Here is a 56,125-nt window from a genome sequence, read left to right on the forward strand (position 1 = left end):
AGGCCAGCGAGGCGAAGACCTCAGCGGTCTCGTCGACGAAAGCGCACAGTTGCCCAACGGCCTGCCGACAGTCATGCGGGTCGAGAGCCGCCACGGCCCGGACTTCGAGCCATCGGTCCCAGGGACCGGCCGGGGCAAGGAACCGTGTCGTGTACTCGGAGCCGAGAATCTCATCGAGGTACAGAAGCGTCCCAAGGACGACTGCCTGGTCGTAGTCGAGGTCGGGACGCGACAAGTAGTGATCAAGGTATGCGCTGAGCAGTTCGGCATCCGCTGCAGTACCGAACTTCGCAAGGGCGACGCAGTATGCCGCGCCCGCATACGGCCCCTCGCTGGCCAGCAGGAGCCGACCTATGAGCTCGCGGAACTCGGACCTGTGGGCCACAGCAACCAGCCAGGCGGCAGTCTTGCGCTCGCGCCATCCACCCTCAAAGAGGACGCCGAGCTCCGCCGGAGTGATTTCGTACGCAGCCTGAGCCAGATCCCGCACAAACGCGGAGCGCTCAACCGCGCTCAACCGGAAAACGCTCCCGCCCAACCGAAGATATCGCCGATCAGGCGTGACGAACCGCCGAACCAGCTCCTGCAACTCGGGATCGCTCCGGACATCACGCATAGCCGCATCCTGCCCGGGACGGTACTCACGTGCCACAGGTTTGCCGACTGCCTCAACGGACCGTAGTTACTGGTTCAGAGAAGCGTGGGTCCACTGTCCCTCCCCGGTGACGAGGAGGACCACCGCATCTCCGCGATCTGGAGCTGGGAAGGGAACCGCAGGAACTCCTGACCCCGCCGCTCAGCACAGGGCGACCTCGCACCACACCGTCTTGGTGTACGGGTCTCCGGCGGTCGTGCCCCAATGGGACGACAGGGCCTCGACCAGAAGGAGGCCGCGGCCGGACTCCGTGTCGGGTTCGGCGGGGGCGAGCGCGCCGGAGGTCGGGGGGTGGTGGTCCGGGCGGGCGTCCGTGACTTCGATACGGAGCGTGGCGTCCTTCGGGTGCAGGGTCAGGCGCAGGGCGAAGTCACGGCCCCGTACCCGCCCGTGCCGTACGGCGTTCGTGGCGAGTTCGACCACGAGCAGGGACGCCGTGCGGTTGGCCTCGGTGTCGTACGGCCAGCCCCACGATGCCAGTTGTTCGGCCGTCAGGTGACGGGCGAGCCGGGCGCCCCGGGTGGTGGCCGAGAGGTGGATGCGGAAGTGGCGGACGGGTCCGGTGTGTTCGTCCACGGGGGCGATCTCGACGTTCATGTCACTCAGCGTGGTCACTTGGATCCGCCGTGAACAGTCCCGGCGGCCGGACCCGGGAGCGCCGTACGGGAACTGTCCGGGCTTGTCCGGGTCGTGACGCGTGACGTCCCGCGCCTGCCGTGTGTTGAACCCACGGAGGTGTGGGGCCATGAGTGTGGAGCCTTACGGCGCGGACGAGGAGTCGGCGGCCGTGCTGCGGACCGTCGGCAAGGTCATCAAGATGTGCCGGGAGCGGGAGGGCATGACCCAGGCCGGTCTCGCCACGGCCATCAGGTACAGCGAGGAGCAGGTGTCGTCCGTCGAGCGCGGGCGCAGGGCTCCGGCGGAGGAGTTCCTGGAGGCGGCGGACCGGGTGCTCGAAGCGGGCGGTTTGATCGCGGGGCTGAAGAAAGAGGTGGAGAGGGCCCGGTTCCCCAAGAAAGTACGGGACTTGGCCAAGCTGGAGGCGGAGGCCGTGGAGATCTGCGCCTATGACAACTCCGTCATCAACGGGCTCCTGCAGACCGAGGAGTACCTGCGGGCAGTGTTCGGGTCGCGGCGTCCAGCGTTCTCCGAGGAGGAGGTGGACCGGCTTGTCACCGCGCGACTGGCACGCCAGGAAGTCATCGAGAGCAAGCAGACGAACCTGTCCTTCAGCTTCGTGCATGATGAGGCTGCACTACGGAGGCGGGTCGGGGGCAGAATGGTGCTGCGCCGACAGCTCGAACGACTGTTGGAGATCGGACAGAAGCGGAACGTGGAGATCCAGGTCCTTCCTCTGGATCGCGAGGACAACGCCGGTCTCGGCGGCCCCTTCCACCTGCTGCGGCTCAAGGAGGGCGCCACGGTGGCACACAACGAGGTTCAGCGGACCAGCCGACTGATCTCGGAGAGGAAGGAGATCCAGATCTTGGAGCTGCGGTACGGAGTCATCCGGGCCCAGGCCCTCCCGCCACGTGAGTCGCTGGCCTTCGTCGAGAAAGTCCTTGGAGAGACATGAGTGTGAAGCCCCCGACCAGTGACGGCACCGAGCTGGCGTGGTTCAAGAGCAGCTACAGCACCGACGACGGACCCGCCTGCGTCGAGGTCGCCCTCACCCCCGGAACGATCCACGTCCGCGACTCGAAGCACATACAAGGGCCCCGTCTCGCCTTCGCCCCCCACCACTGGGCCGCCTTCCTCCCTTACGCCTCCGGACGATGATGACCCGACCGCTCACCGCCGCGCAGCGCCGCATCGTCGACGCCGCCGACCCCGGTACCGGACGGCTGCGGGGTACGCCCGCACAGCTCGCCACGCTGGTGAAGCGCGGGCTCGCCTTCCGGCATCCGAGGCCGCCGCACGATCACTTCCTGACCCCGGCGGGACACCGGGCGCGCGAAGCGGAGACGGTGGAGGCGGAGGCGGCGCCCGAGCCGGTCAAGGCACCGGACGCGACCGGGGTGTTCGCCGCGCGTACCGGCGGCGAGCCCGCCGCGCCCGTGTCGGGCCCCGCCCGGCTGCGGGAGGTGCGCGGTGCCTGGCAGGGGATGCTGGAGCTGCGCCGGATGACCAATCCCGACGGTGCGACCGACCGGCCGTGCGGCTGGGAGCGTTCGCATCTGGTGCAGGCCGCCGCGCTGGCCCTGGAGGCCGCCGGACATCGCCCGGCCGGTGACGGTGAGGGCGGTTACCGGGTCCGCGAGACCCCGCAGCCGGAGGCGGTCGCCGTGTACGAGCCGGACGGCACCGCGCTGCGGGCCTGTGCGGCCACGCTGGAGGGGGCCGGCTGGCAGGTCGGGGAGTACACGGAGCCGAGGACCCGGGCGCGCTATCTGCTGGCCTCCCCGCGCCGGGTGTGAGGGGCGTGCCAGGATCGGTGGGTGATGCACCGGACCGAGCAGGCGTGAAGGGGACAGACACCGTGAGCGAGCCGTTTTCCGTCCGGGTGACCGTGCGCGGATACGAGACCGACGTGCAGGGGCACCTCAACCAGGCCGTGTACCTCAACTACGCCGAGCACGCGCGCTGGTCGCTGCTCCAGGAGGCGGGGATCAGCCAGTCCGGGCTCATCTCCCAGGGCGTGGGGCCGGTCGCCCTGGAGACCACCATCCGTTACAGGCGGGAGCTGCTCGCCGGTGACGAGGCCGACGTGAGCTGTACCTTCACCTGGAGCGGCGGCAAGGTCTTCACCATCGAGCAGACGATCACCAAGGCCGACGGCACCGTGGCGGCCGAGATCACGGCGGTCGGCGGGCTGATGGACCTCAAGCGGCGCAAGCTCGTGCCGGATCCGCGGGACGTCTTCCGGGACCTGGCGAAGGACCCGGGCCTGCTCGGGCTGTAGTCCTACGCGTCGGCGGGTTCGCGGGCGTGCTCGGTGTCGTAGGCCGCCCGCGACTCGGCGATGTGGACCCGGTGGCGCTCGGCCCAGTCCGTCAGCCGCAGCAGTGTCTCGTGCAGTTCGCGGGCCACCGGTGTGAGTTCGTACTCCACTTTCGGCGGCACCGTCGCGTGGACCGTACGGCTGACCAGACCGTCGCGTTCCAGGTTGCGCAGGGTGAGGGTCAGCATGCGCCGGCTGAGGCTTTCACCCGCTGAAAGTTTCCGCCGCCCGGTTCCCGGGTTTCCAGGTCATCCGCTCCTACAGTGGACCAGACCACCAGAGGAAACCGGAGGCCCTTTACACCCGCGGAGTCCACGTGCGTAACTAATGACGCGCGCACGTCAAAAGGTACGGATCTGCCCAGGTGGCAGCGGCCGGCGTCACCTCCTTCGCTCATCCCCACATGTGTCAGGAGGCAGTCCCCATGTTCTCTGTCCCCCGTCCCTTGACCGGCCCCCGCAGACGGGTCGCCACGGCGCTCGGCGTCCTCGGTGCCGCGCTCGCGCTGACGGCCACCACCGCGGGCGGCGCGACCGCCGCCCCGGAGCCCGACCGGGACCGTGTCCGCGTGGAACCCGGCGAGGCGTACATGGGCGTGGGCACCCGTATCCACGAGGGCGGCCCGGCCGGCGCACCGTCATCGGGCGCCCTCGCCCCCACCGGCGGCGTCCAGGGCATCGACGTCTCGCACTGGCAGGGCGCCGTCAACTGGGCCTCGGTCCGGGGCGCCGGCATCCAGTTCGCCTGGATCAAGGCGACCGAGGGCACCACCTACAAGGACGACCGGTTCAACAGCAACTACCCCGCCGCGTACAACGCGGGCGTGATCCGGGGCGCGTACCACTTCGCGCGCCCCGATGTCTCCAGCGGCGCCACCCAGGCGAACTACTTCGTCAACAACGGCGGCGGCTGGTCGCGCGACAACCTCACCCTGCCCGGCGTCCTGGACATCGAGCACAACCCGTACGGGGCCATGTGCTACGGCCTGTCCACCACGCAGATGCGCACCTGGATCAACGACTTCTACACCACGTACAAGTCGCGCACGAGCCGCGATGCCGTCATCTACACGACGGCGAGCTGGTGGAACACCTGCACCGGCAACTGGACCGGCATGTCCGCCAAGAGCCCGCTGTGGGTGGCGCACTGGACCTCGGCGGCGTCGCCGACCATCCCCAGTGGTTTCCCCACCTGGACGGTGTGGCAGTACACCAGCACCGGTTCGGTCTCCGGTGTCGCCGGCAACGTGGACCGCAACCAGTTCAACGGCTCCCGCGACCGGCTGCTGGCGCTCGCCAACAACACCTGACGCGCGATCACGCGGTGGGGCCGGCGGCCGTCCGTCGCCGGCCCCTGCGTCTTCCCCCACCCCGCCTCCGTCCCCGAGGAGTGACCGTGCATCCCGAGAACACCCTCCGGCGCCGCCTCCTGATCGCCGGCGCGGCCGGACTGGCCGCCGCCGGCGCCGTGCCGGGCACCGCGCAGGCGCGCGACGCCGAGGCCGTCGAGCCGGACATCGACTCCACCGCCACCTGGAACGCCCGTTCCCCGCAGGGGACCATCGGCGTTCTGCGGTACCGGCCGAGCCGGATCGTCGTCCACCACACGGTGAGCGCCAACACCACCGACTTCTCCCGCGCCCAGGCGCACACGCACGCCCACTGGGTGCAGGACCTGCACCTGGACAAGAACGGCTGGGTCGACACCGGCTACCACTTCCTGGTCAGCCGGGGCGGCTGGATCACCGAGGGCCGGCACGGCAGCCTCCAGGCACTCACCGGAAGCCGCAACTTCGTTCTCGGCTCCCACACCTCCGGGCAGAACGACCAGGCCATCGGCATCGCGTGCGAGGGCGCCTACCACGCGGGCGCGGTACCGCCCGACGCGCAGTGGGACGTCCTGGTGGCCCTGTGCGCGTACGTGTGCGAGCGGTACGGCATCCCGTCCGCGCGGCTCTACGGCCACAAGGACTACGGCGAGACCCTCTGCCCGGGGGTGTACCACGACCTGCTGCCCCGGCTGCGGGAGGAGGTGGCGGCGGTCCGGGCGGCCTGACCGGCGGCGTATTCCGGATGCGGGAGCGTTCTCCTGCCTGCGATCCTTGCGTCCCATGGCTCCACGACGTGTCAGACCCAGCCTCTACATCTCCGTCGACATCGAGGCCGACGGGCCCATCCCCGGGCCGTACTCCATGCTCAGTCTGGGCGCCTCGGTCGCCGGGACGCAGGACGCCGACGGATTCCGGGCGGCCGATCCCGAGGAGCGGACGTTCTACCGGGAACTGCGGCCGATCAGCGAGGAGTTCGTGCCCGAGGCGCTGGCGGTGAGCGGTCTCGACCGGGACCGGCTCGGTGCCGAGGGCGCCGAACCGGCGGAGGCGATGCGGGAGTTCACCGACTGGGTGCGTGAGGCGGCGGTCGGCGCCCAGCCGGTGATGTGCGGTTACCCGGCGTCGTACGACTGGACGTTCCTGTACTGGTACCTGATCCGCTTCACCGGTTCCAGTCCCTTCGGGCACTCGGGCTGCCTGGACATGAAGACCCTGTACGCCACCAAGGCGGGGCTGCCGCTGCGGGCGGTGGCGAAGGGCACCATGCCGCGCGAACTGCTGTCCCGGCGCCGGCACACGCACCACGCGCTGGACGACGCGATCGAGCAGGCCGAACTGTTCGCCAATCTCATGGCGTGGCCTGGGACTTCGCGCCCTTGAGGGCCGTCTCCCGGCCGGTGGCTTCGGCGGGGCTCAGCCCCGCTCGGTGATGCGCGCCAGCCGCTGGGCCTCCGTACGGGTGGAGCGGGCAATCTCGTCCTCGTCGGCCGTGAGCAGGCGGCCGTTCTCCACGATCTGCCGACCGTGTACGAAGGACGCGGTGACCGGGGCCGCCGCGCCGAGGACCAGCGCGGCCACCGGGTCGGCGATGGAGGCGTGCGCGAGGGTGTCCATCCGCCACAGCACCAGGTCGGCGAGCTTGCCCGGCTCCAGGGAGCCGATCTCCCCGGCGCGGCCCAGCACTTGGGCTCCGCCGTACGTGCCGAGGCGCAGGGCCTGCCGGGTGTTCAGGGCGGTCTCGCGGTGGGGGCCGAGACGGTTGACGAGGAGGGCGTTGCGCAGTTCGGTGTGCAGTTCGCCGGACTCGTTGGACGCCGTGCCGTCCACGCCGAGGCCGACCGGGACGCCGGCCGCGAGCATGTCGGGGACGCGGGCGATGCCCGCCGCCAGTCGCGCGTTGGACGACGGACAGTGGGCGACACCCGTCCCCGTACGGGCGAAGGCGGCGATGTCGGAGTCGTTCATGTGGACGCAGTGGGCCATCCACACGTCCTCGCCCAGCCAGCCGGTGGACTCGAAGTAGTCGGTCGGGCCCATGCCGAACAGCTCGTGGCAGAACTTCTCCTCCTCCACGGTCTCCGAGCCGTGGGTGTGCAGGCGTACGCCGAGCCGCCGGGCCAGTCCGGCGCCGTCCCGCAGCAGTTCGGTGGAGACGGAGAAGGGCGAGCAGGGGGCGACGGCGACCTGCGTCATGGCGTCGAAGGAGGCGTCGTGGTGCCGGCGTACCGTCTCCTCGGTGGCGGCGAGCGCGTCGTCGAGGGACTCGACGGCGAAGTCCGGGGGCAGTCCGCCGTCCTTCTCGCCGCGGTCCATCGAGCCGCGGGCGAGGGTGAGGCGGACGCCCATGTCGCGGGCGGCGCGGATGATCGCGCCGGACAGGTCGCCGGTGCCGCGCGGGAAGACGTAGTGGTGGTCCATCGCGGTGGTGACGCCGCCGCGGGCCATCATCGCGAGCGAGCCCCGGGCCGCCGCGTGCACCATCGGCTCGTCGATGCGCGCCCAGGTGGGGTAGAGGGCGACGAGCCAGTTGAACAGGTTGTGGTCGGTGGCCAGGCCCCGGGTGATCCACTGGTAGAAGTGGTGGTGGGTGTTGACCAGGCCGGGGGTCGCCAGATGCCCGGTGGCGTCGATCCGGCGGGCGACGTTCTCGAGGCCCTCGGGGGCCGGGCCCGCGCCGAGCGACTCGATGCGGTTGCCGGCGAGGACGAGGTACCCGGAGGCGTACTCGGTGTCCTTCGCGTCGACGGTCGCGATCGCGCAGTTCGCGATGACGATGCGCCGGTCTGCTGCCATGGTTCGTCCTTTTCGCGTACGTGGAGGGGGCACGGCAGGACCCTGGGAGTTTGAGTGCCGTGGCCGGGTGACGTGGGCCCGCGTGTTCTCACGCGTTCCCCTGTGTTCCCCGGCCACGGGTGCCGAAAGGTGTGCCGGTCAGAGGTTGGTGAGGTCCACCGGGATCCGCGCGTCACAGCCGTCCCGCAGGACGGTGACCTCGATCAGGCCGTAGGGGCGGTCGGCGGCGAAGTACACCTCGTTGTCGTTCCTCAGCCCGAACGGCTCCAGGTCCACCAGGAAGTGGTGGCTGTTCGGGAGGGAGAAGCGGACCTCGTCGATCTCGTCGCGGTTGTCGATGATCCGCGCGCCCATCTGGTACATCGTCTGCTGGAGCGAGAGGGAGTAGGTCTCGGCGAAGGCCTGGAGCATGTGCCTCCTGACCTCCTCGTACGACCGCTCCCAGTCGGGCATCGCCTGCTCGTCGTCGGTCCAGTCGAACCGCCAGCGGCCGGAGACCGAGGTGGCGAGGATACGGTCGTAGGCCTCCTTGAGTGTCGTGTACCGGTCCTTGACGTAGCCCCAGAATTCGGAGTCGGTGGAGTTCATCACCGTCAGGTCCTTCAGACCGGAGACGACCTCCCACTTCTCCCCGTCGAAGGTGATCTGGGCGAGCCGGGTCTCCTGGCCCTTGCGGACGAAGGAGTGCTTGGCCCCGTCGCCGCCGGAGGTCTCGATCCGCTCCCAGGCGTACTCCTCGATGCGGATGCGCGCCCGGTGGATGGGCTCCTGCGAGGTGACGAAGTGGCGGGCGAGGTGGATGCCGAACTGCTCGGCGGACTCGATGCCGTGCTCCTTGGCGAACGCGTACACCGTGTTCTTGGTGGTGTCGGTCGGCAGGACGTTGGCGTTGGAGCCGGAGTAGTGGACCTCGTCCATGTCGCCGGAGAGGGCGACGGAGACGTTCAGGTCCTTGATGTGGTGGGTGGTGCCGTCCCGCGTGATCCTGACGACTCGGTTCTCGGCCTTGCCGTACTGGTTCTGTCCCAGAATGGTCGGCATCTAGCTAGCTCCCTCGGTAAACGGAGTAGCCGAACGGGTTGAGCAGCAGCGGTACGTGGTAGTGCTCGCCCGGTACGACGGCGAACGTGATCGCCACCTCCGGGAAGAACACTCCCGCGCCGCTGTCCCGATTCGCGGGGGCGTCCTGCTGCGCCTCGGCTTTCTTCTTGGCTGATTCCTCGAAGTACGCCTCGACGGCGAAGTCGAGCCGTACGTGGGTGGTTCCCTCCGGCAGTGCCGGCAGGTCCTTGCACCGCCCGTCCGCGTCGGTCGCGGAGCCGCCGAGCGCCCGCCACTCGGCGTCCCGGCCCGAGCGGGCGGCGAGGCCGACGGCGACGCCCTCGGCGGGGCGGCCGGCGCTGGTGTCCAGGATGTGCGTGGACACGGAGGCGGTGGTGTCGGTACTCATGGTGCGTCAGTCCTCTTCGACGAGTCGGGCCAGCCGGATGCGGTTGATCTTCCCCAGTTCGGTGCGGACGATCTCGCGCTCCCGCTCCGGCGGGTTGCCGAGGCGTTCCCTGACGGCGTCGCGCATCTGCTCGCCGGTCCGGCCGGTGGCGCAGATGAGGAACACATGACCGAACCTCTCCTCGTAGGCCAGGTTCAGTTCGAGCATCTCGGCCCTGAGTCCGTCCGGGGCGCCGGCCATGCCGCTCTGCTCGCGGGCGGAGGTCGGGTCTCCCGGTTTGGGCCGGCCGATCGGCGGGTGCCCGGCCATCGCCTCTTCCAGATCGGCCGTGGTCAGGTCGGCCATGGCGGCGTCGCTGGCGGCGTACAGGTCGTGGGCGGTGGCGTACGGGCGGGCGGCGAGCAGTCGCCGGGCCCATGCCGTGGAGGCGCACGCCTCGTGCAGTGCGGCGAGGGCCGCGTGCTCCTCCAGGGCGTTGAAGCGGACCAGGCCCGGGGACGTGGAAGTCGACGTCACGTGAGCCTCCTGGGCCGCGAGCGGCCTTCGTGCTGAACGGGCGTGCCGACAGTGAACGCCGTCACGGACAGCGCGTCAACAGTTTGTTGAAAATTCGGCGTTACAAAGGGGAACACCCTGACCGCGTGGTCCGGGCGCCCCTCTCACGAGCCGCGGGCTCGGACGCCCCCTCTCACGGGCCGCGGGCTCAGACGCCCCCGCACGGGCCGTGGGCTCAGACGCGCCTCACCCCGTCCACAGGACCACGCGCCCCTCACGGGCGGGCGGGCCCGGACACCCTCACGCCGACGACGGAGTCAGACGCCCCTCATACCGGCCAGGTGGGCTCAGGCGGGCCTCTCGCAGGCCGGGCTCAGGCCCCACACCGGCCACGGGCCCGGACACGCCTCACAGCGGCCCGCAGGCCCAGGACCCCACACCGGCCACGGGCCCAGACGCCCCTCACAGCGGCGCGCGGGCTCACGCGAGCCGCAGGCTCACGCGCCCTTCTCGCGGTTCAGGTAGTTGTAGACCGTGAAGCGGCTGACGCCGAGCGCGGTGGCCACCGTTTCCACGCCGTGGCGTACGGCGAAGGCGCCGCGTGCCTCCAGGCCGCGCACGATCTCCTGCTTGGCCCTGCGGTCCAGATCCGCGAGGGGGCGGCCCTTCCTGCGCTCCAGCGCCGCGAGGATGTGGTCGAGGGAGTCCGCGAGCTGCGGCAGCCGTACGGCGACGACGGCCGCACCCTCCCAGGAGAGCACCACGTCGTCGGCCCCCGCCTCGTCCGGCGGGACCATCTCGCCGCCCATGGCGTCGACCAGCGGCTTCACCGCCGCGATGAAGGCCTCGTCACCGGTGCCGGTCACCGGTCGCCCTCCTTGATCACATTGACCTGGAGCGAGATGCGCGTGGCGCCGGCCGTCAGCGCCCTGCGCAACAGCGCGTCCACCGCGCCGAGCACCTCGTCGGCGCCGCCCTCGGCGGTGTTGCCGAACGGTCCGACGTCCACCGCGTCCAGTTCGGCCGCCTCGACGACCTCCCGCGCGACGACCGCGTGCGCGGGCGCCTCGTCGAGGTCGAAGGGCTCGGTCGTGAACTCCACTCTCAAACGCACTGCACGACCTTAACGGACTCCCCCGCGGCGAGCACCGGGCCTGCGTGGACCCGTCGTGGGGCACGGAGCCCCGCCCCGCCGCCCCGGGTGTCCACGTAGTGATATTTCTCGATCGAGCACACCCGGCCAGTAAATATTCGCGAGCCTCCCGCGTGCGCCGTGCCTTTCCTCCGCCTCGGCATCCACCCGTGCGGGACATGTCCCGTCGACCAAGATCACCATCGTGGACATGCCGCTACTGTTCCGTCCGAGCGGCCGGGGGGACGCGAACCCTCCATGTTCGGTGTCTTGATCAGAAAAACGTGGGGGCATGGAAAGCAGTCTCGGTTCATCACGCCATTCGCTCGACGTGTGGGGCGAACTCCCCCAGTCCTTCAGGGAAGGCGTCCTGGCCCGGTCGGTCACCGGCGCACGGGATGTCCATGACGGGATCAGCGGTTCCAAGGGGACGTGGCGGCCTCTGCGGCCGGCCTTCGTCGACCGGGCCCACTACGACGAACTGGGACGCGTTTCCGCACGTCTGATGAGGTTGATCCTCGACGCCTGCCGCCGTCGGGCCACCACCGTGGGCGAACTCCAGGACGTCCTGGGGGTGGACGAGGCCGCCACCCCGCTGCTGTCCCGTGCGGAACTCCTCGGCGAGCACCTGCTGGGCGCGGCGCGCCCCGACATCGTCTACCGGTCCGGTGTCCCGTGGTTCGTGGAATTCAATATCGACGGGGCACTCGGCGGCACCCTCCAGGCGGATCTCCTCGCCGCCCGTTTCCATGACCTTTATCGTTCGCTTCCCGGCGGGGACCGAATCGCCGCGCCGCCTTCCGCGGTGGATTCCCGATTCGCCGAAATACGCGCCTCATTGGGGCTTACCGAAGGCTCCCGGGTCGCCATTCCCGTGTTCCGGAAGGGCGCCGCGCCCGGCCTGGAGGATGCCGACGCCTTTCTCGCCTGGCTCGCCCCGATGTGCGAGAGCGGCCGGCGGCACGGCATGGAGACCGTCGCCTGCCCGATGGACCGGCTGGAGACCGACGGGCACGATGTGCTGCTCCTCGACGGCCAGCGGGTGGACGCGGTGTTCCGGCTCTTCCTCAGCTTCGACCAGCCGCCGAGCGCGGGCCTCGACGCCCTGATCCGAGCCGTGCGCGCCGACCGGGTGCGGATGCACACCTCCGAGGCGACCTGGCTGCTCAGCGACAAGACCACGATGGCCTGGCTCTGGGCGGACAAGGAGTCGCTCCCGGAGGCCGACCAAGCGCTGATCGAACGTCATCTGCCGTGGACGGCGCTCTTTTCCGCTCCCGGCGCCGAGGGCGAGGAACTGCTGCGGCACGCCCTGACCCGCCGCGCCGAACTGGTCCTCAAGCCCGCCGGCGGATACGGCGGCGGTGGCGTGGTCCTCGGCCCCGACGTCTCCGACGAGGAGTGGCGGGACGCGCTGGAGCGCGCGGGGCGGGAGGGACGCCACATCCTTCAGCGCCATGTGACGCCCGACCGGCTCGCGCTGGACTTCCAGGACCAGGAGACCGGCGCGGTCGAGCACGCCGAAGTGCCCTTCGTCCTGGGCCCGTTCCTGTTCGGCGGCGCCCCCTCGGGCGTACTGGTCCGGCACGGTGTGCCCGGTGGCGGTCCGGTGCTCAACGCGCACCACGGGGCCCTGATGAGCTCCGTGCTGCTGGTGGACCGATGGTGAGCGCGCTCCGGCGGGGACGGGAGACCCCGGAGAAGGAGCGGCTCGGCCCGCCGTTCCGGATCTTCCAGTCCGCCGTGGTCTCCTCGGACCTCGCGGACGGCATCTACAAGATCGCCGTACCGCTGCTGGCCCTCGGGATCAGCCGCTCCGCGGTGGCGGTGAGCGTGGTGGGCCTCGCGGTCCGGCTGCCCTGGCTCATCGCGACGCTCCCCGCCGGGGTGGTCGCCGACCGGTACGCGCCGCGTTCCGTGATGCGCTGGGCCTCGGCCGTCCGGCTGCCGCTGGTGGCCGTGATGTGCGCCCTGGCCGCGACCGACCGGCTGCCCCTGTGGGCGCTGGTGGTCACCGCCTTCCTCATCGGCTGCGCGGGGATCTTCGTCGACGTCGCCGCCCAGTCCCAGCTGCCCCGGCTGGTCCCGGTGGATCACCTCCCCCGGGCCAACGCCTCCCTCCAGTCCACCCAGATGTTCCTGGCGCAGCTGGTCGGCCCCGCCCTCGGCGGCTATGTGATCGCGCTGGGCTCGGGCGGCGGACTCGCCGTCGTGGTCGCCCTGTACGTGGTCACCGTCTGGTCGCTCGGGCTGCTGCCCGAGGCCGTGCTGAAGGCGGCGAGCCACCAGGAACCGGTGCGGCCGTCCCCGGCCGCCTCCGAGGACCGTAAGCGTTCGTCGTTCCGTTCGCTGGTCGGCGAACTCGGTGAGGGGCTGCGCTACTTCCGCGGACGCCGGGACCTCGCCCGGCTCGCGACAGCGGCCGCGGTCAACAACCTGTCGTACTCGATGTGCCTGACCATGATGCCGCTCTGGGCCGTGACGCCCGGCCGGCTCGGGCTCTCCGAGACCGGATACGGGCTGCTGCTCACCTGTCTCGCGGCCGGCAGCATCCTCGCCGGACCGGTGACCGGCCGCGTCCTGAGGGCGGTCGGCGACGGGCCGGTCATGCGGATCGGGGCACCGCTGCTCGGCGTCTGCTTCCTCGCCCTGGCCGTGCCCAGCGTGCCGGTCGTCGCCCTCGGGCTCTTCGCCTACGGGCTGGTGTCCATGGTCTGGAACGTGGCCGTGGTCTCCTACCGGCAGGCGACCATCCCGCTGCCCCTGTTCGGCCGGGTCAACGCCGCCTACCGCTGGCTGACCTGGGGTGTCATCCCGTTCGGTGCGATGATCGGCGGCGCGCTCGCCTCGACCGCCGGTATCGCCTGGGTGTTCCTCGTCGCCGGTGCCCTGCCGCTGATCGCGGCGGTGGTGCTGCCCCCGCCCCGGCCCTCGGCCGCGGGCGAACGGACCGACGGCGGCGCCGACGCGCCCGCCGACCGGGCCGACGCGTCCCGCGCGGCCCAGGACTGACCCGCCCGGACCCGCCGGTCCGCCGCCTCCGCTCCCTTCCACCCGTTCCCCCGCTCCCCTGCTCCTTCCGCTGTTCCGTCCGCACCGACCTACGGAAAATGGTGTCCACGTATGTCGTTCCTGCATGACCTGCTCACGGCGCAGGCCACGTCGGCTCCCACCCGCACCGCCGCCCTCCACGGCGACTCGTCGGCCACCTACGCCCAGGTGGAGACGGAGGCGAACCGGATCGCCGGGGCGCTGGCCGCCCAGGGCGTCCGGCCCGGCAGCCGTGTCGGTCTGCACCTGTCGCGCTCCCTCACGCTGCTCCCCGCCCTGTTCGGCGTGCTGCGCGCCGGCGGCGTCTGCGTACCGGTCGACCCGGAGGACCCGGCAGACCGTCGCTCCACCATCCTGGAGTACTCGGGCGCCCGGATCGTCCTCACCGAGCGTGCCCTCCTCGACGGGCCCGCGCCCGAGGGCGTCCGGCTGCTCGCCGTCGAGGACCTGCTCGACAGCGGCACCGAGCCGCTCACCGAAGCGGTCGAACTCGCCGCCGACGCCCTGGCGTTCATCTTCTACACGTCCGGTTCCACCGGGACGCCCAAGGGCGTGATGCTCACCCACCGGGCCCTGCTCAGCGGTCAGCGGTGGCTCCAGCGCACCTTCCCCCTCGAACCCGGCGACCGTCAGCTGCTGCGCACCACCCTGAGCATCACCAACCTGGTCCGCGAGGTGTTCTGGCCGGTGCTCTCGGGCGGCGCCGTGGTGATCGTCCCGCCCGGCGACCACAAGGACCCCGACCGTCTGGTCGAGCTGATCAACAGCGGGTCCGTGACGACGCTGATGGTCGTCCCGGCGCTGCTGTCCGGCATCCTGGAGAACCCCGCGTTCGCCGCCAACACCTCGCTGAAGTACGTCTTCTGCAGCAGCGACGTGATGCCGGGCGCGCTCCCGGAGAAGTACTTCGCCACCGGCCTGTCCGCCCGGCTGTTCAACGTCTACGGCCTGACCGAGGCGCTCTACAGCACCTACTGGGAGTGCCTGCCCGGCGCCGTGTACGACGGCTTCGTCCCGGTCGGCCACCCTGCCGAGCTGACCCCCCGGGTGCTCGACGCCGACCTCGCCCCGGTCCCGGCGGGTGAGACGGGCGAGCTGTGCCTGGCCGGCGTCGGCATCGCCGAGGGCTACGACCGACTGCCCGAGCTCACCGCCGCGAAGTTCGCCGAGACCGCCGAGGGCCGGGTGTTCCGCACCGGCGACCTGGCCCGGCGGCGGGAGGACGGCTGCCTCGAACTCCTCGGCCGGATGGACGACCAGGTCAAGATCGCCGGCTACCGGGTGGAGCTCGGCGAGGTCGAGGCCCGGCTCCTGGAGGTCCCCGGCGTCACCGGCGCCGTCGCCTCCGGTCTGCGCGGCGCGGGCGGACACCAGCGCCTGGTCGCCCATCTGACCTGTACGGACGAGCCGCCGACCGCCGCCGCCATCCGCGACCACCTGGCCGGGCGGCTGCCGTACTACATGGTCCCGGCCGCGTTCACGGTCGTCGACGCGATCCCGCTGACCCACAACGGCAAGGTGGACCGCCGCTCCCTGCACGAACTCCAGGGCGCCCACCTGGAGCTGGCCGAGGAGTACACGGCCGCGCGCAACGAGCTGGAGAGCTACCTGTGCGCGCTGTGGGCGGAGACCCTGGAGCTGCCGGCCGTCGGCATCCACGACAACTTCTTCGCGCTCGGCGGCGACTCCATCCAGGGCTTCCTGATCAGCGCCAAGGCCAACCGCGAGGGCATAGCGCTGAGCGCCACCCAGGTCTTCGCGACCCCCACCGTCGCCGAGACCGCCGCCTTCGTCGAGGAGCAGCGCCGCACCCTGCCCGCGTCGGCCGGCCCCGTCGACCCGGGGGGCTTCACCCTCGCAGAGGAGGACCTGGCCGCGGTGCGCGCGTCCGCGGCCGACCCCGACGGCGTCGAGACGGTGTACCCGCTGACCGAGATGCAGAAGGGCATGCTCTTCCACTCGCTGCTCGACCCGGACTCCGGTGTGTACTTCGAGCAGTTCCTGTACGCGATCGACGGCGAGGTGGACCTCGACGCCTACCACCGGGCGTGGCAGCAGGTCGTCGACCGGCACGAGATCCTGCGGGTCTGGATCGCCTCCAAGGGCCTGTCCGAGCCGCTCCAGGCCGTGCAGCGCACGGCCGAGCTGGGCTGGACGGTGCTCGACTGGTCCGGACACGGCGAGGAGGAGCAGACCGAGCTGCTGGAGCGGTACCTCGACGAGGACCGGCGCCGCGGATTCGCGTACGACCGGGCGCCGCTGTTCCGGCTGACCATGGTCCGGCTCGGCGCCACCACGTACAAGCTGGTGATGAGCTACCACCACCTGATCCTCGACGCGTGGTCGCTCTTCGTCCTGCTGCGCGACTCGCTGGAGATCTACCACTCGGGACTCGAAGGGCGGCTGCCCGAGCTCCGGCCGACGCGTTCCTTCGGCGACTACGTGGCCTTCCTGGAACGGGAGGACATCGCGGGCGCCCGTGACTACTGGCTGGAGCGGCTGGCCGGGTTCCGCCGGCCGACCGTGATCGGCCGCTCCGCGCAGCTCGGCCTCTCCGCCAGCTCGCAGGAGATGCACGCCGAGGCGCGCCTGGACCTGGGCGAGGAGCTGACCGAGCGCCTCCTCGCCTACGGCCGCGCCAACCAGCTCACCCTCAACTCCCTGGTGCAGGGCGCCTGGGCCGTGGTCGTGGGCGGTTGCAGCGGCCAGGACGACGTCTGCTTCGGCATCACCATCACCCACCGTCCGGTGGCGCTGGCCGGTGTCGAGGACATCGTCGGCATCTTCATCAACAGCCTCCCGATGCGGGTGGGTCTGGAGCCGGAGCAGCCGATCGGCCGCTGGCTCCAGCAGATCCAGCGCACCCAGGTCGCGGCGCGCTCGCACGACCACTACCCGCTGCCACTGATCCAGCAGCGCACCGACCTGCCCAGCGGACAGCCGCTCTTCGAGTCGCTGCTGATCTTCGAGAACTTCCCCCGGGGCACCGGCTGGTCCGGGCGGGGCGGCGTGCGGGTGCGGCAGGAGCGCTACGTCGGCTGGACGAACTACCCGTTCGCCATCGAGGCGATGCCCGAGGAGCAGCTGTTCTTCCAGGTCAAGTACGACCTGGCGTTCTTCGACGCGGAGTCGGTGGACCGCATCCTCGGGGCGTTCCGCGGCGTACTGGAGGCCATCGCCGACGGCGGTACGGAGTCGGTGGGCAAGCTCGCGGAGCACATCGCCGCCCAGCGGCCCGGACCGGCGGCCGACCCGCTGCCCGCGGACGCGGCCGCGCGGGAGCTGTTCCCGGCGCGCGGCACCGCCGCGACGGCCGAGGTCGCCACGGCGCCGAGCACCGAGGACGAGACCGCGCTGGCCCAGATCTGGGCGCAGGTGCTCCAGGTCGAGCGGATCGACGTCCACACGCCGTTCCTGGCGCTCGGCGGGAGCTCGCTGGCGGCCATGCGGCTCGTGGCGCTCGCGCAGGCGGAGGGCTTCGACTTCGAGCTGAGCGAGCTGTTCACGGAGGACGGCACCGTCCACCGGCTCGCCGCGGCCGAGGACGACGGCACGCGGCGGTAGCCGCACCGGGCAGGAGCGGCGGTCCCGCCACGGGAGGGACCACAGGGGCGACGACGGACACAGGTCGGAAGGGGACGGCACGGTGGAACACGCACGCAGGGATACGGAGGAGCGGGACACGCTCGCGCTCCTGCGCGAACTGGCCGAACACGGCGTCCTGGTGCGGTCCCGCCGTGGCCGGCTGTCCGTCGACGCCCCGAAGGACGCCCCGGAGGCGCTCCTCGGCCGCCTCACGGCCGCCGAGGGGCCCGTCCTGGAGGCGATCGCCGCCCACCCCGGCCTGCCCGGCCCTCGCGTCACCGCACCGGAGGCGGCGGACGGTGAGGACGCGACCACGCGTCCGTTCCCGCTGACCGACCTCCAGAGCGCCTACCAGGTCGGCGAGTCCGACTTCCCGCGGCTGGCCACCCCGGCGTTCATCGCGCACGGCTTCGAGGTCCCGGACTTCGACGCCGGGCGCTGGGACGCGGCACTGCGCGCGGTCCTCACCCGGCACGAGATGCTGCGCTGCGCGGTCGACGGGGACGGCCGCCAGCGGGTCGTGCCGCTCGACGACTCCTGGGGCCCGGTGAGGGTGGACTGGCGCCACCTGGACGCCGCACAGGCCCGTGCGGCGTTCCACCGGGAGCGGGAGACCGCGGCCCGGCTGCTGCCCGCCCTGACCGACGGTCCCCAGCTGGGCTGCGCGGTCCACTCGGCCCGGGACACCACGTTCGTGCTGCTGTGCCTGCGGCTGTTCGTCCTGGACGCGCGCTCGATCGGGCTGGTCTGCCGGGACCTGGCCGACGCCTACGAGGGCAGGCCGTTCGCGGACCCGCCCGTGCCGTCCGGCCACTTCGCGCGGTACGCCGATGCCCTGGACCGGCACCGGGACAGCCAGGCGTACCGCAACGCGGTCGCGCACTGGCGGCGGCGGGTGCCCGTGCTGCCCGGCCCGCCGGCGCTGCCGGCCCTGCCCCACCCGGCCGAGTCCCGGTTCGCCCGGGTCCGACACCGGCTGCCCGCGCCCGTCTGGCAGCGGCTGGGCGAACGGGCGCGGGACGCGGGCCTCTCCGCGAACACGGTGCTCTGCGCCGCCTACGCCGAGGTGCTGCGCCGCTGGTCGGGGCAGCGGTCCTTCTCCCTCACCGTGCTCGTCGCCACCCGCGGCATGCTGGCGGTGGACCCGTCGGGGGCCGATTCCGCCACGGGGGCCTGCGTGGGGAACTTCGGCAGCACGCTGCTGCTGGAGTGCGACGGCGCGGGCGGGTCCTTCGCCGAACGGGCCGGGGCCCTCCAGCGCCGGCTGATGGCGGACCTTCCGCACGCCTGGCTGTCCGGGGTCGGACTGGCCCGCCGGGTCCGCCGGCAGCGTCCCGGTGCGGAGGTGGGCAGCCCGTACGTCTTCGCGTCGGGGCTCGACGACACGGCCGACGACGCGCTGCCCCCGCATCTGCGGGCCGCGGGCTGGGACCTGGTCTTCAAGTCGATGCACACCCCGCAGGTCCTCCTCGACCACCAGGTCTCGGAGGAGGACGGGGAACTCGTCTGCACCTTTGACCATGTGGCCGAGGCGTTCCCGGAGGGCCTGGTCGACGAGCTCGCGCAGGCCCACGCCGATCTGCTGCGCCGGCTGGCCGGGGAGGAGGCGGCCTGGTCGGCCCCGCACCCGCCGCCGCTGCCGGACGCCCTGACCGCGGCCCGCAGGTCGGCCAACGGCACCGCGCGCCGGTTCCCCGGCGGCGGTGTCCTGGACGGGCTGCGCGAAGGGGCGTCCCGTACCCCCGGCCGGGTCGCGTTCCACGGAGCGGACGGGGAGGTCACCTACGGCGAGGCGGCGGACCGCGTGGCGCGCACGGCCGGGGCGCTGACCGCGTCCGGGGCGGCCCCCGGCGAACTGGTCGGCGTGCTGGCGCGCAAGAGCACCGGCCAGTACCTCGCCGCACTGTCGGTGATCGCCGCCGGCGGGGCCTACGTTCCCCTCGGCGTGGACTGGCCGCCGGCCCGGGTCGACGCGCTGCTCGGCCGGCACGGTGTCGGCCGGGTGCTGGCCGACGCGGAGGGCGCACGGCTCCTCGCGGCGCTGGAGCGGCCCGTCACCGTACTCGCCCTGGACGCCCCCGAACCACCCGCGCCGACGGCGCCCCTGCCCGTGCCCCCCGCCGACGACCTCGCGTACGTCATCTTCACCTCGGGCTCGACGGGCGTCCCCAAGGGCGTCGCGATTCCGCACGGCGGTCTGCTCAACACCGTCCAGGACATGGTGGAGCGGTTCGGCGTCGGCCCCGAGGACCGGCTGCTGTCGCTCTCCGAGCTGCACTTCGACCTGTCGGCCTTCGACCTGTTCGGCGGCCTGTGCGCGGGCGGCACCGTCGTGGTCCCGCCGTCCGGCCCCCGCCCCGACCCGGAGTTGTGGGCGGAGTGGGTGCGGCGGAGCGGGGCCACGGTCTGGAACACCGTTCCGGCGCTCCTGGAGATGCTGCTCGACCATCTCGGGGAGGAGCGGGCCGCCGCCGTGCTCGGCGGGCTGCGGCTGGTCCTGCTCAGCGGCGACTGGGTCCCGCTGGACCTGCCCGATCGCGTCCGGCGGGCCGCGCCCAAGGCGGAGGTGGTCGCGCTGGGCGGGGCGACCGAGGCGTCGATCTGGTCCAACTACCACGTCGTGGACCGGATCGACCCGTCCTGGAAGTCCGTGCCGTACGGGCTGCCGCTCGCCAACCAGCGCTACCACGTCCTCGACGCGGACTTCGCGGACGTGCCGCACTGGGTGCCCGGTGAGCTGTTCATCGCCGGGGACGGTCTCGCCACGGAGTACTACGGGCAGCCCGAGCTCACCGAGGCCCGCTTCCCCCGCCACCCCCGCACCGGTGAGCGCCTGTACCGCACCGGCGACCACGCCCGCTACCGACCGGACGGCGTGCTGGAGTTCCTCGGCCGGGTGGACAGCCAGGTCAAGGTGCGCGGCTACCGGGTGGACCTGCTGGAGGTGGAGCAGCGGCTGGCGGCGCAGGCGGGTGTGCGCGCGGCGGCCTGTGTCGTTACGGGCACCGGGGCCGCCGCCCGTCTGATCGCCTTCCTCGTGACCGGACCGCGCGACGAAGGGGCCCCGGACGACGGTACGGACCTCGACCCGGTGGCGCTGCGCACCCGGCTCGGCGCCGCCCTGCCGTCGTACGCGGTGCCCAGCGCCTTCCACACCGTCCCCGCGCTGCCGTTGACGGCGAACGGCAAGCGGGACGCGCGGGCGCTGCTCGCGCTCGCCGAGGAGCACGCCGCGACGGAACGGGACGCCGGCCGCGGCGGACCGTCCGGCCGGGCGCCGCGCACCGAGCGGGAGACGGCACTCGCCCGGCTGTGGCAGGAGGTCTGCGGCACGGCCGTCCGCTCGGTCGACGACGACTTCTTCGCCGCCGGCGGCAGTTCGGTCTCCGCGGTGCGCCTGGTCCGCCGGATCGGCGAGGAGTTCGGTGTGCGGCTGCCGCTGTCCAGCCTCTTCGAGGCGAGCACGATCGCCGGTCAGTGCGCGCTGCTCGACCAGCGCGTGGGCGGGCTGCTCGTGCCGATCAGACCGGGGGACGGGCCGGCGGTGGTGCTGGTCCATCCGGTGGGCGGGCATCTCCTCGGCTATCGCGCACTGATCGACGCGCTGCCCGCCTCGTACGCGGTGTACGGGCTCCAGTCGCCTCCCACGGACGAACTGCCCGAAAGTCTGGAGGAGTTGGCCGCCGAGTACGCGACCGCGCTCGCGGCCCTGGACCGTCCCGTGCATCTGGTGGGCTGGTCGATGGGCGGTGTCCTCGCGGCGGAGACCGCCCGCCGCGCGGGCCTCGTCCGGCCGCTGTCGCTGACGCTGGTGGACAGCTTCGTGGCCGCCCCGGAGGGCGTCGGTCTCGACGAGTCGGCCGCCGCCGTCGGCTTCTTCACCGACCGGCTCGGGCAGGGGGACGGCGGCGCCCCCGCGGGGATCTCCGTCCCCGCCGGGCACCCGGACCCGTTCGCCCATCTCGCCGCCGCGCACCTCCCGGACGAGCCGCCGGAGACCCTGCGCGACCTCTACGGCCAGTACCGGTCCCTGTACCGGCTGCTGCTCGGCCACCGGCCGCGACCGCTGCCGGGGCACTGCCCGCTCCTCGTGGTACCGGCCGATAGGGAACGCCCGGACGGCTTCCGGGGGCTGACGCCGCTGCACCGGCATCCCGCCGGTCTCGTCCCGTCCGACGCGGCCGTCCGGCCGCTGCCCGGGACGCACTACTCGGTGGTCCGCGGGGCCTCCGCCCGGCTCCTCGCGGAGCTCATCCACACCCGGATATCGAAGGGAACGGCATGACCAGCAAGACGATCAAGGACATCGTGGTCTTCGGCGAGTCCGCGCCGGAGAACGTGCGGAACGTCAGGAAGGGCCCGGACCGCTGGATCTCCGGCGAGCTGGCCATCACCAACACCCTGCACTTCACCAGCCCCGACGGCGCCTTCACCTCGGGCATCTGGGAGAGCACCCCGGGCAAGTTCCGTGCGGTGTACGAGGAGGACGAGTTCTACCACATGCTGCACGGCCGGGTGGTCATCGCCGACGACGAGGGCAACGCCCGCACGTTCGTGCCCGGGGACACCATCGTCGTCCCCGCCGGGTTCACCGGCACCTGGGAGGTCCTGGAGCCGACCAGGAAGTTCTACGCCCACTACCGGCCGGCCGACGACGGCCGGACCGGTCCGGCCGTGCAGGCCGGCTGACCCGGGAGAGGGATTCCATGACCAGTACCTCTTCCGCGGGACATCCGCACCACCGGCTCCTCGGCATCGGCTACGGCCCCTCGCACCTGTCCATGAGCGCGCTGCACGCGTCGGCCGGGTCCGCCGCGGCCGGGGCCGGCCTGCACTTCCTGGAGTCCAGGGACACCTTCTCCTGGCACCCCGGCATGCTGCTGCCCGGTGCCCGGATGCAGGTCGCCTTCCTCAAGGACCTGGTCACGCCCCGGGACCCGACCAGTCCGTACAGCTTCGTCAACTACCTGGTGTCCCAGGGGAGGCTGGAGCCGTTCCTCAACCTGGGCACGCTCACGCCGACCCGGCGGGAGTACGTGGACTACTTCGGCTGGGCGGCCGAGCGGCTCGCCCGGTACGTCTCGTACGGCAGCACCGCCGAGCGGATCCGTCCGGTGTCCGGGCCCGACGGGGAGGTCACAAGTCTGGAGGTGGACTACCGGGGCCCGGACGGCACCCGGCACACCGTCTCCGCCGACCATGTGTCCCTGGCACCCGGCGGCACGCCCGTCGTCCCGCCCGGCGTCGATCCGGGCGTGCTGGAGGACGGCACCGTCTTCCACAGCAGTTCCTTCCTGGGGCGCGTTCGCTCCTTCCACGACCGGGGCCGCGAACTGCCGTACCGCTTCCTGGTGGTGGGGGCGGGGCAGAGCGCCGCGGAGATCTTCCGGTATCTGGCGGGCGAGTTCCCGGCAGCCGAAGTGACCCTGGCCCACCGGGGTTTCGCGCTGATGCCGGCCAACAGCAGTGCCCTGGCCAACGCCATCTTCGACCCGGCGTCGGTCGACCTGTTCCACGACGCCGACCCCGCGCGCCGCCGGAGCATCCTCGCCGACCTGAGGGCCACCAACTACGCGGCCGTCGACGACGAGGACATCAACGCCGTCGCCGAACTGCTCTACGACCAGCTGGTGCACGGCGGGGACCGGCTGCGGCTGTGCCGGTTCACCGAACTGACCGGCGCCCGCGCCGAGGGCGACCGGGCCGCCGCGACCGTGCGCGACCTGCTCACCGGCACCACCCGCACCGAGCGGTACGACGCGGTCGTGCTGGCCACCGGCTACGACTTCCGGGAGGCGCGCGGCCTGCTGGCCGGTGTCGACCCCTATCTGCTCAGGGACGGGGACGGCGACCTGCTCGTGGACCGCGACTACTCGGTGCGGACCACCGAGCGCTTCGCGCCGCGGATCTTCCTGCACGGCGCCGCCGAACACACCCACGGCCTGACCAGCACGCTGCTGTCGATGCTGGCCCGCCGGGCCGGGGACATCCTCGACGCCGTCCTGGACGCACCGGCCCCCGCCGCGCCCGGCGGCCGTCCGTCCGTTCCCTCACCCGTCACCCCTCTCCTCGAAGGAGTCCACGCATGAGCGGCATCCAGATCCAGCGGCGGGACGACGCCGTCGTCCAGGAGGAGTACGGCTGCGCGTTCCGGCGCATCCTGCCCTGGCGGTCCAGCGGGCCCTCGGACACCGGCATGGGCGTCTGTACCGTCGCGCCCGGCGCGGTGACCACCCCGCACTCCCACGAGGACCACGAGCACTTCTACGTGGTGCGCGGCAGCGGCCGCGTCGAGGTCGACGGGGTCCGTACGGACATCGCGGCCGGTGACGCACTGGTGGTGGGCTCCCACCAGCGGCACCACTTCGAGAACGCCTCCGACACCGAGGAGCTGGAGCTCGTCTCGGTCTGGTCGCTCGGCCCGTTCGGCGAGGCCCCCGGACCGGCCGGTGCTCCCGGGGGGACGCGATGACGACGACCCCACGCCGCTTCCTGGTCACCGCCACTCCCCCGACCACCAACGGCGATCTGCACGTCGGCCATCTCTCCGGGCCCTATCTGGGCGCCGACGTCTTCAGCCGCGCGCAGCGGATGCTGGGACACACGGTGCTGTACGCGTCCGGGGGCGACGACCACCAGACGTACGTGGTCACCACGGCGCAGCGGCTGGGCCTCGACCCGGTCGAGCTCGCCGCGCGGTGCAACCGCGAGATCACCGCGACGCTGGAGCTCGCCGACATCGGCATCGACGCGTTCACCAGCCCCGACGACGTCTACCGGGACGAGATACGGGAGTTCTTCGCCGGGCTGCACCGCGCGGGGAAGCTGGTGACGCGCACCTGGACGTTCCCGTACTGCGCGGAGACCGGCCGGTACCTCCTGGAGGCGTTCGCCACCGGGTACTGCCCGGAGTGCCTGGCCGGCACCTCCGGCGCGATCTGCGAGAGCTGCGGGCACCCCAACGACGTCGACTCGCTGCTCTTCGCCGCGAGCACCGGCGCCGGGGACGGTGCCGTCACGGAGCCGCGCGAGGTGGAGATCCTGGTCCTCCCGCTGGAGGAGTACCGGGAGCGGTTCACGGAGTTCTACCGGAGGCGGCGGGCGACGATGCGCCCGCACGTGCTGCGCTTCGTCGACGAGATGCTGTCCCGGCCGCTGCCGGACTTCCCGGTCAGCTACCCGGCCGACTGGGGCATTCCGGTCGGCATCGACGGCTTCGACGGCCAGGTGATCAACGTCTGGGCGGAGATGCTGCCCGGTCTGCGGCACATGGCGGGGGTCGCGCGGGCCCGCCGGGGCCCGGAGACGCCGTCGGACGTGTGGGCCGGGGACTCGGGCTTCGAGCTGGTGCAGTTCCTCGGCTACGACAACACGTTCTACTTCGCGTTCGCGCATCTCGGACTGGCCTTCGCGCACGGCGGGCTGGTCGAGCCGACCGCGATCGTGACCAACGAGTTCTACCACCTGGACGGGTCCAAGTTCTCCACCAGCCGGCGCCATCTGATCTGGGCCCGCGACCTGGTGGGCAAGTACGGCCCGGACAATGTGCGGTTCTTCCTCGCGCTCGGCAACCCGGAGCACCAGCCGGCCAACTTCACCGAGGCCGAGTTCCTGGAGACCGTACGCACCCGGCTGCACGAGCCGCTCCGGGCGCTCGGCACGGCGCTGGCCCCGCACACCGGTCGGCCGCTGCCCGTCCCGGAGGGCACGGAGGCGCTCCTGGACCGCTACCGGGACCGGATGCGGCGGGCGTACACGCTGGAGACCTTCTCGATGCGCCAGGCCGCGGAGACCACCGCGAACCTGCTCGCGCTGCTCGCCGCCCGGGCGGCCGGCGACCCCGGGCTCGCCGTCGCCGGTCTGCGTGTCCTGGCCTCCCGGGCCGCGCCGCTGGTGCCCGGCCTCGCGTCCGCGATCGAGGCCCGGTACGCGGCCGCCGCGCCCGGCGCCGTACCCGGCCTGGCGGATCTCCTGCCCGTCACCGTCTGAGCACCCCGACCGACATACTCCCCCCGCACCCGACCACTAGGCAGAACCCATGCACATCGCGTTCGTCGACTCGAACCCCGCCGCGCTGGAGGCGATCCGGCTGGCCAAGGAGGCCGGCCACCGGGTCACCTACCTCCAGTCCGCCGACCCCTTCTACCCGCCCACCGAGGGGAACCTGCGGATCGTCGCGTCCGTGGACCACCTGGCCGACGGGCTGGTCACCACCGACCCGGAGACCGTCACCCGGGTGCTCGCCGCCCGCCACGCCGTCGACCCCATCGACGTCGTCACCGGCCAGCTGGAGCTGAGCGCGGAGGCCGTGGCCCTGGCCTGCCGGGAGCTCGGTCTACGGGGCACCGCGACCGACGCCGTGCTCACCGCCCGCCGCAAGGACCGGTGCCGGGCGGCGCTGGAGAAGGCCGGGCTCGCCTCCGCCCGGTACGCCCTGGCCGGGACCGAGGAGGATGCGCTGGCCGCGGCCGAGGAGATCGGCTATCCGGTGGTCCTCAAGCCCCCGTCGGGCGCGGACAGCCTGCTCTCCCGGGTGGCCGCGAATCCGGCCGAGGCCACCGCCGCCTGCCGGGCCGTGCTGACCGGCCTGGACGCGGTGCCGGAGCAGTGGCACGAGCAGTTCACCCGCGGCATCCTCGTCGAGGAGTACCTGGTCGGCACGCTGGTCTCGGTGGAACTGGGCGCCAAGGACGGGGAGTTCTTCCCGTTCGCGGTGTCCGGGCGGTTCCGCTGGGCCGAGGACGAGGTGGTGGAGCTCGGCTCGTACATTCCCGCGAACCTCCCCGAGGAGCAGTCCGCCGCCTGTATCGCGTACGCGATCGACGTGTGCCGGGCGATCGGCCTGGACCTGGGCGTTTTCCACCTGGAGATCATGGTCACCGAACGCGGGCCGGTGCTGGTCGAGGTCAACCCCCGCGTGATGGGCGGCGCGCTGCCCACCATCTACCGGCACGCCACCGGCACGGACATCTTCTCCGGCCTGCTGGACATCCTGGACCCGGACGCCGAGCCCGCTCTGCCCGGCGCGCTCGACGGCTGCGTCGGCGGGCGGAAGGTGATGGTCCGCGACGGCGGCACCCTCTCCGCCGGGGCATCGGTGGCGTGGATCGCCGACGAGCCCGGGGTGCTGGAGGTCATCGGCTTCGACAGCTACGGCACCGGACCGGGCCGGGACGTCTCCGCCGGGCAGATCGTGGCCCGTTTCATACTGCGCGGCCCGGACCATCCGTCCGTGGTTCGGACGGCCGAGCGGATCCTGCGCCGTTTGGAAGAGGATTTCGGAGTTGCCCTGATGATCGGCGAGAAGGACTGACCATGACCTCCCCATCCGCCCCTTCCTCCGCTGCTTCGTCCCACGCGGGGGAGCCGGCCGGTCTCCCCGGCTCGCTCGACGGGCCCCGGCTCGCCGGCGCCGCCGCGGAGTACGGCACTCCGCTGTGGGTGTACGACGCCGGGACGATCCGCGCGCAGATCGACCGGCTGCGCCGCTTCGACGTCATCCGCTTCGCCCAGAAGGCCTGTTCCAACCTGCACATCCTGCGTCTGATGCGCGAGGAGGGCGTGCACGTCGACGCCGTGTCGGAGGGCGAGATCGAGCGTGCGCTCGCGGCCGGCTACCGGGTCGAGGGGGCCGACGAGCCCATCGTCTTCACCGCCGACCTGCTGAACCGCTCCACGCTGCGCCGGGTCGTCGAACTGGGCATCCCGGTCAACGCCGGTTCCCCGCAGATGCTGGACCAGGTGGGCGCGGCCTCCCCCGGCCACCCGGTGTGGATCCGGGTCAACCCGGGGTTCGGCCACGGGCACAGCCGCAAGACCAACACCGGTGGCGAGCACAGCAAGCACGGCATCTGGCACGAGCACCTCCAGGAGAGCCTCGCGCTGGTCGACCGGTACGGGCTCGACCTCGTGGGCCTGCACATGCACATCGGCTCCGGGGTGGACTACGGCCACCTGGAGTCGGTCTGCGAGACCATGGTCAAGCAGGTCAGGCTGGCCGGGCGGGACATCCGGGCCATCTCGGCCGGCGGCGGCCTCTCCGTGCCGTACGCGCCGGGCGACCCGGAGATCGACACGGACCGCTACTTCGAACTCTGGGACGCCGCGCGGCGGGAGCTCGTCTCCGAACTGGGCCACCCGGTCCGGCTGGAGATCGAACCCGGGCGTTTCCTGGTGGCGGGCTCGGGGGTGCTGGCCGCCGAGGTCCGCGCCCAGAAGCCCATGGGCAGCAACTACTTCGTGCTGGTCGACGCCGGGTTCAACGATCTGATGCGGCCCGCGATGTACGGCAGCAGCCACCGCGTCTCGGTCCTCGGCGGCGACGGCGTCCCGCGCGGCGAGGACGCCCGCGACACGGTCCTAGCCGGCCCGCTGTGCGAGTCCGGGGACGTCTTCACCCAGGTCGAGGGAGGCGACGTGGAGCCCGTGCCGCTGCCGCGCACCGAGATCGGCGACCTGGTGGTGTTCCACGACACCGGCGCCTACGGCGCGAGCATGTCGTCCACCTACAACTCCCGGCCGCTCATCCCCGAGGTGCTGGTCGACGGCGACGACACCAGGCTGATCCGCCGCCGGCAGACCGTCACCGAACTGCTGGCACCGGAGCTCGACCTGCCGGTCTGACCCCGGCCCGCTCCACGGAGGGCGCGTCCGGCGTGCGCATCGCACGCCGGACGCGCCCTTTTGTGTGCGCACGCGGGTACCGCATCGCGTCACGCCCCCTCTTGACAAGCCCGGACGGTCGACGGCAATCTTCCCTTACTTCCATTAAACAGAAAGCAATTTCCGTATTACGGAAACTAGCGAAAGGGAGCGCGGCCCGATGCCAGGTTCCGCACGGAGCACAGCCGGAGACCACCGCTTCGACGTCAACCTGTCGATCCTCTTCACGGAACTCCCCTTGTCGGAGCGTCCGGCGGCCGCCGCCGCGGCCGGCTTCGACGCGGTCGAGCTGTGGTGGCCCTGGGTCGACTCCCCCACCCCCGGGCAGTCCGAGCTCGCCGCCCTGAGGAAGGCGATCCAGGACGCGGGCGTACGGCTCACGGGCCTGAACTTCTACGCCGGACGGCTGCCCGGCCCCGACCGGGGCGCGCTGTCCCTCCCCGGCGAGGAGTCGGAGCGGTTCCGCGCCAACATCGACGTGGCCGCCGGTTTCGCCCAGTCCCTCGGCTGCACGGCCCTCAACGCGCTGTACGGCAACCGCGTCGACGGCGTGGACCCCGCCGAACAGGACGCGCTGGCGCTGGAGAACCTCGTCCTCGCGGCGCGGGCCGCCGACCGGATCGGCGCGATCCTGCTGATCGAGGCGCTGAACGAGCCCGAGTCGCCGCTGTACCCGCTGGTGTCGGCGCCGGCCGCCGTGGGGGTCGTCGACAAGGTCAACGCGGCCACGGGACTGGACAACGCCCGGTTCCTGATGGACCTGTACCACCTGGCGATGAACGGCGAGGATCTGCCGGCGGTGATCGACCGGTACGCGGAGAAGACCGGTCACGTGCAGATCGCCGACAGCCCCGGCCGCGGCGCCCCCGGCACCGGCTCGCTCCCGCTGGAGGAGCTGCTGGACCGGCTGCGCAAGGCCGGTTACGACGGCTGGATCGGCCTGGAGTACAAGCCCGGCGAGCGTCCGAGCGCGGAGGCCTTCGGCCGGCTGCCCCGCTGACCACACCCCCTCGCACGGAGAGGCGCCCTCGCATGAGCAACCTTCCCAAGATCGCCTGGATCGGTCTCGGCATCATGGGCTCCCCCATGTCGGAGAACCTGGTCAAGGCGGGCTACGACGTCACCGGTCACACCCTGGAGCAGGCGAAGCTGGACCGGCTGGCCGCCGCCGGCGGCACCGCCGCCGCCTCCGTCGCCGAGGCCGTGCGGGACGCCGACGTGATCATCACGATGGTTCCCGCCTCTCCGCAGGTGGAGGCCGTCGCGTACGGCCCCGACGGCATCCTGGAGAACGCCCGGCCGGGCGCCCTGCTGATCGACATGTCCTCGATCACCCCGCGGACGTCGGTCGACCTGGCCGCCGCCGCGAAGGACAAGGGCATCCGGGTGCTGGACGCCCCCGTGTCGGGCGGTGAGGCGGGCGCGGTCGAGGCGGTGCTGTCCATCATGGTCGGTGGTGAGCGGGCCGACTTCGAGGAGGCGAAGCCGGTCTTCGATGTGCTCGGAAGGACGATCGTGCTGTGCGGTCCGCACGGCGCCGGGCAGACCGTGAAGGCCGCCAACCAGCTCATCGTCGCCGTCAACATCCAGGCGTGCGCCGAGGCCGTGGTCTTCCTGGAGAAGTCGGGCGTGGACCTGACGGCGGCGCTCGACGTCCTGAACGGCGGACTGGCCGGCTCGACCGTGCTGACCCGCAAGAAGGACAACTTCCTGAACCGGGACTTCCGGCCGGGCTTCCGCATCGACCTGCACCACAAGGACATGGGCATCGTCACCGACGCCGCCCGGGCCGTCGGCGCGGTACTGCCCGTCGGTGCGGTGGTCGCGCAGCTGGTGGCGAGCCTGCGCGCCCAGGGAGACGGCGGGCTCGACCACTCCGCGCTGCTGCGGGCCGTGGAACGGCTGTCGGGCGCGCGGGTCTGATCCTCCTGTTTTTCCGAACCCCGGGCGGCGCCGGCGCCGACATCGGTCCCATCGCGCCCAAGGCGGCGGCGCCGCCCGGAACCCACCTCCCTCCCGGCGTGCGGATCCGCGCGGTCCGCAGCAGCCTGGGGACATGGCACATCCGACGGAGCATCCGCACATCGTGGTCCACGCGCCCGCCCTGGACGGCTCCCGGCGGGTCACCTCCGACGACGAGACCCTGGGCGTCGCCACGCACACCGACGACGTGGGCGAGATCCTGCGCCTGGCCGACCTGTACGTCACCGACGTCGAGGACGCGGACTTCATCGAGTGGCAGGGCGGCGGACCGGACGACTGGCCGGGACTGTCCGAACACCACGAGCCGTGAGCGCGGCCGGTACGGCAACGGCCGTAGGCGGGCTACGGCACCCTCAAATGAACCTCTGAACACGGCCTCCCGAGGCTTCGGCGGGCCCCGCGCGCGGGAACCATCCCCGCACACGGGGCCCGTCGGCACGGGGGCGGCCGGCCCCTTGTCCGAGAGGGTGTCCTGTCATGGCCGACATCGCACACGTCCGGGCGACGCCGCACGAGATCGCCCTGCTGGCCTGGGGACCACGCGCCGCCGTCACGGTGGCCGTCGTCGCCCTGCACCTGCGCGGCGCCGTCGAGGCGGGCGCACGGGGCACGGTGGTGGCGGTCGACAACGAGGCGGGCAGGGCGCTGCCGCCGCTGCCGCCGCTGCCGTCGCCGGAGGACGACATCCCGGCGGAGCTGCGCGTCCCGTATCTGGAGAGCGCGGTGTACCGACGGCTGGACAAGCCGCGTGACGTACGGGAGGTGCCGCGGGACCCGGACGTGCAGTGGGCGGTGGCCACGCTGAAGACCGGACTGGTGGACATGGGCATGGTGAGTCCGCCGGCGCTGGGGACGACGCGGGCGGGCCGCCGCCACGTGCACGTGCTGCGCACCGCGTATCCCGTGCCGGCGAGCCGGGCCGGCCTGTCCGACGAGGAAAAGCTGCTGGCCGTCGCCCTGCACGGCGAGGCGGCCCTCCGCGCCGTCGTCCCCCGCTTCGCCTCGCGCGCGGGCCTCACCGGACGGGTCCGCCTCCGCCTCAGACACCCACTGCGCGGCTGGTCCCCCGGCTCCGGCGGCATCCACGCCGGCCGGCTCTACTGCGGCGGCGGAGGCAGCTGCGGCTGCGGAGGCGGGGGCGGCTGCGGAGGCGGAGGGGGATGCGGCGGGGGCGGGGGCGGGGGGTGCTGAGACGCCGTGCGGCCCGTCGGCACGGCGGCCGGACGGAACGCCCGGTGGCCGTCCGTCCCGGCCGCGCGTCGGTCAGACCCGCAATGGCCTGACCGCCGTCGGGGCATGGGCCGCTTCCGTGGCGAGGGGTTCGGACTCGACCACGTCGCCGATGTCGTTGGTGGTCGACATCGAGATGTCGGTGACGCGTTCCAGGATCGCCTCCACGATCACCGGGACGCGGTGTTCCGCCGCGAGCTTCTTCGCCTGCTCGAAGGCCGGGCCCAGGTCGTTCGGGTCCGTGACGCGGATCGCCCTGCACCCCAGGCCCTCGGCGACCTTGACGTGGTCGACGCCGTAGACGCCCAGCTCCGGGGAGTTGATGTTCTCGAACTCCAGGTTGACCTGGAAGTCGATGCCGAACGCCCGCTGTGCCTGCCGGATCAGGCCCAGGTAGGCGTTGTTGAGCAGGACGTGGACGTACGGGATCCTGTGCTGCGCCCCGACCGCCAGTTCCTCGATCATGAACTGGAAGTCGTAGTCGCCGGACAGGGCGACGACCTGCGCCTCGGGGTCGGCCTTGGCCACGCCGAGCGCGGCGGGGACGGTCCAGCCGAGCGGGCCCGCCTGGCCGCAGTTGATCCAGTGCCGGGGCCGGTGGACGTGCAGGAACTGCGCGCCGGCGATCTGGGAGAGGCCGATGGTGGAGACGTACCGGGTCTCGGGGCCGAAGGCCTTGTTCATCTCCTCGTAGACGCGCTGCGGTTTGATCGGGACGTCGTCGAAGTGTGTACGGCGCTGGAGGGTGGCGCGCTTCTCCTGCGCGGAGGCGGCCCACTCGGAGCGGTCGGGCAGCCGGCCCTCGGCCTTGAGCTCCTTCGCCACCTCGACGAAGAGTTCCAGCGCGGCGCGCGCGTCGGAGGCGATGCCGTAGTCGGGGGCGAAGATCCGGCCGATCTGGGTGGGTTCGACGTCGACGTGGACGAAGGTGCGGCCGGCCGTGTAGACGTCGAGCCGTCCGGTGTGGCGGTTGGCCCAGCGGTTGCCGATGCCGAGGACGAAGTCGGACTCCAGGAAGGTCGCGTTGCCGTAGCGGTGCGAGGTCTGCAGGCCGACCATGCCGGCGTTGAGTTCGTGGCCGTCGGGGATGACGCCCCAGCCCATCAGGGTCGGCACGACCGGGGTGCCGGTCAACTCGGCGAACCGGACGAGCAGTTCGGCCGCGTCGGCGTTGATGACCCCGCCGCCCGCGACGATCAGCGGGCGTTCGGCGGCGTTCAGCATGCCGAGCGCCTTCTCGATCTGGGCGCGGGAGGCGGCGGGCTTGTGGACCGGGAGCGGCGCGTAGGTGTCCGGGTCGAACTCGATCTCCGTCAGCTGCACGTCGACCGGCAGGTCGATGAGGACCGGTCCGGGCCGGCCGGAGCGCATGAGGTGGAAGGCCTGCTGGAAGACGCCGGGGACCTGCGCGGCCTCCAGGACGGTCATCGCCGTCTTGGTGACGGGCCTGGCGATGGCGGCGATGTCGACGGCCTGGAAGTCCTCCTTGTGGATCACGGCGGTCGGCGCCTGGCCGGTGACGCAGAGGATCGGGATCGAGTCGCCGATGGCGGAGTACAGGCCGGTGATCATGTCGGTGCCGGCCGGACCGGAGGTGCCGACGCAGACGCCGATGGCGCCGGGGCGGGTGCGGGTGTAGCCCTCGGCCATGTGCGAGGCGCCCTCGACATGGCGGGCGAGGGTGTGGGTGATGCCGCCGGAGGCCTTGAGCGCCGCGTAGAAGGGGTTGATCGCCGCGCCGGGGACACCGAACGCGTCCGTGACGCCTTCGCGTTTGAGGATTTCGACTGCCGCGCGGGCAGCGGTCATTCGAGCCATCGGGTACTCCTGCTTCGGCTGCCGGATGCGTACTCCCGTCGCGCCCTGCGGTGAGTACTTCCGTATAATGGAAAGTACTTTCTACTATCTGGAATGAATGTAGGGTGGGTGGCCGAAGCCGTCAAGAGAGGGGCAAGCGGCGGACACACGGCGGGCCGGCGGAGGACGATGGACACCGCCTCGACAACCCGGGAGGGGACCATGCCCGAGAGCGTGCCGGTGCGCTGTCCTGCCTGTCGGCGCTCGCACCGCTACACGGCACCGTCGTACCCCTGCGCGTGCGGCGCGCCCGTCACGCCGCCGCTGGACCTGGACGGGGTGCCCGCTCCGGTCGGGCACCGTGCCTGGGCCGAGGAGTGGGTCGCCGTGCGGTGCGGGCGGTGCGGGCTCCGCGGCGAGTGGCCGCGGCCGGAACTGGGGTGCCCGTGCGGGACGGTGCTGCTGATCCCGGTGGCCGGGCCACCGGCACTCCGCGTCCCGGCGGGGCGGCCCGAGACCTCCGCCGCCCGCCCCGCGCGGGACGCGGACCAGGCGGACCGGGACGAGGTCACGGCCGCCGTACTGCATCTGCGCCGGCTCGGCCACCAGGACGTCCGCCGCACCGGCCGGCCCTCCCCCTCCGGTGTCGAACTGGCGGGCCGCGGCGTGCTCGCCCAGGTCGGCCCGTCGGCACGTCAGGCGACCCCGCGGGACGTGGAGTGCCTGTGGCTGACGGCGATGACCGAGTCCGCCGTCTGCCGGTACTTCACCGTCGCCGGGTACACCGAGGAGGCGCGGGCCCGCGCCGACACGCTGGACGTCCCCCTGTTCCTGCTCGGTCCCGCCGGCGCCCCGCGGCCGGTGAACGGCCCCGCCGAGGCGCTGGACGCCGGCGGGGCCTGAAAACCCGGCGACGTGCCCGCCGCCGGCGTCCGATACTCGGCGGATGCGCATCCGTCCCGCCGAACCCGGTGAACTCCCCGCCCTCCAGGACATCGAACGGGCCGCCGGCGCCCCGTTCCGCGACCTCGGCATGCCGGAGATCGCCGACGACGACCCGCCCGCCCCGGACGTGCTGGAGCGCTATCGCCGGGCGGGCCGCTGCTGGGTGGCGGCCGGCGAACGAGGCCGGCCCGTGGCGTACTTGACCGCCGAACCCGTGGACGGCGCCCTCCACGTGGAGCAGGTCTCCGTCCACCCGGACGCCGCGCGCCGGGGCGTGGGCCGGGCCCTGCTCGACCACGCCGCCGCCCACGCCCGCGAACAGGGCCTGACCGCGCTGACGCTGACCACGTTCGCCGACGTCCCGTGGAACGCCCCGTACTACGCGCGCCTCGGCTTCCGCACGCTGGGCGAGCCCGAACTCACGCCGGGCCTGCGGCGGATCCGCGCCGAGGAGGCCGGGCACGGACTCGGCCGGTGGCCGCGCGTGTGCATGCGCCGGGACGTCCCCCCGCACCCGCGGCACGCGGGCCCGGCCGCCCGGACGACGATCAGACCGGCGCGTGAGCGGGACCTCCCCGGTTTCCTCGGGCTGGCGGCCCAGGTCGAGCAGTGGTTCGGTCCGATGGTCGGGGAGCCGGGCTTCCACGACGCGGTGCGCGAGCACATCGCCGGCTCCCGAGCGCTCGTCGCCGAGTCCTCGGGTCCGGACCTCCTCGGCGGACTGCTGTTCGGGGGCGAGGCGCCGACGTATCACGTGCACTGGCTCGTCGTCTCGCACCGGGCGCGGGGGAAGGGCGTCGGCCGCGCGCTGATGGCGGAGGCGGTACGCCGGTGGGTGCGCGGGCCGGGCGACCTTGAGGTGGTCACCTTCGGGGCCGACCACCCCGGCGCCGTCGACAGCGGCGCCCGCCTCTTCTACGAGCGCCTCGGCTTCACCCCCGCCGAGGCCGCCGCTCCGGGTCCGGAGGGCGGCTCACGGCAGGTCTTCCGGCGGACCCTCGCTTAATCCTCGGCCGCGTACCGCTCCCGCAGTTCCACCTTGCGCACCTTCCCGGACACCGTCATCGGGAAGGTGTCGAGGAGCTGGAGCCGGCTCGGGATCTTGTAGTGGGCGAGGCGGTCCGCGCAGAAGGCGCGCAGTTCCTCCAGGGTGAGCGGGTCGGCCGGGTCGCGCGGGATGACACAGGCGAGCACCTCCTCGCCGTACCGTTCGTGCGCGACCCCGACGACCTGGACGTCCGCGATCTTCGGGTGGGCGTGGAGGAACTCCTCGACCTCGCGCGGGTAGATGTTCTCCCCGCCCCGGATGATCATGTCCTTGATGCGGCCGACGATCTCCACGTAGCCGTCCTCGCGCATCACCGCGAGGTCCCCGGTGTGCATCCAGCGGCCCGCGTCGACGGCCTCGGCGGTCTTCTCCGGCTCGTTCCAGTAGCCGAGCATCACGCTGTAGCCGCGGGTGCACAACTCCCCGGCACTGCCGCGTGGTCGGGTCACCCCGGTGGCCGGGTCGACGACCTTGACCTCGATGTGCGGCAGGACCCGGCCGACGGTGCCGGTGCGGTGTTCCAGGTCGTCGTCCCTGCGGGTCTGGAGCGACACGGGGGACGTCTCGGTCATGCCGTAGCAGATGGAGACCTCCTCCATGTGCATCTCGGCGACCACCCGCTTCATCACCTCCACCGGGCAGGGCGAGCCCGCCATGATGCCGGTGCGCAGCGAGGTGAGGTCGTACGACGCGAAGCCGGGCAGGTTCAGTTCGGCGATGAACATGGTGGGCACGCCGTAGAGCGAGGTGCAGCGCTCGCGCTGGACGGCCTCCAGGGTGGCCTCCGGCTCGAAGGAGGGGGCCGGGATGACGATGCAGGCGCCGTGGGAGGTGGCGCCCAGGTTGCCCATGACCATGCCGAAGCAGTGGTGGAACGGCACCGGCAGGCAGACGCGGTCCTGTTCGGTGTAGCCGACGGTGCGGCCCACCCAGTAGCCGTTGTTGAGGATGTTGTGGTGGGAGAGCGTGGCGCCCTTGGGGAAGCCCGTGGTGCCCGAGGTGTACTGGATGTTGATGGGGTCGTCGCAGCTCAGTCCGGCGGCGATCTCGTCGAGCCGCTCCGGCGGTACGGCGGACGCGCCCGCGGTCAGCGCGTCCCAGGACGGGTCGCCGATGTAGACGGTCTCCCGCAAACCGGGGCAGGCTCCGCGTACCTGGTCCACCAGTGCCCGGTAGTCGCTGCCCTTGTGGGCGAGGGAGGAGACCAGCAGCGAGATCCCGGACTGCCTGAGCACGTACTCCAGCTCGTGCGCCCGGTAGGCCGGGTTGATGTTCACCAGGATGACGCCGATGCGGGCGGTGGCGTACTGCACCAGGACCCATTCGGGGCAGTTGACGGCCCAGATGCCGACCCGGTCGCCCTTCTCGACGCCCTTCGCCAGCAGTCCGCGCGCCACCTCGTCGACGGCGGCGCCGAACTCGGCGTAGGTCCAGCGCCGTCCGGACGGTACGTCGACGAGGGCCTCCCGGTCGGGCCACGCGGCGACGGCCCGGCCGAGGTCGGCGCCGATGGTGTCGCCGAGCAGCGGGGTCTCGTCGGTCCCGTGCGCGTAGGAGAGTCCGGTCACCGGAAGTCCTCCTCGCGGTACTCGTCGGTGGAGCCGGCGGCCGTGGCCTCGCGCAGTTCGATGCGGCGGATCTTGCCGGAGACGGTCTTGGGCAGTTCGCCGAACTCCAGGCGGCGGATCCGCTTGTACGGGGCGAGCGTCTCGCGGGAGTGCTCGAAGAGCACCTTCGCGGTGTCCGGGCCGGGCTGCCAGCCCTCCGCGAGCACGATGTACGCCTTGGGCACGGCCAGCCGCAGTTCGTCCGGGGCGGGCACGACGGCCGCCTCGGCGACCGCCTCGTGCTCCAGCAGGGCGCTCTCCAGCTCGAAGGGGCTGATCTTGTAGTCGCTCGCCTTGAAGACGTCGTCCGCGCGGCCGACGTAGGTGATGTATCCGTCCTCGTCGCGGGAGCCGATGTCGCCCGTCCGGTAGTAGCCGCCGGCCATCGCCTCGGCGGTGCGGTCGGGGTCGCCGTGGTAGCCGGTCATCAGGCCCACCGGACGGTCGGAGAGGTCGAGGGCGATCTCGCCCTCGGTGGCGCCGGGCGCGCCGGAGACCGGGTCGAGGAGTTCGACGCGGTAGCCGGGGCTGGGGCGGCCCATGGAGCCGGTCTTGAGGACCTGGCCGGGGCTGTTGGAGACCTGGACGGCGGTCTCGGTCTGGCCGAAGCCGTCCCGGATGGTGACGTTCCAGGCACGCCGGACCTGCTCGATGACCTCCGGGTTGAGGGGTTCGCCGGCGGCGACGACCTCGCGGGGCGGGGTGCGCAGCAGGCCCAGATCGGCCTGGATGAGCATGCGCCACACGGTCGGCGGGGCGCAGAAGGTGGTGACGCCGGCCTTGTCCATCTCGGCCATCAGGCGGGGTGCGTCGAAGCGGGTGTAGTTGTGCAGGAAGACGGTCGCCTCGGCGTTCCACGGGGCGAAGAGGTTGGACCAGGCGTGCTTGGCCCAGCCGGGCGAGGAGATGTTGAGGTGCACGTCGCCGGGGCGCAGGCCGATCCAGTACATGGTCGCCAGGTGGCCGATCGGGTACGAGGTGTGGGTGTGTTCGACCAGCTTGGGGCGGGCGGTGGTGCCGGAGGTGAAGTACAGCATCAGGGGGTCGTCGGAGAGGGTGGGTCCGTCGGGCGTGAAGTGCTCGGCGGCGCCGTAGGCGTCCGCGTAGGGCTGCCAGCTCCCGCCGGCTCCCTCCCCCACGGTGATCCGGGTGTAGTCGCCGGGCACCTCGTCGAACTTCGCGGTGTCGGCGGCGCGCGCGATCACATGGCGGACGCGGCCCCGCTCGACGCGGTCGCGCAGGTCGGCGGGGCCGAGCAGCGGGGTGGCCGGGATGACCACGGCGCGCAGTTTCATCGCGGCGAGGGCGGTCTCCCACAGTTCGGCCTGGTTGCCGAGCATGACCAGCACGCGGTCCTCGGCGCGCACGCCCCGCTGCCGCAGCCAGGTGGCGACCTGGTCGGAGCGGCGGGACAGGGCGGCGAAGGACAGCCGGGTCTCGTGGCCGTCCTCCTCGACGAGGTGCAGGGCGGTGCGGTCGTTGCCGTCCGCGATCACGTCGAACCAGTCGAGGGCCCAGTTGAACCGGTCGGGCCGGGGCCAGGCGAAGTCCCGGTGGGCGGTGGCGTAGTCCTCGCGGTGTTCCAGCAGGAAGTCCCGGGCCCTGCGGAACGCCTCCGTCGCCGTCGTCATCTGCTCCTCCTCGTGCCGGACCGTGCCGGACCATTGCCGGGCGGCTCTTCCTCATCGTGTAATCCGTGATGCGTGTCTCACTACCCCCGAACGGGGGTGTGCGCCGCGCGGAGGCCGTGGTGAAGGGGCGAACAGGTGACAGCTGACCCGATGAGGGCGGGCGACGCGGTGGAGATCCGCGGGGCGCTGGCCCGGCTGCGGCGCGCGACCGGGCTGCCGGTCGCCTTCGGCGGGCTGGTGGAGCCCGGCCGGCGGCAGGTGCGCATCAGCGAGCTGAGCGGCACCGCGACGCCCGCGCTGAGCGCGCTCGCGGTGACCCCGGGCAACGGTCTGGGCGGCAAGGCGGTGGCGCTCGCCCGGCCGTGCGCGGTGACGGACTACTCCGTCTCGCGGCGGATCAGCCACGAGTACGACGTCCCGGTCGCCGCCGAGGGCCTGCGCGCCGTCGTCGCCGTGCCCGTGGTCGTACGGCGCCGGGTGCGGGCGGTGCTCTACGGCGCCCTGCGCGCGGCGCAGCCGCTGGGCGACCGCACGCTCGGCGCGGCGGTCCAGGCGGCGCGGGACGTGGAGCAGGCGCTGGTAGTACGGGAGGAGGCGGCGGCGCTGATGGCGGCGGCCGGTCCAGGGGTGGCCGATCCGGCGGCCGGGGTGGCCGGGGCGGCCCGGGAGCAGGTGCGGGAGGCGCACGCGGCGCTGCGGGCGCTGGCGCCGCGGATCACGGACCCCGTGCTGCGGGCCGAGCTGCTCGACGCGTGCGCCCTGCTGACCGCGGGCACCGTCCCGTCCCCGGCGGTGCGGCTCGCGCCCCGGGAGGTGGACGTGCTCGCCTGTGTGGCGGCGGGGGCGACCAACGGGGCGGCCGCACAGCGGCTGGGGGTGACGGCCGAGACCGTCAAGGCGTACCTGCGGTCGGCGATGCGGAAGCTGGGGGTGCGCACCCGGGGGCAGGCCGTGGTCGCGGCCCGCCGGGCGGGGTGGTTGCCGTAGGTTTGCGGTGTTTTCCCGAGACGGGTATTACCAGCGGTACGGCGGTGGATTTCACCGTCGCCCGGTCCGCTGTAATTTGCCTCACTACACGGTCCGCCCGGAATTAAGGAGCCTGTTGCCTAATATTGGCCAGGACACGCCACACGGAGGGGAGCGGTGACCGTGCGACGGGACTTCAAGGAGCCTGGCAGAAGCCGCCCCGACCTGGTCATAGGCCGGGAGGAGCTGTACGCGCAGGCGCGGGAGCAGCTCGCCCGTGGGGGCAGCGTGCTGCTGCACGGGCCCGCGGGAATAGGAAAATCGACCGTGCTGCGGGCACTCGCGGCGGAAAACGCCGGTGCGGCGGGGACGGTGTTGCGCTGCTCCGCCACGGAGTCCGAATCCCATCTTCCGTTCCTGGCGCTGGCCGATCTGTTCGGTCTGGTCCTCGACAAGGTGTCCGCCCGGCTGCCCGCCGCCCAGCGCACCGCCCTGGAGTCGGCGCTCACCGGGCGCGGCGAGTCCACCCTCCAGCGGGACGGCCTCGCGCTGCGTCTCGCGGTGCTGTCCATCCTGCGGGCGCTGGCCGCCGAGGGGCCGGTCCTCATCGTCGCCGACGACCTCCAGTGGCTGGATTCCGCCAGTGCCGAGCTCCTCGGCTTCGCCGCCCGGCGGCTCGGCGACAGCCCGGTGCGGATGCTGTGCGCGGTGCGCACGGACGGCGAGGAGTACGACCGCCATCTGCGCGCCTGCCCGCCGGACACGCTCGCGGTGCGGCTGGGCCCGTTCTCCCGGACCCAGGTGTCCGCGCTCCTCGACCACCGCGGCTACACCGGTCTGTCCCGTTCCACCGCCCGGGACATCCACCGCACCAGCGGCGGCAACCCGCTGTTCGCCCTCGAACTGGGCCGCGCCCTCGCCGAGAGCCCCACCCGGCCCAGACCGGGCGAGCCGCTGCCGGTGCCGACCTCGCTGCGGGCCCTGGTGCTGAGCCGCCTGGAGATGCTGTCGGACGAGGCGCGCCGCACCCTGCTGGTGGCCAGCGCGGGCGCCCGCCCCACCCTGGCGCTGCTGCACGCGGCCGGCCGGGAGAACGCCGAGGCGGAGACGGCGCAGGCCGCCGCGCTCGGGCTGCTGGCGACGGACTCCGAGGAGCCGGCGCTGCGGTTCGCGCATCCGCTGATCTCGGCCGCCCTGTACGCGGAGGCCCCGGCGCGGGAGCGGCGGGCGGTGCACACGGCGCTGTCCACGGCGGCCTCCGACCCCATCGAGCGGGCCCGGCACCTGGCGCTGGCCGCGACCGGCCCCGACCCTCGGGTGGCGGCCCGGCTCGCCGAGGCCGCCGCGCTGTCCCGGGACCGCGGGGCACCCTCGGTCGCCGCCTCGCTCGGGCTGCTCGCCGCCCGGCACACCCCGGCCGACGGCGATCCCGGCCCCGACGAGCGGCGGCTGCAGGCCGCCGAGGACGCGATCACCGCCGGTGAGGTCGACCTGGCCCGGGACATAGCGCGCGAGGTGCTGACCCGGGCGACGGTGCCGGCCGAGCGGGTGCGGGCGTGGATGGTGGTCATCGAGGCGGCCGGGCAGGCACTCGGCGAGGTCGACGCCGTCTTCCCGCAGGTGCTGGCCGACGCCGGCGACGACCCCCGGCTGCTGGCCCTGGTCCACTACCAGCTCGCCTGGCGGGAGGTGGTGGTGGACGGCGACTTCGCCAAGTCCCGCCAGGAGGCCGCGCACGCGGCGGAGCTGGCCGCGCGGGGCGGTGACCGGCGCACCGAGCTGATGGCGCTCGCCTTCCAGTCGTCCACCGAGACCCTGATGGGCCACCCCGACGCCCCCGCGACCATCCGGCGGGCGCTCCAGGAGCCCCAGGACCCCGCCGTGGCCTGCCATCACAACGGCGCCGCGATGGCGAGGTTCCGCTGGCTGCTGATGAGCGACCAGCTGCCGGAGGCCCGTACGGCCATCACGGCGCTGCTGCGGGAGGCGCGGCGGCGCGGCATGGTGGAGAGCGAGGTGCACTTCTCGCGGCTGCTCGCCGACACCGAGCTGCGCTTCGGGCACTGCGGCCGGGCCCTGGACCTGGCCCGCGAGAGCCTGCGGCTGGCCCGGGACTCCGGGATCGGCGAGAGCGCCTCGGCCATGCTCGCCTCGGTCGCGGAGGCGTCGGGCGGGGACGTGGAGCGGGCGCTGACGCTGGCCCGCGAGGCGGCGGACCACGCCGAGGTGGACGGCGACCAGTTGTACCTCTCCCTCGCCCTGGCCGCCCTCGGTTACGCCCAGTTGGTGGCGGGGGACGCGCAGGCCGCGGTCCGCTCGCTGCGCCGGGTGCGGGAGCTGGAGCAGGGCATGGGCGTCAGCGATCCGGCGCGGGGCCGCTGGCAGGGCGACCTCGCCGAGGCGCTGGTGCGCATCGGGGAGCCCGGCGAGGCACAGGAACTCATCGACGTCACCCGGGTGCACGCGTTGCGTCTGAACCGCGCGAGCGTCCTCGCGGTGCTCGACCGCGCCGAGGCGCTGGTGCGCGCGGCACGCGGTGAACACCAGGCGGCGCACGCGCAGTTGGCGTCGGCGCAGGAGCGGCTCGCCAAGCTGGGGTACGGGCTGGAGGAGGCGCGGGCCGCCTTCGCGCTGGCCCGGCTGCGCGGGCGGGGCCCGGCGCCGGCGGCGTACGACGAGGCCGCCCGGCTGTTCCGGCGCTGCCGCGCGCTGCCGTGGCTGCGCCAGGTGGAGCGGGCGGTGGCCGCCGGTCCCACGGAGCCGGAGGCCGTGCCCGCCGCCGCGCCGGGCGCCCTGGACGGGCTGGCCGCGATGGAACGGCAGGTCGCCGCGCTGGTGATGGAGGGCGCCACCAACCGGGAGATCGCCGGGCGGCTGTTCATCAGCGTCAAGACCGTCGAGGCGACCCTCACCCGGGTCTACCGCAAACTGGGGATCCGCTCCCGGGTCGACATCGTCCGCCTGGCGGCGGGCCGTCGCACGACGTAGCGCCGCGGGGGCGGCACCGGGTCGTCGCCGGATCACCACCGGGACGAGCGGGCCGCCGGATCACCACGGGGGGGCGAACGGGCCGCCGCATCGTCACCGGAACGGACGGACCGCCGCATCGCCACCGGGGCGGACGGACCGCCGGATCATCACCGGGGCGACCGAGGGTTTTCCCTGCCCCAATTCCCCTAGGGGGTTCCCTCATTGGGACGATCGCGCTCCGGACCGTAGCGTAACGGCGTGCCGCCCGCCGGGCACACGGGGGCCTGTCCCGAGGCCCTCGTGCTCGACCCCCACCCCGCGCGACCCCCACCGGCAATCCGTGAGGAGACCCATGTCCGGGCTCACCCGTGCCAAGAAGGCCGCCGCCGTCTGTGCGGCCACCGCTGCCGCCGCCGCGACCGCGCTGATCGCCGCCCCCTCCGCCGTCGCCGCCCCGCAGCCGATCGTCGGCGGTACGACGACCACGACGTCCGCGTACCCGTTCATGATGCAGATCACCGACGCCTCGCAGAACCAGTTCTGCGGCGGCACGCTCGTCTCGCCCACCAAGGTGGTCACGGCCGCGCACTGCATGGTCGGCGAGACCACGGGCAGCGTGCGCGTGGTCGGCGGGCGCACCTACCTCAACGGCACCAACGGCACGGTCGCCAGAGTCAGCCGGATATGGATCCACCCCAGCTACAGAAGCGTCACCCGGGGCGACGACGTGGCCGTGCTGACCCTGTCGACGTCGATGCCGTACAGCACGGCGTCCTACGTCTCCTCCTCCGACACCTCGGTGTACGCGGCCGGCACGACCGCCCGCATCGTCGGCTGGGGCACCACCTCCGCCGGCGGCAGCTCCTCCAACCAGCTGCGCACCGCGACCGTGCCGACCGTCTCCGACGCGAGCTGCCGCGGCTCCTACGGCAGCCGGTACGTGCAGAGCGACATGGTGTGCGCCGGCTACTCCTCCGGCGGGGTGGACACCTGCCAGGGCGACAGCGGCGGACCGCTGCTGATCGGCGGCCGGCTGGCGGGGATCACCTCCTGGGGCGACGGCTGCGCGGCGGCCGGCTACCCGGGCGTCTACACCCGGCTGACCACGTTCTCCGCGGACGTGACGGCACAGGTCAACGGGTGACGGACACCCCCGTGAACTCCTGAGTACCCCTCAGGTGACAGACCAGGGGGCGTTGCGAGCTTCCACGAGCAGCCCGCAACGCCCCCTCTCCATGCCCCCGTTCACCCCCGCACCGTCCCGAGGCGGATGTCGTACGCCGTCCCCGGGTGCATCACGCGGAGCATCCGCTCCCCCTCCGCGACGACCTCGTCCCACCGCCGCCCGTCGAGCCGGCCGAACGGCTCGACGACGAGGGCGTGTTCGTCCAGCCGCCACAGCCCCGCCAGGAACCCGTCGACGAGGAGGGTGCGGTGGGCGGTGTTGCCCTGCCAGTGGCGGCCCCGGTACTCGGGCGGTACGACGCGGGTGCGGTCGGCGTGGGAGAGGAGCAGGTTGTCGAACTCGGGCAGGAAGCGGGGCGGGGCGGGGGTGTCCGGGCCGGGGCGGGGGGCGTCCGGGAGGTCGAAGAGTTCGGTACCGGTTTCGTCGCGGAAGGTGACGAGGTCCGGGCGGAGTCGTTCGAAGGCCTCGCGCAGCCGGGTCAGGCCGGCCCAGGTCTGCATGTCCTTCACGGAGGCCGGCCCGAAGGCGGCGAGGTAGCGCAGCACGGTGGCGTCCGGCACCGGCGCGGGTTCGGCGGGCTCGCCCAGCCAGTGTTCGGCGGTGGTGAGCGTGACCTGGCCGCTGCGGCCCCACAGTCCGCGCGGGGTGATCTGCACGAGGGGGAGCGTGCAGCGGGCGGCGACGGAGAGGGACCGCGGGTCGGCGTCGGGCCATTCCTTCAGCAGGGCCTCGCGCAGCTGCTTCATGGTGCGCGGTTCCGCCTCGACGAGTTCCCGGGCGAGGGCGGCGAGCCGGTCCAGGCCGACGCCCGTGAGCCCCTTGCGGAACTGGTTCAGTTCGCGGTCGCGGGCGGGCTGCACCAGAGGCCGCAGGGTGAGGCAGTCGCGGGCGGTGTGGGTGTGGATGGTCGAGCGCAGGGTGACGATGCGGGCGACCGCGCGGCCGGCCATCGGCCGGGACAGCGCCTCGGGCGTGAAGCCGTCGAGGCGGGCGGCGAGCGCGTAGTAGGGCGGCTTGACGTTCTGCGCCTGGAGACCGACGAGGTGCCCGACCGCGTCCTCGGCGGACATCGGTGAGCGGCGCAGCAGCAGTTGCCGTGCGAGGGTGGCCCGGTTCAGCGCCCGGGTGCCGAGGACCTGCTTCGTCGTCGTCATGTCCGCACGCTAGCGGTCATCGAGGCCGGATCCTGTCCTCGATGACCGTCGGCTGCGGTGCTGATTGCCTTCCGCCGGAGCGGGGCACTCGGTGCGCACTGTGTACGGACGAGAGCGATCGGGACCGCGCAGGGTCCTGCTGACCGGGTGGTTCAGCTTCCGCGACGGGGAGGCGACCGCCGGGGACGTGCTGGCGCTGCGCCGTGTGGAGGAGGTGCTGCGGGGCGCCGGAATGGCGTACGACGTCGTGTGGAGCCCCGGTTTCCTGCCGGAGGCGCCGCACTTCGACGACGTACGGCCCGGCGACTACTCGCACCTGGTGTTCGTGTGCGGGCCGTTGCACGGGCCGCAGATCGAGGAGCTGCACCGGCGCTTCGCGCACTGTGTGCGGATCGCCGTGGGGACGTCGGTGATCGACCCGGGTGACGCGGCCGTGACCGGCTTCCATCGTGTGCTGGCGCGGGACGCCCCCGGCCGTGAGCCGTCCGAGGACCTGGCGGCCCGCGCCCCGGCGCTGCCCGCGCGGCCCGTGGTCGGGGTGGTCCTCACCCACGGGCAGCGGGAGTACGGGGAGCAGCGGCGGCACGGGCAGGTCGCGGAGCGGGTGACGCGCTGGCTGGCCGGGAAGGACTGTGCCCGGCTGGAGCTGGAGACCCGGCTGGACACCCGGGACTGGCATCTGAGCGCGACTCCGGCACAGGTGCAGTCGGTGCTGGCCCGGCTCGACCTCGTCGTCACCGACCGGCTGCACGGGCTGGTGCTGGCGCTGCGCGTCGGCACACCGGTGCTGGCGGTGGACCCGGTGGCGGGCGGTGCGAAAGTGACCGCGCAGGCCCGGACCTGCGGCTGGCCCGCGCTGCTCGCCGCCGAGCAGGTGGACGCGCGCCGGCTGGACCGGTGGTGGTACTGGTGTCTGACCTCGGGCCGGGTGGCCGCCCGGCAGGTGCGCGACGCGTTCCGCGAGGGCCGGGTGCCGGACGGGGCGGACCGGCTGGTGGAGGTGCTGGCGCCGCGCGCCGGTTAGGCGAGGACTGCGGGGTCTCCGGCCAGGCCGTCGGCGAGGGCCTGCGCGGCCGCGGGCTCAGCCGGTGTAGCGGCGGGCCGTGGAGGTGCGCTGGGCGGGTTCCAGGAGGCGCAGGCGGGACTCGACCTCGTCCGGCAGGACCCGGCGTTCGCGCAGGACCCAGGGCAGGGCGGCGGCGGCCTCGGCGAAGGCGCGCAGGGAGGCGGTGTCGCGGGGGACGGTGCGGGCCAGGTGCAGGGTGCGGCGCAGGGCGGAACGGGCCGGGCGGCGCAGCCAGGTGAACCACAGGGTGTTGCGGATGCCGTGCGTCCGGCGCAGGGTGGCGTCCCGCACGGCCGACGCCTGGTGGTGGACCGTCAGGTGATCGGCGTAGGTGAGCCACCAGCCGTCGGCCGCCAGGTCGGCGGCCAGCAGCTCCTCCTCGCCGCCGAGCCAGAGGCGCGGGTGGAAGCCGCCCGCGGCGCGGAAGGCGCCGGTGCGCAGGACGGTCGCGGCGGCCAGGAAGGAGCCGAGGGCCGGGCCGGGCAGCCAGGGCGGGCCGGGGACGGGAGATTCGCGCAGCTCGCGGACGATCGGGTCGTCGGTGCCGTCCGGTTCGACGATGATCCGCGCCGTGACCGAGCCGAGCGCGGGGTGCCGGTCGAGCAGGTCGGCGGCGCCGGCGAGGGAGCCGGGCGACCACCAGGAGTCGTCGTCGCAGAAGGCGACGTAGGGCGTACGGACGTCCCGTACGGCGAGGTTGCGGCCGACGGCGCCGAGGTTGCGGCCGGGGCGCAGCAGGCGGACGTCCGGGTGGCGGCGGGCGACGGCCTCCGCGGTGCCGTCGGTGGAGCCGTTGTCGGTGACGGTCACCGGCGGTTCCTCGGGGAGGGCGGCGAGTTCGGCGAGGGTGCGCAGCAGTTCGGGGCGCCGGTTGTGGGTGATGACGACGACGGTCGTACGGGGGTCGGTCATGCGGCCGTCCTCTCCGGTTCCAGCAGCCGGGCGGCCCGTTCCACGTGCGGGGGCAGCGGCCTGCGCTCGCGCAGGGCCGCCGGCAGCCGGGCGAGGGTCTCCCGCAGGGCGCGCCGGGCCTGGTCGTCGCCGCGTGCCTCGGCCGCGAGGGCGGTGGTGCGGGCGAGGGCGTACGGGACGGGGCGGCGCAGCCAGGCGGTCAGGACCGCGTTGCGGCGCTGGAGCGCCGGGCGGCGGGGGCGGGCCACGGGGGCGGGGTGGTGGTGGGCGACGACCTCGGGGCAGTGGGTGACGCCCCAGCCGCGTGCGGCCAGGTCGTAGGCGAGCAGGGTCTCCTCGCCGCCGAAGAACAGCAGCCGGTGGAAGCCGCCCGCGTCGAGGTAGGCGTACCGGCGGACGACGGCACCGCAGGCGAGGAAGCCGAGCACCTGGGTGCCGGGGAGGTCGGTGGCCGGGCCGAGGGGGGAGCCGGCGAGGACGTCGTTGAGCGGGTCGGGGTCGGCGGCCGGGCCGACGAGGGTGCGGGCGGCGATCAGGCCGAGCCGGGGGTGGGCGTCGAACAGCCCGGCCGCCCGGCCGAGGGCGCCGGGCGCCCACCAGGAGTCGTCGTCGCTGAACGCCACGTACGGGGTGTCGAGGACGCGGGCCCCGTGATTACGGGCGAGAGCGCCGTGGTTGACGGGCAGTGCCAGCACCCGCACCCCGGGGAAGTCGCGGGCGATCACGGCGCGGGTGCCGTCGGTGGAGGCGTTGTCGACGACGAGGATCTCGGGCCGCTCGGGCAGGGAGCACAACTGCCGGAGGGTGACGGCGAGCCGCTCGCAGCGGTCACGGGTGGCGATGACGACACCGAGCCGCGGGTGATCGGTCATGGTGCGTGCTCCTTTCCGCCGGGTGGCTCCGGGCCGGGGACGGTCCCCGGCGGTACCCGTCCGCGGTCCGCGGGCGGGGCGGTCGACGCGCGTCCCCCTGCCGGGAGCGGACCGCCGGCCGGCCGCACACGTCCGCGTTCCACGGACGGGGCCGTCACGGGGTGGCTCCCCGTGCCGGGAGCCGGCCGCCGGGCAGTCGGCCGAGGGCGTGCAGGACCTCGGCGGGGGTGATGCGCAGGAGGGCCGGGTCGGGGCGGCCGGCGTGGGGGTCGCCCGGGGGGCCGTGCCACAGGGTGAGGTGGCGGGGGTGTGCGGGCGGGCCCCACCGGGCGGGCGGGACGGGGCCGAAGAGGGTGACCGTCGGGGTGGCGTGGGCGACCGCCAGGTGGGCGATGCCGGTGTCGCCGCTGACGACGGCGCGGGCGTCGGCGACGAGCGCGGAGAGCCGGTCGAAGGGCAGGCCGCCGGCGAGGACGTCGGTGTCGGGCAGCCGGGCCTCCTTGGCGAGCCGGGCCACCAGGTCGTCCTCGTCGGCTCCCCCGGTGACCACCACCCGCAGTCCGTGTTCGCGCAGGGCCCCGGCGACGGTCGCGTACCGCTCCACGGGCCAGCACCGCGCGGGCGCCCCCGCGCCGGGGTGCAGGACGACGGCGCCGGGGGCGGGGGACGCGGCGTGCGGGCGGGGCAGCAGCAGGTCGGCGGGGTCGGCGTCGATGCCGTACGAGCGCAGCAGCCGGCACCAGCGGTCCCGCTCGTGTTCGTCCTCGTACCAGGGCGGGCCCTCGATCTCCGGGGTCTCCGGGTGGGCGAACGCGAGCAGCCGCAGGGGGCGCAGGGCCTGCAGCAGGCGGTGGCTGGGCGGCCCGTTGCCGTGCAGGTCCACGGCGACGTCCGGGGGCGGGCCGGTCCAGTCGAGGGTGCGGGGCACGGCCCGTCCGGGCGCGGCGGCGGGCAGGACCCGGTCGACCGCTCCCGTGGCGCGGGCGGCCGGCGCGAGCCCGGCGGGTGCCGCCAGGACGAGTTCGTGTCCGGGGAACCCCCGCCGCAGCGCCCGCAGCGCGGGGACCCCGGCGAGCAGATCGCCGAGCCCGAGGGCCCGCAGGACCAGGAGCCGTGGCCGCTGTGCGCGCGTTTCCCTCATCGCGGGATCTCCGTGGCGCGGGGCGGCGGGCCGGGCAGGAGGTGTCCGGGGGTGTCCCCGTCGAGGACGGCGCCGGCGGGCGGGCCCGTGTGTCCGGACCCCGGGGCGGTCCTCATCGGGTCACCTCCTTCAGCAGCCGCTCCCAGTCGTCCAGGAAGCGGGACAGGCCGTAGCGGGCGAGCGCCGCGGCGCGGGCGCGCTCACCGGTGCGGCGGGCGTGCGCCGGGTCGGTGACGAAGTCCCGTACGGCGTCGGTCAGGACGTCGACGCGGTTGGACACCACGCCGGCGCCGGGCGGTACGGCCTCGGTGACCTCGGTGGTGGCGAGGGCGACGACGGGCATGCCGAGGTGCATCGCCTCCAGCAGGGACAGGCCGAGGGAGGTCCAGCGCACGGGGTGGACGTAGACCCGGCGGCGGGCCAGCGCCCCGTGCAGGTCCGCCTGGGTCAGTTCGTACGAGCGGCAGCGGTCGGGGGGCAGGCCGAGCCGGCCGGCGAGGCCCTCGGTCCGCATGCCGAAGACGTCGAGGGGCGCGGCGCCGGCGAAGGCCGGCAGCAGGTCGGTGCCGGTGGTACGGCCGCGCCGCACCGGTTCGTTGACGACGACGGCGGCGTGCGGGAGTTCGCCGGTCCACAGCGGTCCGGGGTCGACGATGCCGTGTTCGACGACGGTCGTGGGGATGCCCCGGTCGTCCCACATCAGGCGGTTGAAGTGGGTGACGTGGACGAGGGTGACGCCGGGGACGTCCGCGGCGGGGTGGCGGGTGTCGGGCACGTCGCCGTGCGGGGCGTTGTGCTCCAGGTAGACGAGCGGCGGGCGGCGGCCCAGCCACCGGTCGACCAGGGCGAGTTCGTGGGGCCGTTGCAGGACGACGACGTCGATGTCCTCCTCGCGCAGGCGCTCCGGGGGGACCTCGACGACCGAGTCGGGCCAGTCGAAGGTGCGGGCGCGGCCGAGTCCGTCGGGTCCGCGGTCCGGGGTGACGGGGACGACGTAGGTGTGCGGGCCCCGCACGAAGGCCGTGGTCCACGACCCGTGCACGTGCCACAGCAGGATCCTCATGTCGCCTCCACGAGCTTGTCGACCGCCGCGACGACGTCAAGCGCGGTCACGGTGTCCAGGCAGGGATGGCCGGGTACGGGGCAGCGCCGGGCGCGGGTCCCGGCGCACGGCGCGTCCTGGTCGCCGAGCAGCACGTACGGCACCCCGTACGGCCGCCAGCGCTCGGCGGGGACGACCGGCGCGAACAGGGACACCACCGGGGTGTCGACGGCGGCGGCGAGATGGGCGGGGCCGGTGTTGCCGGTGACCACGCAGGCGGCCCCGGCGAGCACGCCGGCGAGTTCGGCGGCTCCGGTACGGCCGCCGAGGTCGACGGCCCGGCCGCCGGCGACGTACGCGGTCAGGTCCCGTTCCCCCGCGCCGCCGGTGACGACCACCCGGCGTCCGGCGGCGGTCAGTTCGCGCACCGCCTGCGCGCAGCGGCCGGGGCTCCAGGCACGGGCGGGCACGCTGGCGCCCGGGTGGACGACGACGTACTCCCCGGGTCCGGTCAGCGCCCCGGTCGCGGGCGGCGGGAGCACCCGCAGCCGTCCGTCGTCGACCCGGGGGAAACCGGCGGCCTCGGCGAGGTCCAGCGCGGCCTCGGCCTCGTGGGCGTGAGGGGCGCGGTGGTGGCGTACGTCGAGGAGGGAGCCGGGGTGGTCCTCGCTGTCGGCGGCGATGAAGCGGACGCCGGCCAGCCGCAGGAGGAGCGCGGTGGGCAGCGGGGACTGGTGGAAGGAGGTGAGGATCAGCGCGCTGTCGGCGTCGACGGCGGCGACGATGCCGTCGATCTCCTCCCGGCTGACGGCGGGCGGCTGGAAGCCGGTCCACGGCGAGTCCCAGACGAGCACCTCGTCCACGCCGGGCAGCAGCCGCGCGGCGGGCGCCCCGTGCGGCCCGCACAGCAGGGTCACGGTGTCGGCCCGGGCCGCGACGGCCCGCACGGCGGGACCGGCGAGCAGCACGTCGCCGAAGCTGTCGAGCCGGGTGACGAGGGCTTTCACACGGGCCTCCCCCGCGGCACACGCTCCGCGCCGGGGCCGGCCGGGGACGCCGGCACGGCACGGGCGGGACCGGCCGGACGGCGGACACCGGCGAGCGCCTGGCCGGTGGGCGGTGGGGAGGCCGCGGGCCCGTCCCACGCCGGGGTGTTCAGGAGCAGGTGTACCGCTGTCAGGAGGTCCGGGGCCACGTGGGGGGCGGCGGAGGTCTCCTCGGGGCGGGTCTGCGGGGTGGGGACGAGGAGGGCGTGGGCGCCGGCGCGGTGCGCGGCCTCCACGTCGGCGCCGATGTCGCCGATGACGACGCAGTCGGCCGGGTCCGTACGAAGGCGGCCGGCGGCCCGGAGGATCATGCCCGGCCGGGGTTTGCGGCAGGGGCAGCCGTCGTCGGGGCCGTGCGGGCACATGGTCCAGACGTCGAAGGGGCCGAGGAGTTCCTCGACGCGCCGGTTGACACGGCGGGCGTCGGCCTCGGTGAGCAGTCCGCGGGCGATGCCGGACTGGTTGGTGACGACGCCGGTGCGGATGCCGCGTGCGCGGAGCGCGTCGAGTGCCTCGCGGGCGCCGTCGACGGGCCGTACCAGGCCGGGGTCGGCGTTGTAGGGGACGTCGTGGACCAGGGTGCCGTCGCGGTCGAACAGCACCGCCTTCACCGGGCTCATCGGGCCACCTCCTGCCAGGCCGGTGCGTTGCGGTGGCGCCAGGCCCCGGCCAGCCGGTGCCAGGTCGCGGCGGGCGGGATGACGACGCTGGTGGCCAGTACGGTCGTCACCTCGTCGCGGGTGCGCGGCCCGGGCACGATGCGGGCGCGGGCGAACTCGGCGGTTCCGGCGGCCCAGCCGAGCGCGCAGGCGGTGGCCGCCCGGCGGTGCCCGGCGGCGGCAAGGGCGCAGGCGGCGGCACCGGCGGCGGTGATCGCGGTGTGCCGGCGGATCCGGCCGCGCGGCGCGACCGCCTTGTCCCACCAGTCGGGGCCGTGCAGGTGCCGCATCAGGGCGTCGTCGGCGTGGCCGCGCTGCTGCCCCACCGACGCCCAGCGGGACGCGGGGCGCACCGGGTGCAGCGTGGTGCGGTGGCCCTTGCGGATGCGCCAGCCGGCGTCGAGGAGGCGCAGCGCGAGGTCGGCGTCCTCGCGGAAGGCGCGGGGGAAACGTTCGTCGAAGCCGCCGACCTGCCGGAGGGCCTCGGTGCGGTAGGCCATGTCGGCGGTGGTCCAGCGGGCCCGGGTGAGTCCGGCGGTGCCGCGTTCCCAGTCGGTGGGGCGGCGTCCGCCGGGCAGCGGCACGGTGATGACGCCCTGGACGCCGGCGGTGTCGGGGGTCGCCTCCTCGAGGTCCCGGACGAGCTGTGCGCACCAGTGCGGCCCCACCTGGACGTCGTCGTCGAGGAAGGCGATCCAGGGCGCGGTGACGGTGCGCAGCCCGGTGTTGCGTGCGGCGGCGGGCCCCCGGCCGCCGGTGGCGACGGTGGTGGTGCGTTCGCGCAGGTCGCCGAGGACGGTCAGCGCGTGGGCGAGGGTGCCGGGCGCGGGGTCGGGCCGGTCGTCGACGAGGACGATCTCGTCGGGGCGCGGCCCGCGCGCCGCGGCCAGCGCGGCGAGGCAGTCGGCGAGGGTGTCCCGCAGCAGGGTGGGGACCACGACGGCGTAGGACGTCATCCGGACGCCCTCCCCCCGCGCACCGCGCGGGGCCCGGTCGCGGGCGGGCCGGCGGGGTCCGGACCCACCCGTTCCCGGCACCGGCGGGCGGACCGCCGCGGCGGTTCCCAGGAGGAGAGGGGCGGCGGGTGTGCGCCGTGCCCTCGCCGGCCGAGGTGCTCCTCCTCGGCCGCCGCCACCGTCCGGCCGTCGGCGGGCTGCGCGGCGGCGGGGTCGTGGAACAGGGCGTCGATACCGGGGATGCGCATGGGGAGGGTGCTCCGTTCCTGCGGGAAACGAGTACCGCGGGGGTGCGGGTGCCGCGCCCCCGGTTGTCTCAAACACTTGGAGACGACTCGAACCGCTTTGCACTGGTACGCACCTGTATGCACCGGCGCGAGGTGGCGGGCAACCGCTCGGACCGGGACGGGTGAGGCGGCTCGGGCGGCCATGAGCCGCGAGAACCGGCCGACGGCGGGTCCGGGGCCGGCGAGGTGTGCCGGGAGCCGGGCACTGGGCCGGGCGGGTGACCCGTACCCGGACGCGTCGGCGAGCGGGCCGGATTCCCTAGGATCCCCCCGTGGCCACCTTCCAGCTCCGGCGCACGGCGCCCCTGTCCCCCGACGAGGCCTGGCGCCGACTCACGACGTGGCCCCGCCACGGGGAGGCGGTCCCGCTGACCCGGATGACGGTGACCACTCCCCCGCCCACCGGCGAGGGCACGAGGATCGTCGCCCGTACGGGCCTCGGCCCGCTCTCCTTCGACGACCCGATGGACGTGACGGTGTGGCGCCCCCCGGCGGACGGCTCCCCGGGGTTCTGCCGGCTGGAGAAGCGCGGCCGGGTCGTCACCGGCTGGGCGGAGATCGAGGTACGCCCCGGTCCGGGCGGCCGGGCGCGGGTGGTGTGGCGGGAGGAGATCGGCGTCCGCTTCCTGCCCTCCGTCTTCGAGACGGTCCTGGCACGGGCGGGCCGCCGGGTGTTCGGACGGGCGGTGAACCGGCTGCTGCGGCGGGCCTGACCGCTCCGGGGCGCTCAGACCACCGACCCGGTCCGGCCCGCCGCTCCGGGCGCGCCGTCGTGGTGGATCGGGGTGGGGGCGCCGGTGAGGGGCGCGCCGCTGCCGCCGCGCCGGCTCGCGACGATCTCCGCCGCGATGGACAGCGCCGTCTCCTCCGGGGTGCGGGCGCCCAGGTCCAGGCCGATCGGTGACCTGAGGCGGGCCAGTTCGAGGTCGGTCACGCCGACGTCGCGCAGGCGCGCGGTGCGGTCCAGGTGGGTGCGGCGGGAGCCCATGGCGCCGACGTACGCCACCGGCAGCCGCAGCGCCAGCTTCAGCAGCGGTACGTCGAACTTCGCGTCGTGGGTCAGGACGCACAGCACCGTGCGGGCGTCGACGGGCGTGCGCTCCAGGTACGTGTGCGGCCACTCGACGACGATCTCGTCGGCCTCGGGGAAGCGGGCCCTGGTGGCGAAGACGGGGCGTGCGTCGCACACCGTGACGTGATGGCCGAGGAACTTGCCCATCCGGACCAGCGCCGCGGCGAAGTCGACCGCACCGAAGACGATCATCCGGGGCGGGGGCACGGAGGACTCGACCAGCAGGGTGAGCGGTGCTCCGCAACGCGAGCCCTGCTCTCCGGTCTCCAGGGTGCCGGTGCGGCCGGCGTCCAGGAGGGCGCCCGCCTCTGCGGCCACCGTGCGGTCCAGTTCCGGACGGTCGCCGAGGCCGCCCTCGTACGAGCCGTCCGGGCGGACCGTCAGCGCGCGGCCCAGCAGCTCCGCCGGGCCGCTCACGATCCGCGCCACCGCCACCGCCTCCCCGCGCGCGGCGGCGGCGAGCGCGGACGCGAGCACCGGGCGGGCGGGGTCCGCCGCGCGTACCGGTGCGACCAGGATGTCGATGACCCCGCCGCAGGTCAGCCCCACGGCGAAGGCGTCCTCGTCGCTGTAGCCGAAGCGCTCCAGGACGGTGTCGCCGTCCCTCAGCGCCTGCTCGCACAGCGCGTACACCGCGCCCTCCACGCACCCGCCCGAGACCGAGCCGATCGCCGTGCCGTCGGCGTCCACCGCGAGCGCGGCGCCGGGCCGGCGGGGCGCGCTGCCGTCGACCGCCACCACGGTGGCCACCGCGAAGTCACGGCCCTGCCCGACCCACCGGTCCAGTTCCTCGGCGATGTCCAGCATCTCTCGCTCTCCTCGGCTGCGGTCGCGTGACAGGTGCCCGCGAACGGCGGCCGGCGCACGCCCGGCCGGCTCTCGGCCCAGGCGGGGTCGCCTGCCCGCGGCGGCGGGTCGGTCACACGGTCCCGGTGAGGTGTTCCGGGCGTACCGGGGTTCTGTTCAGCTCCAGGCCCGTGGCGTCGCGGATGGCCGCGAGGACCGCCGGGGTCGAGGACAGGGTGGGGGCCTCGCCGACGCCCCGCAGTCCGTAGGGGGCGTGGTGGTCGGCGAGTTCGAGGACGTCGACGGGAAGGGCCGGGGTGTCGAGGATGGTGGGGATGAGGTAGTCCGTGAAGGACGGGTTGCGCACCTTCGCGGTCCTCGGGTCGACGACGATCTCCTCCATGACCGCGATGCCCAGGCCCTGGGTGGTGCCGCCCTGGATCTGGCCGATGACGGACAACGGGTTGAGCGCCTTGCCGACGTCCTGCGCGCAGGCCAGTTCGACGACCTTCACCAGGCCGAGTCCGGTGTCGACCTCGACGACGGCGCGGTGCGCGGCGAAGGAGTACTGGACGTGTCCGTCGCCCTGGCCGGTGTGCGGGTCGAAGGGTTCGGTCGGCCGGTGCCGCCACTCCTGTTCGACCTCGACGGCCTCGTCGCCGAGGACGTCCACCAGGTCGGCGAGCACCTCGCCGCCGTCGGTGACGACCTTGCCGTCCTCCAGCAGGAGTTCGGCGCTCGCCCAGGCCGGGTGGTACGAGCCGAACCTGCGCCGGCCGAGTTCCAGCACCTTCTCCCGGACGATTTCGCAGGCGTTCTTGACCGCGCCGCCGGTGACGTACGTCTGCCGGGAGGCGGAGGTCGAACCCGCCGAGCCGACCCGCGTGTTCGCCGGGTGGATGGTCACCTGGCCGACGCCCAGTTCGGTGCGGGCGATCTGCGCGTGGACGGTGACGCCGCCCTGGCCGACCTCCGCCATCGCGGTGTGCACGGTGGCGACCGGCTCCCCGCCGGCCACCTCCATGCGGACCCGGGCGGTGGAGTAGTCGTCGAAGCCCTCGGAGAAGCCGACGTTCTTGATGCCGACCGCGTAGCCGACGCCGCGGACGACGCCCTCGCCGTGCGTGGTGTTGGACAGGCCGCCCGGCAACTGGCGCAGGTCGGCGCCCTCGCTGGACTCCCACTGGCGTTCCGGCGGCATGGGCATCGCCTTGACGCGGCGCAGGAGTTCGGCGACCGGCGCCGGGGAGTCGACGCGCTGGCCGGTGGGCATGAGGGTGCCCTGTTCCATGGCGTTGCGCTGCCGCAGCTCCACCGGGTCCATGCCGAGCCGTGCCGCCAGCTTGTCCATCTGCGCCTCGTACGCGAAGCACGCCTGGACGGCGCCGAAGCCGCGCATGGCGCCGCAGGGCGGGTTGTTGGTGTAGAGGGCGATCGCCTCGATGTCGACGGCGTCGACGGCGTACGGGCCGACGCCGAGCGAGGAGGCGTTGCCGACCACGGCCGGGGAGGCGGAGGCGTACGCGCCGCCGTCGAGGACGATGCGCGCCTTGACGTGGGTCAGCCGGCCGTCGGCCGTGGCGCCGTGCTCGTAGAAGAGCTTGGCGGGGTGGCGGTGGACGTGGCCGAAGAAGGACTCGAAGCGGTTGTAGACGATCTTGACGGGTTTGCCGGT

50 protein-coding genes and 2 pseudogenes (2 of these 52 only partly in view) are annotated in these 56,125 nt (G+C 73.5%); 29 read left to right on the forward strand and 23 right to left on the reverse strand.

Annotated elements, in window-relative coordinates:
• Together IH50_RS0131080 and IH50_RS0131085 are read right to left on the reverse strand one after the other, a co-directional pair.
• Nucleotides 1-616 carry the 5' portion of a DUF6000 family protein gene (locus IH50_RS0131080; RefSeq protein WP_030869757.1) on the reverse strand. The gene continues 11 nt to the left of window position 1, outside the view, so the window shows 616 of its 627 coding nt (coding positions 1-616); its start codon is at nucleotides 614-616; its stop codon lies off the left edge, out of view.
• 180 nt (nucleotides 617-796) lie between these two features.
• Nucleotides 797-1,252 carry an ATP-binding protein gene (locus IH50_RS0131085; protein ID WP_030869760.1) on the reverse strand — a complete coding sequence of 152 codons (456 nt, stop codon included), beginning with the start codon at nucleotides 1,250-1,252 and terminating at the stop codon, nucleotides 797-799.
• 148 nt (nucleotides 1,253-1,400) lie between these two features.
• Here IH50_RS0131085 and IH50_RS0131090 point away from each other — a divergent pair, with 148 nt between their 5' ends.
• The 4 genes from IH50_RS0131090 to IH50_RS0131105 all read left to right on the forward strand — a co-directional run bounded on the left by IH50_RS0131090 (nucleotide 1,401) and on the right by IH50_RS0131105 (nucleotide 3,557).
• Complete coding sequence (locus tag IH50_RS0131090; protein WP_030869763.1) at nucleotides 1,401-2,231, forward strand: helix-turn-helix domain-containing protein; 831 nt, start codon at nucleotides 1,401-1,403, stop codon at nucleotides 2,229-2,231.
• Entirely contained in the window at nucleotides 2,228-2,434 is a 207-nt protein-coding gene (locus IH50_RS0131095; RefSeq protein ID WP_030869767.1) for a DUF397 domain-containing protein, read from the forward strand. Before IH50_RS0131090 ends, IH50_RS0131095 begins: the two co-directional genes overlap by 4 nt.
• The gene (locus tag IH50_RS0131100; protein WP_030869770.1) at nucleotides 2,434-3,072 is read left to right on the forward strand and encodes a hypothetical protein; all 639 of its coding nucleotides are present in this window, start codon (nucleotides 2,434-2,436) and stop codon (nucleotides 3,070-3,072) included. The genes IH50_RS0131095 and IH50_RS0131100 overlap by 1 nt, the downstream gene beginning before the upstream one ends.
• Nucleotides 3,073-3,134: 62 nt before the next feature.
• Nucleotides 3,135-3,557, forward strand: a complete 423-nt coding sequence (locus IH50_RS0131105; RefSeq protein WP_030869775.1) for an acyl-CoA thioesterase — start codon at nucleotides 3,135-3,137, stop codon at nucleotides 3,555-3,557.
• 2 nt (nucleotides 3,558-3,559) lie between these two features.
• On the opposite strand, the pseudogene IH50_RS0131110 reads toward IH50_RS0131105, so the two are convergent.
• Nucleotides 3,560-3,802, reverse strand: a pseudogene (locus IH50_RS0131110) (winged helix-turn-helix transcriptional regulator); the annotation flags it as partial.
• A gap of 218 nt (nucleotides 3,803-4,020) precedes the next feature.
• Between IH50_RS0131110 and IH50_RS0131115 the strand changes: the two are divergent.
• From IH50_RS0131115 to IH50_RS0131125, 3 genes are all read left to right on the forward strand, one after another.
• Nucleotides 4,021-4,905 carry a lysozyme gene (locus tag IH50_RS0131115; protein WP_030869781.1) on the forward strand — a complete coding sequence of 295 codons (885 nt, stop codon included), beginning with the start codon at nucleotides 4,021-4,023 and terminating at the stop codon, nucleotides 4,903-4,905.
• 86 nt (nucleotides 4,906-4,991) lie between these two features.
• Nucleotides 4,992-5,651 (forward strand): peptidoglycan recognition family protein, encoded by a 660-nt coding sequence (locus IH50_RS0131120; protein WP_030869784.1) that lies wholly within the window; start codon nucleotides 4,992-4,994, stop codon nucleotides 5,649-5,651.
• Between the two features lie 55 nt (nucleotides 5,652-5,706).
• Nucleotides 5,707-6,306, forward strand: a complete 600-nt coding sequence (locus tag IH50_RS0131125) for a 3'-5' exoribonuclease domain-containing protein (RefSeq protein WP_030869787.1) — start codon at nucleotides 5,707-5,709, stop codon at nucleotides 6,304-6,306.
• A 33-nt stretch (nucleotides 6,307-6,339) separates the two neighbouring features.
• On the opposite strand, the gene IH50_RS0131130 is transcribed toward IH50_RS0131125, so the two are convergent.
• The 6 genes from IH50_RS0131130 to IH50_RS0131155 all read right to left on the reverse strand — a co-directional run bounded on the left by IH50_RS0131130 (nucleotide 6,340) and on the right by IH50_RS0131155 (nucleotide 10,778).
• Nucleotides 6,340-7,719, reverse strand: a complete 1,380-nt coding sequence (locus IH50_RS0131130) for an 8-oxoguanine deaminase (RefSeq protein ID WP_030869790.1) — start codon at nucleotides 7,717-7,719, stop codon at nucleotides 6,340-6,342.
• Nucleotides 7,720-7,857: 138 nt separating this feature from the next.
• A complete protein-coding gene (gene pucL / locus IH50_RS0131135; RefSeq protein ID WP_030869792.1) occupies nucleotides 7,858-8,760 on the reverse strand; it encodes a factor-independent urate hydroxylase in 903 nt (300 codons plus the stop codon).
• A gap of 4 nt (nucleotides 8,761-8,764) precedes the next feature.
• Nucleotides 8,765-9,169, reverse strand: coding sequence for a hydroxyisourate hydrolase (gene uraH, locus IH50_RS0131140; RefSeq protein WP_030869796.1), 405 nt, complete (start codon nucleotides 9,167-9,169; stop codon nucleotides 8,765-8,767).
• A 6-nt stretch (nucleotides 9,170-9,175) separates the two neighbouring features.
• Entirely contained in the window at nucleotides 9,176-9,685 is a 510-nt protein-coding gene (gene uraD / locus IH50_RS0131145) for a 2-oxo-4-hydroxy-4-carboxy-5-ureidoimidazoline decarboxylase (RefSeq protein ID WP_030869800.1), read from the reverse strand.
• Nucleotides 9,686-10,161: 476 nt separating this feature from the next.
• Nucleotides 10,162-10,530, reverse strand: coding sequence for a helix-turn-helix domain-containing protein (locus IH50_RS0131150; RefSeq protein ID WP_030869803.1), 369 nt, complete (start codon nucleotides 10,528-10,530; stop codon nucleotides 10,162-10,164).
• The gene (locus tag IH50_RS0131155) at nucleotides 10,527-10,778 is read right to left on the reverse strand and encodes a hypothetical protein (protein WP_030869806.1); all 252 of its coding nucleotides are present in this window, start codon (nucleotides 10,776-10,778) and stop codon (nucleotides 10,527-10,529) included. Before IH50_RS0131155 ends, IH50_RS0131150 begins: the two co-directional genes overlap by 4 nt.
• 310 nt (nucleotides 10,779-11,088) lie before the next feature.
• Between IH50_RS0131155 and IH50_RS0131160 the strand changes: the two genes are divergently transcribed.
• The 14 genes from IH50_RS0131160 to IH50_RS42175 all read left to right on the forward strand — a co-directional run bounded on the left by IH50_RS0131160 (nucleotide 11,089) and on the right by IH50_RS42175 (nucleotide 31,268).
• Complete coding sequence (locus IH50_RS0131160; RefSeq protein WP_030869808.1) at nucleotides 11,089-12,465, forward strand: hypothetical protein; 1,377 nt, start codon at nucleotides 11,089-11,091, stop codon at nucleotides 12,463-12,465.
• The gene (locus tag IH50_RS0131165; RefSeq protein ID WP_234328269.1) at nucleotides 12,459-13,808 is read left to right on the forward strand and encodes an MFS transporter; all 1,350 of its coding nucleotides are present in this window, start codon (nucleotides 12,459-12,461) and stop codon (nucleotides 13,806-13,808) included. The genes IH50_RS0131160 and IH50_RS0131165 overlap by 7 nt, the downstream gene beginning before the upstream one ends.
• A gap of 111 nt (nucleotides 13,809-13,919) precedes the next feature.
• Nucleotides 13,920-17,411: a non-ribosomal peptide synthetase gene (locus IH50_RS0131170; protein WP_030869812.1), complete on the forward strand. Its 3,492-nt coding sequence runs from the start codon at nucleotides 13,920-13,922 to the stop codon at nucleotides 17,409-17,411.
• A gap of 82 nt (nucleotides 17,412-17,493) precedes the next feature.
• The gene (locus IH50_RS0131175; protein ID WP_051767520.1) at nucleotides 17,494-21,717 is read left to right on the forward strand and encodes a non-ribosomal peptide synthetase; all 4,224 of its coding nucleotides are present in this window, start codon (nucleotides 17,494-17,496) and stop codon (nucleotides 21,715-21,717) included.
• Nucleotides 21,714-22,121, forward strand: coding sequence for a cupin domain-containing protein (locus tag IH50_RS0131180; protein ID WP_030869820.1), 408 nt, complete (start codon nucleotides 21,714-21,716; stop codon nucleotides 22,119-22,121). The genes IH50_RS0131175 and IH50_RS0131180 overlap by 4 nt, the downstream gene beginning before the upstream one ends.
• 17 nt (nucleotides 22,122-22,138) lie before the next feature.
• The gene (locus IH50_RS0131185; RefSeq protein WP_030869822.1) at nucleotides 22,139-23,521 is read left to right on the forward strand and encodes a lysine N(6)-hydroxylase/L-ornithine N(5)-oxygenase family protein; all 1,383 of its coding nucleotides are present in this window, start codon (nucleotides 22,139-22,141) and stop codon (nucleotides 23,519-23,521) included.
• Nucleotides 23,518-23,904, forward strand: coding sequence for a cupin domain-containing protein (locus IH50_RS0131190; RefSeq protein ID WP_030869825.1), 387 nt, complete (start codon nucleotides 23,518-23,520; stop codon nucleotides 23,902-23,904). Before IH50_RS0131185 ends, IH50_RS0131190 begins: the two co-directional genes overlap by 4 nt.
• Nucleotides 23,901-25,421 carry a class I tRNA ligase family protein gene (locus IH50_RS0131195; RefSeq protein ID WP_030869828.1) on the forward strand — a complete coding sequence of 507 codons (1,521 nt, stop codon included), beginning with the start codon at nucleotides 23,901-23,903 and terminating at the stop codon, nucleotides 25,419-25,421. Before IH50_RS0131190 ends, IH50_RS0131195 begins: the two co-directional genes overlap by 4 nt.
• A 49-nt stretch (nucleotides 25,422-25,470) precedes the next feature.
• A complete protein-coding gene (locus IH50_RS0131200; RefSeq protein WP_030869831.1) occupies nucleotides 25,471-26,745 on the forward strand; it encodes an ATP-grasp domain-containing protein in 1,275 nt (424 codons plus the stop codon).
• Between the two features lie 2 nt (nucleotides 26,746-26,747).
• Nucleotides 26,748-28,055 carry a diaminopimelate decarboxylase gene (gene lysA, locus IH50_RS0131205; RefSeq protein WP_030869833.1) on the forward strand — a complete coding sequence of 436 codons (1,308 nt, stop codon included), beginning with the start codon at nucleotides 26,748-26,750 and terminating at the stop codon, nucleotides 28,053-28,055.
• Between the two features lie 199 nt (nucleotides 28,056-28,254).
• The gene (locus tag IH50_RS0131210; protein ID WP_030869836.1) at nucleotides 28,255-29,094 is read left to right on the forward strand and encodes a TIM barrel protein; all 840 of its coding nucleotides are present in this window, start codon (nucleotides 28,255-28,257) and stop codon (nucleotides 29,092-29,094) included.
• A gap of 32 nt (nucleotides 29,095-29,126) precedes the next feature.
• Nucleotides 29,127-30,017 (forward strand): 2-hydroxy-3-oxopropionate reductase, encoded by an 891-nt coding sequence (locus tag IH50_RS0131215; protein WP_030869838.1) that lies wholly within the window; start codon nucleotides 29,127-29,129, stop codon nucleotides 30,015-30,017.
• 133 nt (nucleotides 30,018-30,150) lie between these two features.
• The gene (locus IH50_RS0131220; RefSeq protein ID WP_030869843.1) at nucleotides 30,151-30,387 is read left to right on the forward strand and encodes a hypothetical protein; all 237 of its coding nucleotides are present in this window, start codon (nucleotides 30,151-30,153) and stop codon (nucleotides 30,385-30,387) included.
• 167 nt (nucleotides 30,388-30,554) lie between these two features.
• Nucleotides 30,555-31,268 carry a hypothetical protein gene (locus IH50_RS42175; protein WP_030869847.1) on the forward strand — a complete coding sequence of 238 codons (714 nt, stop codon included), beginning with the start codon at nucleotides 30,555-30,557 and terminating at the stop codon, nucleotides 31,266-31,268.
• Between the two features lie 72 nt (nucleotides 31,269-31,340).
• Here the strand turns inward: IH50_RS42175 and gcl are convergent, their stop codons facing one another.
• A complete protein-coding gene (gcl, locus tag IH50_RS0131230; protein WP_030869850.1) occupies nucleotides 31,341-33,125 on the reverse strand; it encodes a glyoxylate carboligase in 1,785 nt (594 codons plus the stop codon).
• 201 nt (nucleotides 33,126-33,326) lie between these two features.
• Here gcl and IH50_RS0131235 point away from each other — a divergent pair, with 201 nt between their 5' ends.
• The 3 genes and pseudogenes from IH50_RS0131235 to IH50_RS42840 all read left to right on the forward strand — a co-directional run bounded on the left by IH50_RS0131235 (nucleotide 33,327) and on the right by IH50_RS42840 (nucleotide 35,055).
• Nucleotides 33,327-34,007 (forward strand): hypothetical protein, encoded by a 681-nt coding sequence (locus tag IH50_RS0131235; protein ID WP_030869853.1) that lies wholly within the window; start codon nucleotides 33,327-33,329, stop codon nucleotides 34,005-34,007.
• A 130-nt stretch (nucleotides 34,008-34,137) separates the two neighbouring features.
• Nucleotides 34,138-34,422: pseudogene (locus IH50_RS42835) on the forward strand (GNAT family N-acetyltransferase); the annotation flags it as partial.
• A 117-nt stretch (nucleotides 34,423-34,539) separates the two neighbouring features.
• On the forward strand, nucleotides 34,540-35,055 hold the full coding sequence (locus IH50_RS42840; RefSeq protein WP_234328270.1) for a GNAT family N-acetyltransferase: 516 nt from the start codon (nucleotides 34,540-34,542) through the stop codon (nucleotides 35,053-35,055).
• On the opposite strand, the gene IH50_RS0131250 is transcribed toward IH50_RS42840, so the two are convergent.
• Nucleotides 35,052-36,665, reverse strand: coding sequence for an AMP-binding protein (locus IH50_RS0131250; RefSeq protein ID WP_030869859.1), 1,614 nt, complete (start codon nucleotides 36,663-36,665; stop codon nucleotides 35,052-35,054). The two genes, IH50_RS42840 and IH50_RS0131250, sit on opposite strands and share 4 nt — an antisense overlap.
• Entirely contained in the window at nucleotides 36,662-38,335 is a 1,674-nt protein-coding gene (locus IH50_RS0131255) for an AMP-binding protein (RefSeq protein ID WP_030869862.1), read from the reverse strand. The genes IH50_RS0131250 and IH50_RS0131255 overlap by 4 nt, the downstream gene beginning before the upstream one ends.
• A gap of 150 nt (nucleotides 38,336-38,485) precedes the next feature.
• On the opposite strand from IH50_RS0131255, the gene IH50_RS0131260 reads away from it, so the two are divergent.
• The 3 genes from IH50_RS0131260 to IH50_RS0131270 all read left to right on the forward strand — a co-directional run bounded on the left by IH50_RS0131260 (nucleotide 38,486) and on the right by IH50_RS0131270 (nucleotide 43,415).
• A complete protein-coding gene (locus tag IH50_RS0131260; RefSeq protein ID WP_107062190.1) occupies nucleotides 38,486-39,322 on the forward strand; it encodes a helix-turn-helix transcriptional regulator in 837 nt (278 codons plus the stop codon).
• Nucleotides 39,323-39,478: 156 nt separating this feature from the next.
• Nucleotides 39,479-42,289 (forward strand): ATP-binding protein, encoded by a 2,811-nt coding sequence (locus tag IH50_RS0131265; protein WP_030869869.1) that lies wholly within the window; start codon nucleotides 39,479-39,481, stop codon nucleotides 42,287-42,289.
• Nucleotides 42,290-42,623: 334 nt separating this feature from the next.
• Complete coding sequence (locus IH50_RS0131270) at nucleotides 42,624-43,415, forward strand: S1 family peptidase (protein ID WP_030869873.1); 792 nt, start codon at nucleotides 42,624-42,626, stop codon at nucleotides 43,413-43,415.
• 101 nt (nucleotides 43,416-43,516) lie between these two features.
• Here the strand turns inward: IH50_RS0131270 and IH50_RS0131275 are convergent, their stop codons facing one another.
• On the reverse strand, nucleotides 43,517-44,611 hold the full coding sequence (locus IH50_RS0131275) for a winged helix DNA-binding domain-containing protein (RefSeq protein WP_030869878.1): 1,095 nt from the start codon (nucleotides 44,609-44,611) through the stop codon (nucleotides 43,517-43,519).
• Nucleotides 44,612-44,711: 100 nt separating this feature from the next.
• Between IH50_RS0131275 and IH50_RS0131280 the strand changes: the two genes are divergently transcribed.
• Nucleotides 44,712-45,635, forward strand: a complete 924-nt coding sequence (locus tag IH50_RS0131280; protein WP_030869881.1) for a polysaccharide pyruvyl transferase family protein — start codon at nucleotides 44,712-44,714, stop codon at nucleotides 45,633-45,635.
• Nucleotides 45,636-45,692: 57 nt separating this feature from the next.
• Here the strand turns inward: IH50_RS0131280 and IH50_RS0131285 are convergent, their stop codons facing one another.
• The 8 genes from IH50_RS0131285 to IH50_RS0131325 form a co-directional block, all read right to left on the reverse strand.
• Nucleotides 45,693-46,589, reverse strand: coding sequence for a glycosyltransferase family 2 protein (locus IH50_RS0131285; RefSeq protein WP_030869885.1), 897 nt, complete (start codon nucleotides 46,587-46,589; stop codon nucleotides 45,693-45,695).
• Nucleotides 46,586-47,461, reverse strand: a complete 876-nt coding sequence (locus IH50_RS0131290; protein ID WP_030869887.1) for a glycosyltransferase family 2 protein — start codon at nucleotides 47,459-47,461, stop codon at nucleotides 46,586-46,588. Before IH50_RS0131290 ends, IH50_RS0131285 begins: the two co-directional genes overlap by 4 nt.
• Nucleotides 47,462-47,615: 154 nt before the next feature.
• The gene (locus IH50_RS0131295) at nucleotides 47,616-48,602 is read right to left on the reverse strand and encodes a glycosyltransferase family 9 protein (RefSeq protein WP_030869890.1); all 987 of its coding nucleotides are present in this window, start codon (nucleotides 48,600-48,602) and stop codon (nucleotides 47,616-47,618) included.
• Nucleotides 48,603-48,714: 112 nt separating this feature from the next.
• The gene (locus IH50_RS0131305) at nucleotides 48,715-49,665 is read right to left on the reverse strand and encodes a glycosyltransferase (RefSeq protein ID WP_030869893.1); all 951 of its coding nucleotides are present in this window, start codon (nucleotides 49,663-49,665) and stop codon (nucleotides 48,715-48,717) included.
• A complete protein-coding gene (locus IH50_RS0131310) occupies nucleotides 49,662-50,651 on the reverse strand; it encodes a glycosyltransferase family 9 protein (protein ID WP_030869897.1) in 990 nt (329 codons plus the stop codon). Before IH50_RS0131310 ends, IH50_RS0131305 begins: the two co-directional genes overlap by 4 nt.
• Complete coding sequence (locus tag IH50_RS38095) at nucleotides 50,648-51,310, reverse strand: D-glycero-alpha-D-manno-heptose-1,7-bisphosphate 7-phosphatase (RefSeq protein WP_030869899.1); 663 nt, start codon at nucleotides 51,308-51,310, stop codon at nucleotides 50,648-50,650. Before IH50_RS38095 ends, IH50_RS0131310 begins: the two co-directional genes overlap by 4 nt.
• Complete coding sequence (locus IH50_RS0131320; RefSeq protein WP_030869902.1) at nucleotides 51,307-52,305, reverse strand: glycosyltransferase family 2 protein; 999 nt, start codon at nucleotides 52,303-52,305, stop codon at nucleotides 51,307-51,309. The genes IH50_RS38095 and IH50_RS0131320 overlap by 4 nt, the downstream gene beginning before the upstream one ends.
• Nucleotides 52,302-52,553: a hypothetical protein gene (locus tag IH50_RS0131325; RefSeq protein ID WP_030869904.1), complete on the reverse strand. Its 252-nt coding sequence runs from the start codon at nucleotides 52,551-52,553 to the stop codon at nucleotides 52,302-52,304. Before IH50_RS0131325 ends, IH50_RS0131320 begins: the two co-directional genes overlap by 4 nt.
• A gap of 311 nt (nucleotides 52,554-52,864) precedes the next feature.
• On the opposite strand from IH50_RS0131325, the gene IH50_RS0131330 reads away from it, so the two are divergent.
• Nucleotides 52,865-53,305 carry an SRPBCC family protein gene (locus tag IH50_RS0131330; RefSeq protein WP_030869908.1) on the forward strand — a complete coding sequence of 147 codons (441 nt, stop codon included), beginning with the start codon at nucleotides 52,865-52,867 and terminating at the stop codon, nucleotides 53,303-53,305.
• Between the two features lie 14 nt (nucleotides 53,306-53,319).
• On the opposite strand, the gene IH50_RS0131335 is transcribed toward IH50_RS0131330, so the two are convergent.
• Nucleotides 53,320-54,471 carry an XdhC family protein gene (locus IH50_RS0131335; RefSeq protein ID WP_030869910.1) on the reverse strand — a complete coding sequence of 384 codons (1,152 nt, stop codon included), beginning with the start codon at nucleotides 54,469-54,471 and terminating at the stop codon, nucleotides 53,320-53,322.
• Between the two features lie 112 nt (nucleotides 54,472-54,583).
• Nucleotides 54,584-56,125: the 3' portion of a xanthine dehydrogenase subunit D gene (gene pucD / locus IH50_RS0131340; protein ID WP_030869913.1), read on the reverse strand. The gene runs 843 nt beyond the window's last position; 1,542 of the gene's 2,385 nt are visible here — the last part of the coding sequence; its start codon lies beyond the right edge, outside the window; the stop codon is at nucleotides 54,584-54,586.

The sequence above is a fragment of the Streptomyces sp. NRRL S-37 genome (assembly GCF_000721605.1).
GTDB lineage: Bacteria > Actinomycetota > Actinomycetes > Streptomycetales > Streptomycetaceae > Streptomyces.

Coding starts and splice junctions, on each gene's coding strand:
- IH50_RS0131085 (WP_030869760.1), bottom strand. CDS start 1,252: ATGAACGTCGAGATCGCCCCCGTGGACGAACACACCGGACCCGTCCGC.
- IH50_RS0131090 (WP_030869763.1), top strand. CDS start 1,401: ATGAGTGTGGAGCCTTACGGCGCGGACGAGGAGTCGGCGGCCGTGCTG.
- IH50_RS0131095 (WP_030869767.1), top strand. CDS start 2,228: ATGAGTGTGAAGCCCCCGACCAGTGACGGCACCGAGCTGGCGTGGTTC.
- IH50_RS0131100 (WP_030869770.1), top strand. CDS start 2,434: ATGACCCGACCGCTCACCGCCGCGCAGCGCCGCATCGTCGACGCCGCC.
- IH50_RS0131115 (WP_030869781.1), top strand. CDS start 4,021: ATGTTCTCTGTCCCCCGTCCCTTGACCGGCCCCCGCAGACGGGTCGCC.
- IH50_RS0131125 (WP_030869787.1), top strand. CDS start 5,707: ATGGCTCCACGACGTGTCAGACCCAGCCTCTACATCTCCGTCGACATC.
- IH50_RS0131130 (WP_030869790.1), bottom strand. CDS start 7,719: ATGGCAGCAGACCGGCGCATCGTCATCGCGAACTGCGCGATCGCGACC.
- pucL (WP_030869792.1), bottom strand. CDS start 8,760: ATGCCGACCATTCTGGGACAGAACCAGTACGGCAAGGCCGAGAACCGA.
- uraH (WP_030869796.1), bottom strand. CDS start 9,169: ATGAGTACCGACACCACCGCCTCCGTGTCCACGCACATCCTGGACACC.
- IH50_RS0131160 (WP_030869808.1), top strand. CDS start 11,089: ATGGAAAGCAGTCTCGGTTCATCACGCCATTCGCTCGACGTGTGGGGC.
- IH50_RS0131165 (WP_234328269.1), top strand. CDS start 12,459: ATGGTGAGCGCGCTCCGGCGGGGACGGGAGACCCCGGAGAAGGAGCGG.
- IH50_RS0131170 (WP_030869812.1), top strand. CDS start 13,920: ATGTCGTTCCTGCATGACCTGCTCACGGCGCAGGCCACGTCGGCTCCC.
- IH50_RS0131180 (WP_030869820.1), top strand. CDS start 21,714: ATGACCAGCAAGACGATCAAGGACATCGTGGTCTTCGGCGAGTCCGCG.
- IH50_RS0131185 (WP_030869822.1), top strand. CDS start 22,139: ATGACCAGTACCTCTTCCGCGGGACATCCGCACCACCGGCTCCTCGGC.
- IH50_RS0131190 (WP_030869825.1), top strand. CDS start 23,518: ATGAGCGGCATCCAGATCCAGCGGCGGGACGACGCCGTCGTCCAGGAG.
- IH50_RS0131195 (WP_030869828.1), top strand. CDS start 23,901: ATGACGACGACCCCACGCCGCTTCCTGGTCACCGCCACTCCCCCGACC.
- IH50_RS0131200 (WP_030869831.1), top strand. CDS start 25,471: ATGCACATCGCGTTCGTCGACTCGAACCCCGCCGCGCTGGAGGCGATC.
- lysA (WP_030869833.1), top strand. CDS start 26,748: ATGACCTCCCCATCCGCCCCTTCCTCCGCTGCTTCGTCCCACGCGGGG.
- IH50_RS0131210 (WP_030869836.1), top strand. CDS start 28,255: ATGCCAGGTTCCGCACGGAGCACAGCCGGAGACCACCGCTTCGACGTC.
- IH50_RS0131215 (WP_030869838.1), top strand. CDS start 29,127: ATGAGCAACCTTCCCAAGATCGCCTGGATCGGTCTCGGCATCATGGGC.
- IH50_RS0131220 (WP_030869843.1), top strand. CDS start 30,151: ATGGCACATCCGACGGAGCATCCGCACATCGTGGTCCACGCGCCCGCC.
- IH50_RS42175 (WP_030869847.1), top strand. CDS start 30,555: ATGGCCGACATCGCACACGTCCGGGCGACGCCGCACGAGATCGCCCTG.
- gcl (WP_030869850.1), bottom strand. CDS start 33,125: ATGGCTCGAATGACCGCTGCCCGCGCGGCAGTCGAAATCCTCAAACGC.
- IH50_RS0131235 (WP_030869853.1), top strand. CDS start 33,327: ATGCCCGAGAGCGTGCCGGTGCGCTGTCCTGCCTGTCGGCGCTCGCAC.
- IH50_RS42840 (WP_234328270.1), top strand. CDS start 34,540: ATGCGCCGGGACGTCCCCCCGCACCCGCGGCACGCGGGCCCGGCCGCC.
- IH50_RS0131255 (WP_030869862.1), bottom strand. CDS start 38,335: ATGACGACGGCGACGGAGGCGTTCCGCAGGGCCCGGGACTTCCTGCTG.
- IH50_RS0131260 (WP_107062190.1), top strand. CDS start 38,486: ATGAGGGCGGGCGACGCGGTGGAGATCCGCGGGGCGCTGGCCCGGCTG.
- IH50_RS0131270 (WP_030869873.1), top strand. CDS start 42,624: ATGTCCGGGCTCACCCGTGCCAAGAAGGCCGCCGCCGTCTGTGCGGCC.
- IH50_RS0131275 (WP_030869878.1), bottom strand. CDS start 44,611: ATGACGACGACGAAGCAGGTCCTCGGCACCCGGGCGCTGAACCGGGCC.
- IH50_RS0131285 (WP_030869885.1), bottom strand. CDS start 46,589: ATGACCGACCCCCGTACGACCGTCGTCGTCATCACCCACAACCGGCGC.
- IH50_RS0131290 (WP_030869887.1), bottom strand. CDS start 47,461: ATGACCGATCACCCGCGGCTCGGTGTCGTCATCGCCACCCGTGACCGC.
- IH50_RS0131295 (WP_030869890.1), bottom strand. CDS start 48,602: ATGAGGGAAACGCGCGCACAGCGGCCACGGCTCCTGGTCCTGCGGGCC.
- IH50_RS0131305 (WP_030869893.1), bottom strand. CDS start 49,665: ATGAGGATCCTGCTGTGGCACGTGCACGGGTCGTGGACCACGGCCTTC.
- IH50_RS38095 (WP_030869899.1), bottom strand. CDS start 51,310: ATGAGCCCGGTGAAGGCGGTGCTGTTCGACCGCGACGGCACCCTGGTC.
- IH50_RS0131320 (WP_030869902.1), bottom strand. CDS start 52,305: ATGACGTCCTACGCCGTCGTGGTCCCCACCCTGCTGCGGGACACCCTC.
- IH50_RS0131325 (WP_030869904.1), bottom strand. CDS start 52,553: ATGCGCATCCCCGGTATCGACGCCCTGTTCCACGACCCCGCCGCCGCG.
- IH50_RS0131335 (WP_030869910.1), bottom strand. CDS start 54,471: ATGCTGGACATCGCCGAGGAACTGGACCGGTGGGTCGGGCAGGGCCGT.